The sequence below is a fragment of the Massilia sp. WG5 genome (genome assembly GCF_001412595.2).
Taxonomy (GTDB): Bacteria; Pseudomonadota; Gammaproteobacteria; order Burkholderiales; family Burkholderiaceae_D; genus Telluria.
In genome coordinates, this window is sequence record NZ_CP012640.2 from 5,755,946 (window position 1) to 5,811,881 (window position 55,936).

A 55,936-nucleotide genomic window follows, 5' to 3' on the forward strand; every position below is an offset into this window, starting at 1 on the left:
AGCAGCTGGTCGAACTGCGGGCATTGCCAGCCCGACTCGTTCCACGCGCCATCCGACTTGAAGAACTGGGTGAACAGCATGTCGGCGCTCGGCCGCGGGTTGATGTTGCCGAAGCCGATCGGCGACTTCATCCAGTGGTTCGACCAGTAGCCGTCGGCCGAGACGCGCTTGATGGACAGGTTCAGCCCGGCCTTCATGGCCGACTGCTGGATCAGCATCGCCATGTCGACCGAGCCGGTGGCCGCGGGCGAGGCCACGACCGGCAGCGTGGCGCCGAGCATGCCGGCCTTGCGCAGGTGGAAGCGGGCGCGCTCGGGGTCGTAGGGCCGCTGCGGCAGGCCGTCGAAATGGAAGCGGTGGCCGGGCGGCAGCGGCTGGTCGTTGCCGACCACGGCGTAGCCGCGAAACACCGCGCGCTTGATCTGCTCGCGGTCGATCAGGTACTTCAGGCCCAGCGTGAAGTCGGGGTGGCGGCCGGCGCCCACGGTCTGGCGCACGATCAGGTCGGTGTACAGGCCGGACTGCGATTCGAGCACGGCAAAGCCGGGTGTCTCGCGCACCCGTTTCGTGCTGCGCGGATTGAGCTCGTTGATCCAGTCGACGTCGCCCGACAGCAGGGCGTTCACGCGCGCCGGCTCGTCCGGGATACCGAAGATGACCACCTCGTCGAGGTAGGGCAGGCCATCCTTCCAGTAGCCCGGGTTGCGGACGGCGACGGTGCGCACGCCAGGCTTGAATTCCTGGCAGCGGAACGGGCCGGTGCCGATGGCGGTGTCGAAGCGCGTCGCGCCTTCCTGGACGATCGCGAAGTGCGGCGTGGCGAGCAGCACCGGCAGGTCGGCGTCGGCGCCCTTCAGCTGGATCTCCAGCTCCAGGGGGCCGGTGGCGCGCACCGTGTCGAACTGCGCGGCCAGCCCTTTGGCCTTGGAGCCGCTTGCGGGATCGTTGTGGCGGTTCAGGGAATACACGGCGTCGGCCGCGCTCAAAGGCTTCCCGTCATGGAACAGGATGCCCTTGCGCAGCTTGATGCGCCAGAGGATCGCATCGTCGGTCGTGCACTCCTCGGCCAGCATCATTTGCGGCGCCAGCTGGGCGTCGAGCGAGGTCAGGCAGTTATAGAAAAGATTGGCGCGTACGTAATCGGTCGACAGCGCGGCCTTGACCGGATCGAGCGTGTCGGCCGTGGAGCTGGACTGGGTTGCCACCGTCAGGCGTCCGCCGCGGCGCGGGACCGGGGGCTGCGCCATGCCGGCTGGCGCGAGCAATGCGCCGCCGAGGGCGAGGCCGCCGCCGAGCAGGGCGCGCAGCACGTCCCTGCGCGTCGCGGCGGCCTGGTTGGCGGGATCCGGCAAATAAGATGCATCGATCATTCGTTCCGTCCTGTCGCGATGCCAGCGCGGGCTGGCTGGCCATGTACTCCATTCATTACAACATATCCGTCCGGTGGAATTGACTTGTTTGAGGCGGTCCCGGAAACAGAAAGAGTGGTTTTGGGGCCTCCATACAACACGGCTTGCCGGCGTCCGGAGGGCGCCGCGGGCGCCATACGAAATGCTGTCTCGCGCCCATCTTCGATGTCCTGGCGCTGCGCGGCGGCGGGAACTAAGCACAAAATCCGGATCTCCCTCCTTACAATGATCAGGTCGCGCCACGGAGGTGCGGCGGCAGTCCATGATCAACTCCACGCCAAGGCAGAACGATGGACCAGACTAACTTGTACAACACCGCCGCCTGGGACGGTCCGGCCGCGCCGGCGGCGGTCCACGCCGGGGTGCAGCCGGCGCGCTCGCGCATCGCCGTGATCGACGTCCTGCGCGGCCTCGTCATGCTCATCATGCTGTTCGATCACGTGCGCGAGACGATCTACCTGCACATGCAGGTGAGCGACCCGATGGACGTCGGCAATACCGACCCCGCGCTGTTCTTCACGCGCCTGGCCGCGCATTTCTGCGCACCGGTGTTCGTGTTCCTGACAGGCCTGTCGGCCTGGCTGTACGCGCATCCCGCCTCGGGCCCGCGCTCGGCGACCGGCTTCCTGGTCAAGCGCGGCCTGTTGCTGGTGTTCCTGGAACTCGTGTTCGTCAACTTTGCCTGGGCCGGCGTGTTTCCGCCGTCGACCCTTTACCTGCAGGTGATCTGGGTCATCGGCCTGGCCATGATCTTCCTGGGCCTGGTGCACAGGCTGCCGACCGCGCTGCTGGGCGTGGTCGGCCTGGCGATCATCTTCGGCCACAACGCGCTGACCTGGATGTCGTTCGCGCCGGGCACGCTGGCCTACGACGTCTGGACGCTGCTGCTGCATCGCGGCTACCTGGTCGCCGATGGCGCGGTCAAGCTGAAGGTCACCTATCCGCTGCTGCCCTGGGTCGGCGTGATCCTGGCCGGCTATGCGGCCGGACCGGTGTACGCGGCCACCATGGCCCCGGAGCGCCGCCGCCGCATCCTTCTTGCGGCAGGCGCCTGCGCCTGGCTGCTGCTGGCGCTGCTGCGCGGCTTTAACATCTATGGCGAGGAAGTACCGTGGACCGTGCAGGACAGCGCCATCCGTACGGTGATGTCCTTCCTGGACTACACCAAGTACCCGCCTTCGCTCGACTTCCTGCTGATGACCCTGGGCGCCGGGGCGCTGCTGCTGGCCGCCCTGGAACCGCGCGACAACTGGTTCACGCGCGCCTGCGCCACCTTCGGCGGCGCGCCGATGTTCTACTACCTGCTGCACCTGTACCTGCTGCTCGGGATGCAGCACCTGCTGGTGGCGACGCTCGGCGCCAACCATGGCGAGCGCTACGGCGTCGACCATCTGTGGCCGGTCTGGGGGGTGGCGCTGGCGCTGATGCCGGTGCTGTATCTTCCGTGCCGTGCCTTCGCACGCTACAAGCGCAGCTCGAAACAGGCATGGGTCCGATACTTCTGAGCCGCCCGGTGCGGCGCGCGCTGCCGGCGCTGCTGCTTGCCGCGACGCAGGCGCCGTGCGGGGCCACCGAGGACACCGACACCCCGGGCGCCGGCAGATGGGAAATCAACGTGGCCATCAGCGGCGAGCACACCGCCTCGAGCCGCAGCTATGCGGTGCCGGAGAGCGACATCAACTACGGCTGGGGCGACAACACGCAGCTGGTGGCGGCGGTGCCGCGCATCATGCTGCGCGAGCCCGGCGTCGATCCGCGTGCGGGACCCGGCTCGGCGACGCTCGGCCTCAAGTGGCGCTTCTACGAGGATGCGCCATCCGGCTTCGCGCTGGCGCTGTTCCCGACCTATGGCTGGAGCCTGTCGAGCCGCTCCGTGCGCGACGGGCTGGCGGACCCCGGGCGCAGCATCGCGCTGCCGCTGCTGGCGGGCGTGCGCCGTGGCGACACGGCGCTGTTCGCCGAGGCCGGCCGCACCCTGCCGCAATACGGCCCGCACGAGTGGCTGGCGGGGCTGAAACTGACCCACCAATGCCTGCCCGAACTCGAGTGCCGGACCGAACTCGAGCACGTGCGCCCCGACGGCGAACGCGCACGCACGCTGGCCAGCGTCGGCTTCAAGTGGCGCGTGGCCGAGTCCCTGATCCTGCAGGGCAGCGTGGGCCGCGACCTCGGCGCCCTGCGCGAGGATGGGCGCCGGCTGGCCTTCATGTTCGGCGTCCAGCTGCTGCGCTGATCCCAGCTTTCCTTGGCTTTTCACTGGAGTCCACACATGCATGCAAGCACTTGCAGGATCGAGCACGACCTGCTCGGACAGATGGCGCTTCCACACCAGGCCCTGTACGGCATCCACAGCCAGCGCGCGCGCGAGAATTTCGCGATCAGCGGCGTCAGCGTCGGCCAGTTTCCCGACCTGGTCAGGGCGCTCGCCGACGTCAAGCAAGCCGCCGCCGAAGCCAACCATGCGCTCGGCATCCTGGCGGCCGACAAGGCGCGCGCCATCGCCGCCGCCTGCGCGGCCCTGCGCGACGGCGCCCACCACGACCAGTTCGTGGTCGACATGCTGCAGGGCGGCGCCGGCACCTCGACCAATATGAACGCCAACGAGGTCATCGCCAACCTGGCGCTCGAACACATGGGCCGGGAGCGCGGCGATTACGCCTGGCTGCACCCGAACGAGGATGTCAACCTGTCGCAGAGCACCAACGACGTGTATCCGACCGCGCTGCGCCTGGCCCTGCACGCCGCCGGCCAGCGCCTGCTGGCGGCGCTGGCGCTGCTGCGCGCCGCCTTCCAGGAGCGGGCCGACGCCTTCGCGGACGTGCTCAAGATGGGCCGCACCCAGCTGCAGGACGCGGTACCGATGACGCTCGGCCAGGAGTTCGGCGCCTTCGCCGGGATGATGGCGGCCGGCGCTAGCACGCTGGCCGCGTCGCTCGACGGCCTGCTCGAGATCAACCTGGGCGGCACCGCCATCGGCACCGGCCTGAACGCGCCGCCCGGCTACGCGGCCTGCGTGCGCGAGCGGCTGGCGCACCTGAGCGGCCTGGCGCTGGTGACTGCGCCCGACCTGGTCGGCGCGACCCAGGATACCGATGCGCTGGTGGCGCTGTCGGCGGCCTGCAAGCGCATCGCCATCAAGCTGTCCAAGACCTGCAACGACCTGCGCCTGCTGGCCTCCGGCCCGCGCGCCGGCTTCGGGGACATCGAGCTGCCGGCGCTGCAGGCCGGCTCCAGCATCATGCCCGGCAAGGTCAATCCCGTGATTCCGGAGGTGGTCAACCAGATCGCCTTCGAAGTGATCGGCAACGACCTGACCGTGTGCATGGCGGCGGAGGCGGGGCAACTCCAGCTGAATGCCTTCGAGCCGGTGATCGGCTTCGCGCTGCTGCGCAGCCTGCAGCGCCTGGAGGCCGGTTGCCGCACGCTGGCGGTGCGCTGCGTTGCCGGCATCCGCGCCAACGAGACCGCCTTGCAGCGCCGGGTGCGCGAGTCGATCGGCCTGGTGACGGCGCTGAGCCCGATCATCGGCTACGAGCGCGCCGGCAGCCTGGCGCGCGCGGCGAGGGACAGCGGCAGGGGCGTCGCCGAACTGGTGCTGGAGCGCGGGTGGATGGATGCGGCCGAACTGGAGGCGGCCTTGCGGCCGGAGCGCCTGGCCGGATTGGCCGGCTGAAGCGTCCGCTGACGCGGCCGGTCATGCGGCTGGCGCGATGGCCGGCCGCGTGGCTCAGTCGACCAGTTGGCCGAAGCGCACGACGGTGACGCCGGCGCGCACCTGGCGCAGCGAAGGCATTACCAGCACACAGTCGGGATAGGGCGTGCGTACCGGCTCGCCCTCGTTCCAGCCGATCACGGTGCCGGCCTCGGGGAAGATTTCCAGGCCGGTGTACTGGCCGGCGAAGCGGAAGGCGGTGCTGCGCGCGACGACCGGTTCGGTCACGCGGATCACGCGCGGGGAGGCGGCGGCCGGCGCCAGCCAGCCGTCCGCCAGCCAACCGTCCGGCAGGTCGCCGCCGTCGATGTTGCCGGCCAGCGCCAGGAAGCGCGCGCAGGCGTCGCGCGCCACCGCCGCGGCGCCGGCTTCCCAGTGCTGGCCGCATTCGATCAACAGGGCGTTCTTCGGGCTCTCGGGGTCGCCGAAGCCGCCGTAGTCGCGCATGCGGCGCCCTTCGGGATGGCCGGCGTCGCTGACGATATCCGCCGGTGCACCGAGTGCGCGCGCCAGCGCGATGCCCTTGGCGAGCGGTCCGCACACATTCAGCGGCGCGCTGCGCTCGTGCATCGAATGCAGGTCGAGCAGCCAGTCGACGCTGTCGACGATCGGACGCAGCGCGCGCGCGCGCCGCAGTTCGCTCGAATCGCGGGCCGGATCGTCCAGCTGCGCCGGGCTCCAGACGCGGTTGAAGTCCTGCTCGACGAAGCGCGAAGCGTCCGGGCTCGCCGGATCGAAGCGCGCATAGGCGTCGACGTTGGCGAAGGCCAGGGTCAGGCGGCCGCGGCGCGGGCGCAGGCCGGCGTCCAGCAAATCCTTGACCGCGATCGCGCCGCACACCTCGTTGCCGTGGGTGAGCGCATTGATCATCGTATGGCGGCCCGGCACGCCGCTGTCGTAGCTGAATACATACGGAACACCGGTGTTGCCCTCGGCGTAGGGGCGCAAGTCCGGAAACTCCAGGTCGATCGGATAGCGTTCCATCGGATTCATCGCATTCATTGCAGGCCTCCCAGGCACAGGTATTTGGTATGCATGTAGTCGTCCAGGCCGTAGCGCGAGCCTTCGCGGCCGTAGCCGGATTCCTTGACCCCGCCGAACGGCGCCGCCTCGGCCGCCAGCGCGCCCTCGTTGATGCCGACGATGCCGGTGTCCAGGCGTTCGGCGACGCGCCACACGCGCGCCAGGTCGCGGGCGTAGAAATAGGCCGCCAGGCCGTATGGCGTGTCGTTGGCCAGCGCCACGACTTCGTCCTCGCCGTCGAAGGGGAACAGCGCCACGACCGGGCCGAAGGTTTCCTCATGCGCCAGCAGCATCTCGTGACTGGCGTCGCCGATCACGGTCGGCGCGAACCAGGTGTTGCCGCTGTCGCCGCCCGGGCGCAGCCGTTCGCCGCCGGCGAGAATGGTGCCGCCCTTGGACTGCGCGTCGCCGACGTGCCGGAGGATCTTGTCGATCGCGCGGGCGTTGATCATCGGGCCGATCTGCGACGCCGGGTCGTCGGCCGGTCCGACCTTCAGGGCGGCCACGCGCGCCGCCAGCCTGGCGGCAAAGTCGGCGTAGACGGCGCGCTGGACGTACACGCGGTTCGGGCTGACGCAGGTCTGGCCGCCGTTGCGGAACTTGGCCGCCATCAGGCCCTCGACGGCGGCGCCGAGGTCGGCGTCCTCGAACACGATGAAGGGCGCATTCCCGCCCAGTTCGAGCGACAGCTTTTTCAGGGTGTCGGCGGCGCCGCGCGCCAGCGTCTTGCCGACCGCGGTCGAGCCGGTGAAGGTGATCTTGCGTACCCGGGCATCGTCCAGCCAGGTCTGCACCACGGCAGGCGTCTGGGCGCGCGAGGCGGTCACCAGGTTGATCACGCCGGCCGGGATGCCGGCTTCCGCGGCCAGGCGCACCAGCGCCAGCGCGGTCAGCGGGGTGTCCTCGGCAGGCTTGGCGAGCACGGTGCAGCCGGCGGCCAGGGCGGGGGCGATCTTACGCGCGATCATCGCCAGCGGAAAATTCCACGGCGTGACGGCGGCGACGATGCCGACCGGTTCCTTCACCACCATCAGCTTCTTGCCGCGCACCGGCTCGGGGATCATGTCGCCATAGGCGCGCACCGCCTCTTCGGCGAACCATTCGACGTAGGAGGCGCCATAGGCCACCTCGCCGCGCGCCTCGGCCAGCGGCTTGCCCTGCTCGGCGGAAATCAGGCGCGCCAGGTCCTCGGCGTTGTCCTGGATCAGGGCGTGCCAGCGCTTCAGCAGTTGTGCGCGCTCGCGCGCACTGCGGGCGCGCCAGGCATCGAAGGCGGCGGCGGCGCTGTTGGCGGCGGCGCGCGCATCCTCCGGGCCGCTGTCCGGCACGCTGGCAAAGCCCGCTCCGCTGGCGGGGTCGACCACGTCGTGGCGCGCAGCGGAGGCGGCCGGGCGCCAGTGGCCATCGATGAAGTTGTCCGAACACAGGAGTTCAGGGCGGTTCAGTTGAAAGCGCATCGTCATGCCTTGGGTGAGTTGATCGGAGCGGCCGCGTGAGGTCCACGGCCTGCTGATCATGGTATCCAGACGGGTGCGGCGATGCGCCTCGTTGTGGCGCCGGCATCGTGGAGGAAATTGCGAATTGCGCGCCGTGGCGGCATTTTCTGCGGCCCGGCATGGCATGACGGAGGAGGAGGTGGACCGCGCGTCGCGGTCCGGGGAAGCACTCAGGCCGGCTGGTGGTTGAACAGCTTCTCGACCGGGTAATAACCCTTGGTGAAGGGCGTCTTGATGACGATGTAGCTGAAATATTTTTCGATGCCGATGTGCGCATCGAGCAGGCCTTCGATGATGCTCTGGTAGTGCACCACACCGGTCGTGACGAACTTCAGCAGGTAGTCGAAGCCGCCGCTGACCAGGTGGCATTCGACGATCTCGTCGACCTTGCGGATCGCCGACTCGAACTTGGCGAAATCCTCGCGCCGGTGATCCGACAGGGTGACCTGGGTGAACACCAGCTGGACGTTGCCTATCCTTTCCATCTCGACGTGGGCGCCGTAGCCCGTCACGTAACCGCCTTTTTCAAGACGCTTCACCCGGATCAGGCATGGACTGGGCGACAGGCCGACGGCGTCGGCCAGGTCGACATTGGCAATCCTGCCGTTCTGCTGTAGATGCGCCAGGATACGAATGTCGATCCGATCGAGCTTCAAAGCACCACCAAGCATGTGACCTCTCTACCGGCCGCGGGGCCGTATGTACGGTTTTCCTGTCAACAAATTGTAGCCGATATGCATTAAAACGCAAATCGCAAATTTATATTCGGAAATCAGCGCACCACGGCGCGTACCTCGGGCTGGTCGAGCACCTCGTCGAGGGTTGCCTTCAACCTCGCGAACAGCAGCGCGAATTCGTCGGCCGTGTAGCACAGTGCCGGCGCGAAGCCGAGGATGTTGTCGCCGAAGGCGCGGAACACGAGACGGTTGCGGTAGGCCGCGGCGGCGATCCGTTCGCTCAGCTTCAGGGACACCGGGAACGGCGACTTGGCATCCTTGTCGGCGACCAGTTCGAGCGCGCCCAGCAGGCCGCGGCTGCGGGCGTCGCCCACCAGCGGATGGGCGAGCAATGCGCGCAGGCCGCCCGCGAAGTGCGGTTCCTGCGCCACGCCGTTGGCCAGCAGGCCGCCTTCGTGGTACAGGCGCAGCACTTCCAGGCCGATGGCCGCGCTGACCGGATGCGCCGAATAGGTCTGGCCGTGCCCGACCGCGACGTCGGGACCGGCGGCGTCGGCGATGGCCTGGAAGATCGCGTCCGAAAAGAGCAGCGCGCCCATCGGCGAATAGCCGGCGGTCAGGCCCTTGGCCACCGTCATCAGGTCCGGCTCGACGCCTTCCGCCTCGCAGGCGAACAGCGGGCCGGTGCGGCCGAAGCCGGTGATCACCTCGTCGACCACGAACAGGATGTCCAGCTCGCGGCAGGCATCGGCCATCGCCTTGAGCCAGCCCCGCGGCGGCACGATCACGCCGCCCGAACCCTGGACCGGTTCGCAGAAGAAGGCCGCCACGTTGTCGGCGCCCAGTTCCTCGACCTTGGCGCGCAGCGCCGCGACCGAGCCCGCGATGACGGCCTGGTCGTCGTTGCCGACCGGGTTGCGGTAGGGGTAGGAAGAGGGAATGTAGTGATGGTTCGCGCGCGGCAGGTCGAAGTGGCGGTGGAACACGGCCAGCGCGGTCAGGCCGGCGCCGGTGGTCGAGGAGCCGTGGTAGCCGCGCTCGAGGGAGATGAAATGCTTCTTGGACGGCTTGCCGATCGCATTGCTGTAATACGTGATGTAGCGGATCGCGGCATCGACCGCGTCCGAGCCGCCCTGGGTGAAGTAGACGTGGCGCAGCGAGGCCGGCGCCAGTTCCACCAGGCGCGCGGCCAGGCGGATCGCCGGCTCGCTGCCGAAGCTGAAATAGCCGGTGGCGTAGGGCAGGCGCTGCATCTGCTCGGCGGCGACGCGTACGATGCTCTCCTGGCCGTAGCCGGTGTTCACGCACCAGAGGCCGGAAAAGGCGTCGAGCAGTTCGTTGCCGTCGGCATCGGTGAGATAGGCGCCCTTGCCGGAGGCCAGGATGGTCACGCCGCGTTGCTGGTGAGCGTGGAAATTGGTGACGGGATGGATCAGGTGTTGGCGATCGAGATCGACGAGCGAGGTGATGGTCATTTGGCGGAGATCCTTTCGATGGACTGCATCCATGATAGGACCGGCGCGCAAGCGGTAGCTTCCGTTAAGCGGCGTCGGAACTTGCGGAAATTGTGTATTTGAACGTGCGGCGGCATTTTGTGCTGCCGCCCCGGTGCGGCGTCAATAACCGCGGCCGCGTTCGACCAGGCCGGTCGGCGTCAGGCCGGCGCGATGCCGGCGGATGTTGTCGAGGACGGCATCGACCGCCGTCTCCGGCTGGGTCATGCTGGCGATGTGCGGCGTCAGGACGATGCGTGGATGGTGCCAGAACGGATGGCCGGCCGGCAGCGGCTCGGGATCGCAGACATCGAGCACGGCCGCCGACAGCTGGCCGCTGTCGAGCGCCGCCAGCAGGTGCTCCTGCACCAGGTGGCCGCCACGGCCGCAGTTGACCAGCGCCGCGCCCTGCGGCAGGCCGGCAAACAGGCGCGCGTCCAGGATGCCGCGCGTGGCGGCGGTCAGCGGCAGCAGGCACACCAGAATGTCGGTGCGCGCGAGGAAGGCCGGCAGCGCTTCCAGTCCGGCATGGCATTCGACACCTTCGATGTGGTGCGGCGAGCGGCTCCAGCCGGCGCAGGGAAAGCCGAAGCCGCGCAGCTTGTCCAGCACGGCCCGGCCCAGCATACCGAGTCCGAGCACGCCGACGCGGCGGCTGGCGGCGGTGCGTACGCGGTGTTCCATCCACCGCTGCGCGCGCTGCTGCTCGCGGTAGACGGGCCAGTCGCGGTGCAGGGCCAGCACCGCCAGCGTGGCATATTCGACCATGCCGTCGACGATGCCCGGCTCGACCATGCGCACCACGGGCAGCTGCGGCGGCACGCGCGTGAAGTCGAACTGGTCGATGCCGGCGCCGACCGAGAACACCAGCTCGAGGTGTGGAAAGCGCGCCAGGTCCCGGGGCGGCTCCCACGCCGCCAGGTAGCGCACCCGTGCGTCGTCTCCGTCCCCGTCCAGCGGCCACTGGCGGAATTCCAGCTCCGGCGCCTTGCGCGCGAAGCCGTCGGCCCATTCCGCGCCGCGGACCGGGTCGGCCTTGTACAGGAAGATCGGGCGCGGCATCAGCCCAGCGCCTGGTTGATGATGGCGAACTGGCGCAGCGTGCCGTCGGGCAGGGGCGCTTCGCCGCGCACCATGGTCGCCACGGTATCGACCTGCAGCAGGCCCAGTTCGTCCAGCCACGGGCCGAGGCCGCAGCTGGCCGGCACGTCGATGCGCACGAAGGCGCCGGCATAGGTCCCGGTCCAGTGGCTGATCAGGGCCTTGGCGCGCTCGATGTCGGGCGCCACCACCGGACCGATGGCGTAGCCGAGGCCGAAACGGCGCAGCATCGCGTAGCCGATCAATTCGTCGTAGCGGTCGATCACCACGCATTCGGCGACTTCGCGCAGCGCGGCCAGCACGGTGGCGCGCGGCATGCCGGTGGCGCGTGCGCCCAGCGTCGCCAGGGCGGCATCCTCGCGCGAGCCCAGGGGGCGGATCCGTTCGCCGGGCGGCAGGGCCATCAGCTTGGTGCCGAACACGCTGCCCTGGTGCTGGCAGATCGCGCCGGTCTGTTCGAAACCCAGGTCCCGGTAGAGCTTTTCGCCGGCATTGGTCGAATGCAGGAGCAGGTTGCGCTTGCCGAGTTCTGCCATCGCCATCGCCATCAGCTTGCGGCCGATGCCCCGGCCCTGCCAGTCCGGACCGACGATGACCATGCCGATCGAGGCGAACTCGGTACCATGGCTCCAGCACATGATGGTGCCGACCACGGTGTCGTCGGACTCGGCGACGAAACCCACGCCCAGCCGGTAGATGAATTCCCAGTCCTGCAGCCGGTGCGGCCAGCGCAGGGATTGCGACAGGCGGTGGGCCGCCTCGAGGTCGTGCTTGTGCATGCGGCGGTACGCTAGCCCGGTCTGGGCGATTGGCTGGTCCACGGTTTCTCCTGTTTGTTGTGCGTTTTGTCGGGCGGCCGTTGGGATGCTAACGCCGCTCGCGGCGCGACGCCAGAGGCCGCCGGTAGAACGCAACGATGTGGTGTGCCGCGCGAACCGCGTGCTACAAACTGCTGAAAGGGGCCGCCGCAGCCGTGCAGGCTGCGGCGCCGCCACAACTGCGCCCAAGCGGACTAGGACGGAAGCTCGCCCGGCGGCGAGGTCGATGCCAGCCAGGCCGCCGCCAGCACGACCGCCAGCAGGACCAGCCCTTCGATCCAGAGCACGTGCCGGAACCGCGCCGGCAGCAGCACCGGCGCCGCATGACCCGCGGATTCGCGCGCGAGCCAGGGCGGCATCACGCAAAAGCGGTTGAAGCCGCCCAGCAGCACGGCGACCCCGACCAGCGCCAGCTTGGCCGCCAGCGTGTTGCCGTAGGGGTTGCCAAGCAGGTTCCCGAATCCGCCGAGGTCGCGCCAGCTCGCATACAGGCCGGTGACGAAGATGCCGGCCAGCGCGAGCGTTGCCGAGCCGGACAGCGAATCGACGTAGGCGGCCCGCGCACGCCTGTCGGCCGCGCCCATGTCGGTATCCTCCGCCAGCATGACGCAGCCGGCCAGGATGACTTCGCCCACCCACAGGCTGATCAGTCCCTGGTGCGCCCAGTCCACCAGCAAGGGCAGGCTGAAATCGCCTTCGCTGGATGCGTGGCTGACCATGCTGCGGGTGTACCAGAACACCGCCAGCCCGGCCATGATCAAGCCTGCCTGCCCCAGACGGCGGCCGTGTTCCATGCATGCCGCGGCCGTGGCCACGACCAGGCCGGCCATCCCGATGGCCCATGCCAGGCCGAGGTGGGTGGAGCGCAGCATGGTCCAGGTAGCGGGACCCGCGTCGGGCAGCGGGACCTCGGCCATCGCCGCCGATTCGAGCCACAGCAGCACCAGGTCGGCCGCCAGCGCCGCCACGGCGGCGGCGATTGCGGTACTGCGGACGGCCTGCCGGCGCGCCTCGGCCCAGCTGGACCCGTCGCGGCCGAGCCACAGGCCGGACAGGCCCGCCCCCGTGAGCACGGCCACCGCCAGGTTCAGCACGGCAGTGCAAAGCCGCAAGGCGGTTTGCGGGTCCAGCGCCATCACTTGACCTTGAACGCGACTTCGCCCTTCACCTTGTGACCGTCATGGGTCATGGCGGTCCAGCGGATCCGGTAGTCGCCGGCGGCCAGCTGCGGCAGCGTGGCCGTCATGGCGCTCGGATCGGCCGTGTCGATGGCCGTCGCGCCGACCGGGATCTCGCTGTTCTGCGGCCCCGCCACCTGGATCTTGCTGAAGGCCGGCTCGAGCGTCTCGTTGAATTTCAGGCGGACCTGCTTCGGCGCACTGGCGAGCGTGCTGCCGTCCTGCGGATCGGAGGCTTGCAGCTTGGCGTGCGCGAAGGCGGACGCGGTCACGGTGCTTGCGAGGGCGAAGGCGGTCACCGCCAGGACGTGTTTGATGGACATGTGGACTCCCGATGTGGTTGAGGTTCAGTTGGCTGCTTCGAGCCGGGTTACGGTGAGGACGTCGTTGACACGCTCGGCACGGAAGCGGATCTGGTCGCCGGCCTTGGCCTTGTCCAGCATCGCCGGGTCCTGGACCTTGAACACCATGGTCATGCCCGGCATGTCGAGGTTGGCCAGCGGCCCGTGCTTGATCGTCAGCTTGCCGCTGTCCTTGTCGACCTTCTTGACCTCGCCCGTGGACAAGGATGCGACATCGCTCTCGGTCGCGACAGGCGCGGCATCGTGGCCGCCATGGTCGTGGGCCTGCGCGAAAGCGTCGGCGCCCGCCAGCGCGAGGCCGGCGGACAGGGTGATGGTGCTGAACAGCGAAAACATGCGAGTCATGTGGCTCTCCCAAATAGTCAAGATCGAAGTTTGTGCTTCTTTGTTTGCTCAGTGCCCGCCGTGGCCGGAGGGCTTTTTGACGCTCAGCTCGACATCCGGCTTGTGCTCGGCCGGCATCGCCCCGCGGCCCGCGCTGGTGCTGCGCACCGGCTCCGCCAGTTCGCCGGTCCACTCGTAGGCGACGGTGCCGGCGGGATGCTTGTACCAGCCCGGATCGGTGTAGTCGCCGCGCTTCTGGTCCGGGCGCACCTTCAGCACGGTGAACATGCCGCCCATTTCGACACTGCCGAACGGGCCTTCGCCGCTCATCATCGGCAAGGTGTTTTCCGGCAGCGGCATTTCCATGCCGCCCATCGAGCCGCCCTTGTCGCCCATGACCATGTAGTCCGGCACGATCTTGCCGATCTTTTCGGCCAGGCCGCGGTGGTCGACGCCGATCAGGTTGGGGACGTCGTGGCCCATCGCATTCATCGTGTGGTGCGACTTGTGGCAGTGGAGCGCCCAGTCGCCCGGTTCGTTGGCGACGAACTCGATGGCCCGCATCTGCCCGACCGCGACGTCGGCGCTGACTTCCGGCCAGCGGGATCCCGGCGGCGTCCAGCCGCCGTCGGTGCCGGTCACCTCGAACTCGTGGCCGTGCAGGTGGATCGGATGGTTGGTCATGGTCAGGTTGCCGACCCGGATACGCACGCGGTCGTTCTGGCGCACCGGCAGGCTGTCGATGCCCGGGAACACCCGGCTGTTGAAGGTCCACAGGTTAAAGTCCAGCATCGTGTTGATCTTCGGCGTATAGCTGCCCGGATCGACGTCGTAGGCGCCGAGCAGGAAGGCGAAGTCGCGGTCGACCGCATGCAGCGAAGGCTCCTTCGGATGCGTGATCCACAGGCCCATCATGCCCATCGCCATCTGCGCCATCTCGTCGGCATGCGGGTGGTACATGAAGGTGCCCGCGCGGCGCGCGACGAATTCGTACACGAAGGTCTTGCCCGGCTTGATCCCCGGCTGGGTCAGGCCGGTCACGCCGTCCATGCCGTTCGGCAGGCGCTGGCCATGCCAGTGCACGCTGGTGTGCTCGGGCAGCTTGTTGGTCACGAAGATGCGCACCCGGTCGCCCTCGACGACTTCGATGGTCGGCCCCGGCGACTGGCCGTTATAGCCCCACAAATTGACCTTCATGCCCGGCGCAAACTCGCGCACGACCGGCTCGGCCACCAGGTGGAACTCCTTGACGCCATTGTTCATCCGCCAGGGCAGCGACCAGCCGTTCAGGGTCACGACCGGGTTGTATGGGCGTCCGTTCGGCGGTGGCGGCGGCACCAGGGTCCTGGCATGGTCGACCAGTACCGCTTCGGGCAGCGAGGCCGCCGCCACGCGGCTCACTGCGGCGCTGCTCACCGCGACCGCGCCGGCGCCTCTGAAGAAATCTCGACGGGAAATCATTGTGCTGTCCTTGGTTCAAGCGTGCCGCCGGCATTCATGGCGGACTGGAGATTGGTATCGGCGATCCAGAAATCGCGCTGCGCGGCGATGGCGGCGTTGACGCTGGCAAGCTGCTCGCGCGATTCGGCGAGCAACTCGAAGGTGCTGGCGAGCATGCCGTTGTATCGGAGCAGGACCTCGTCGGCGATCTGCTTGCGCAGCGGGACGACTTCGTCCCGGTAGCGGCGCGCGATGTCGTAGGTGGTGCGATAGCCGGCATAGGCCTGGCGCGCCTCGGAGCGCGCCCGCACGGCGACGTCGGCAGTGCGGTGGACGGCCCCCATGTAGCTTGCCTCGGCCCGCGCCACGCGCGCGCCGCCCCAGTCGAACAGCGGCAGTTCCAGCGTCACCTGGTAGCCGTTCTGGCGCGGTGTGCCGGTCGTGCTCTTGTTGGCATAGCCGGCGTCGAACACGTCGATGAAGCCGGTCGCGCGGGTCAGGCCGAGGGCCTTTGCCGTAGCCTGCGCATCCTGGCGCGCGATGAGGACGTCGAGCCGCTGCGACAGCGCTGTCGCCTCGACATGTTCCGGCGCGCGCGGCTGGGCGGGCAGGTCGGGCAGCCGGTCCGGCAGGGTGAAGTCGGGAGAGGCTCCGAGACCCAGCAGGCGCACCAGTTCCTCGCGCGCGCTGGTGGCCGCCAGGCGCGCCTGCGCCTGCTGGGTCACGGCATCCTGGTAGTAGGCGCGTTCGCGTGCGGCGTCGAGTTGACTCCAGTTGCCGGCGGCCCGCATGCGGGCGGCCAGTTCGGCGGCAGCTTCCGCGGATGCGCGCACCTGCTCGCTGAACGCGGACGCCTGCGCGGCGGCGACGGCGCTGTACCAGGCCTTGCGCGTATCCGCCGCCAATCGGACGGTCTGCAGCGCCGCTTGCAGTTTGGCCTGCTCGAAGCGTCGGCTTTCGATGCCCCTGCGCGCCGGCATGGTCAGCAGCGCGGCCAGGTCGAAGGTGAGGCCGCGGTCGATTTCCGTCTCCTCGCCACCGCGCACCCGGCCGAAGCTCAGGCTCGGGTTGGGCAGCCGTCCGGTCTGGACGAAGTCCGCTTCGGCGATCGCCAGGTCCGCCAGCGCCGCCTGCAGTCCGCGGTTGTTGATCAGGGCGATGCGCACCGCGGCGTCCGGGTCGAGCGGCCTGGAAAGCAGGCGCGCTACTTCGGCCTGCGGGTCACCGTCGCGCTTCAGGGGCGCGGGCTGGCCGATGCGTTCCTGGGTCATCCGGGCGACGTCGTCGAGGCCGCCATCCCGGGAAAAGCTGGCGCAGCCGGCCAGCAGCGGCGCGCTGGCCGCAACCAGCAGCAAATAGGGAAGTTTCATGGTTCGTCTGGTATCGATTGAGGCCGCACGGGCGGCCCGAGGGCGCGCCGTCGGCGCGCACGCAAGCTCAAACGAACAGGCGACGGGGCGGCCGTTCGAGGGCCGAAGGAACGATGGAGATGATCGCTGCTTCCGGAATCGCGTCCGGCGCGGCGGCCAGGGAAGGCGCGTGCAAGCCCGGCGGCATGGCGGGGAGGGCGACGGCGCCGACGCAGCAACTTGCGCAGTTCGCGCATTTGGAATGCGATGAGCCATGATGCGATGAGCCATGGGCCTTTACTCCAGCCTTGGCGCAGTGCGCGTCGGTCATGGACGCGGCGGCTTGATGATGCTGGTGGCCGGAGGCGACCGCGATCGCGCGCTGCGCCTGTTCCATATGCCCGCATGCTTTCGCGGCGCCGCCCTGGAGGGACAGCACCGAGATCGACAGCCACAGCAGGAGACGGAAGAACAGGCGCATGGTTCAGGCATCGTACCTCAAATTAAGAAGGTGCATCAAGTCCTCTGCTGTATCCCCTACAGCGTATAGGCCAGCTTGACGTAGTAATACGCGCCATTGATGCCGAACGGCGAAAAGCTCGGCAACACGTAGGCGTGCGTGTAGCCCTGCGATACGGCGTGCTCCGGGAAATGATTGAACAGGTTCCGCGCACCCGCCGTCAGGCTCAGTCGCCGGCTGAAATCGTAGCCCGCTTCGAGGTCGGCGATCGTGGTCGGCTTGATACGGTTGGTGTGGTAGGGCGCGCCGTCGGTGTCGGGGTCGGCCACTGTCAGTTCGGTGTCGCCGTAGCGGGTCACGCGCAGGTTGAGGTTCCAGTCGCCGTAGAAGTACTTGCCTCCAAGGATCAGTTTGCTTTTCGGGGTCGCATCGATCACCGGCGAGATCGCCGCGGGATTCAGGCCGCTAGGCAGGCTCACGCCGGTCACCCGGTTGTGGTTCAGGTTGAGCCCGGCAGTGAACCTGAGCTTGCCATAACTGTCGAGGTCCATGGGATAGTCGGCGGTCGCGTCCAGGCCGTGGGTACGCGTATCGACCCCGTTGGTCAGGTAGCTGACGGTGGCGTCGGTGATGGCGGGGTCGAGCACGCTGCCGTGGGCGACGATTGCCGCGTCGGCGCCGGCCCCGCTGAGGGTGCCCGAGCCGATGATGCGATGGCGGACTTCGATCCGGTACATGTCCACCGTGACCGCCAGGCGCGGCGCCAGGGTCGCTACCAGGCCGAGGCTGAGGTTGGTCGACTTTTCCGGCGCCAGCGGTTTGGCGCCCGCGAACGCGGCGGCGGGCGAGTTGGCCGGCAGGACGACATCGGCATAGGTCGGGCCGACGTTGGTTGCGGAATAAAATTCTTCCTGGAGCGTCGGCGCCCGGAAGCCGTTGCTCACCGTGCCGCGCAGCGCAAGGTCGGGCGTGAAGTCGTAGCGGCTGGTCAGCTTGGCATTGAAGGTGTTGCCGAAGTCGCTGTAGTGCTCCTCGCGGCCCGCCACGCTGAGCTGCCATTGCGGGCTTGGCCGCACGCCCACATCGACATAGCCGGCGAGGTTGCGGCGCGTGTGCGTGCCGGCGTCGGCGAGCGCGTAGCCCGGGAAGCCGTCGGGACCGAAGTCGTAGCGCGAGGCGGCGTCGCCGGCGCCCAGGCGGTAGGACTCGTGGCGGGCCTCGAGGCCGAACGCCAGGTTCAGCGGCGCCTGCCAGCCGATATCGAAGGCCTTGCTGACATCGGCGTTGCTGGTCCATTGCGAGAACGTGTACTGGCCGTCGTAGAAGCTGGTCGGCGACTTGCCGGTATCGCGCAGCAGGGGCCGGTTGACGCTGTCCTGGACGCCGATCGCGATGTCGTCGCGGCCATAGGTCGTGCTCAGGTCCCAGTGCCAGCCGTCGCCGATGATGCCCTTGACGCCGACGCTGGCCGCATAGTCGTCCTCCCTGGCCGTTTCCACCGGCTCGAACCCGTTGGGGTAGAAGGTGGGCGCCTTGGTCGGGGTGCGCCAGTTCTGGTAGCTCCAGGCGTTGCGATGGGCGTAGGTCGCATTCCCGTAGACTTCGCCGCCGCCGTCCAGGCGGAGCCCGGCGTTCAGGGCGGCGCTGCCGACCCGGGTCTTCGCATCGCCGCTCACCTTGCTGGGGAACGGGTCCGATGACGGCGAGCGCGGCACCAGCGGCGTGCCGAAGCCGTTCGTGGTCACCAGGTCGGCGCCGGTCTGGTTGGTGAAGTCATGGTCGCGCAGTTGCGCCGCCAGGTGGGCGAAGCCGTTCGTGGACAGCGCAAAGCCCTTGTCGAGCAGCAGGTCGCGGGTCAGGCCCTTGTGGTCGTGGTGCGGGTTGACCTTGCTGTTGCCGTAGCTGCCCGCGGTCAGGCTGATCTCGCCCGCGCTCGGCGAGGATTTGAGGATGATGTTGATGACGCCGGCGATCGCATCCGAGCCATACTGCGCGGCGGCGCCATCCTGCAGGATCTCGATGTGATCGACCGCGGAGACCGGAATGAGGTCGAGGTCGGCGGGCGACGAATACTGGTTCGGGCCGGCATCGGCGGCAATGCTGGCCGTGTTATGGCGGCGCTTGCCGTTGACCAGCACCAGTACGTGGTTCGGACCGAGGCCGCGCAATTGCACCGAGCGGACCATGTTGCCGATGTCGCCAGTCACGGACTGTGAATCGTAGGACGGCATCAGAGCGGTCATCGCATCGAACAGGTTCGAGGCGCCCGTTTCGCGCAGGGCGTCGGCGGACAGCACCGCGATCGGGGCGGCGCTGTCGCGCATCCTGGTGCCGATATTGCGCGTGCCGGTGACGATGACGGTCGCCGCCGGATTGGCGTCGATGTCGGCAGCCACCGCGCTCTGGGCATGGACGCCGGCGGCCGGAGCGGCGAGCAAGCCGGCAATCGCAATGTGAATTGCGCGCGGCGTCAAACCGGCGCGGGGAACGGAAATCAGCGGGTGTGGGCCTGCAGCGCGATGCGACTTTTGCATTGAATCCTCGAGGTAAAGTTATGCTTGTTTTATCGACGCGCGGTATTGCATGCGGTCCATAAAATTACAACATGGACCCGCGAGGCATCCTGCCTGAATTCGCTATCTCAGGGAATAGAAAACGCCGTTCATGCAGGGCGAAACGGCATATCGCATGGCGGGAGGCAAGTCCCGAGCCACTGAATAGCGGTACCGGCGGACAGGGACGAATGCGAGGATGGGAGTGCGGAAGGCGGCGAAGGGCTGGCGACACATCTCGAGGGTACGAGATAGGGTAGGGCTCGGCGTGCGGAGCGGGAAGCCCGCCGCTTCGGCCGGATCACTGAATTCGGGTATTCAGGGCATCGAGGAACCAGTGCTCTCATAGAGGCAGCATGCGTTTTGTTGCCGAATACTGTCCAGGATGGTCTTGCCGCTGCCTCGTGGCATCCGCTCAGGCCTGGCTCTTGTCGATGAAGTATGGGGCGCATCGGAACTCGGCTATACCGGTCCAAACGTGCCGCCGAGCCCTTTTGCCACGATAAGCCGCCGTGCCTCATGGAGGAACGCTGGACCGTCGAGCCGGTGCCAGCCGAAGGACGGAGCGTATATCGGCCCGGCTTGCCTTGCCCGCACTGACGGTCAAGAAGGAGTTCAAGCCAAGGCGTTTGCGATGCGGTCCTGTGGTCGCCAGGGTCAGTGGCTTGAGACAGGGCTGGTCCAATAAAAGCCTGACTTCGTACTGCACCGAAGGCACAGCAAACAGGCTGACCATCTCTTTCAAGCCGGCGTGGGATCGGCCATTCGGCAGGAACGCCTTCGCCGCCTTTTCATCCAGCGGACCGATATGCAGGCGAACACGCAAGTCCTGGCGCCACGCGCGTGCGCCTAGGGCAGCGCCGAATCCGAGGGTGGGATCGGTAAGGCCCAGCGTGCTGCGAAACTTCTGCGGTATCGGATCCCAGGCCCCGACGAATTCCTCGACGCGCACAGGAACGCCGAAATACTCGCCCAACACGCGCTCCACGGTCGAGGCGGCGATCGGACGCGTCCTGAGCAGCCCGGCGTAGAAGCCGGCGACTTCCGCGGGAATCGATCCATAAGGCCTGGCTGGCCCGAAGCTGCTCAGCCTGAGACCACCCAGTGCGCTCAGCAGCGGAAGCAGGTCGTCCTGGGCCCGCGTGTCCAGGCCGTGCTCGACGCGGTATTTTCCCCATGCCTCGTAAAACAGGCCGACAGCCCGATTCGAAAACAGATCGATGAATGGCGTCCAGCTCTCGTCCGCGCCCATGCCCGTTTTCGCAGCCGCACGTTCGGTGTCATGCAGCGGCAGGGTGCCGCTTGCGCCAAGCAGTCCGATGAATGCCGGTGTGATGTGAATGCGCGGCGTCCTGGCGCCGTCCTGCACTTCGACCTGCAGGCCTTCGATCTCGCTCGCAGGAAAAGCCAGCGACAGGCTATTACGAAAGCGCAGCACCTGGCCGAATGCCTGGGTGTACGGGATGCCCTGTTGGCGCAGCATGCGCACCAGGATGTTCAGCAGTTGCGCGAACCGGTACCGGTAGGGCGCCGCGCGCAGGTGCGCGATCAGGACAGCGGCATGCTGCCGCTTCTCGGTTTGCATCGGAACAGCTCCTCCCCGGACTGGTGTGACAGGATCACGAGTTCGATAAAACTGTTCATCTGGACGTACAGCGCGAAGAACTGGTCGATGACCTGGATGAACAGGTGCAGGCCGGCGCCGACGACGGCTTCTTCATCGATCGTCAGGCGCACTTCGGTCCCGTGTGCCAGGGATGCGCCGCGTTTGTGCCTTAACCATGCGACGGTCTCGGCATGTTCGAGCCCGACGATGCCGGCGATCTGCCGCCGCGATACCGCCGATCCGGTAAAGTCGTACAGGGACAGCATCTCGCGCAGGCCGTCCGCGCCTTCGGTGGCGAGCGAGTGATGGTTGAGCGTCAGGTGCGAGATCAGGCGCCAGTGGGCGCCCTGGCCATTTGCCAGGCGATGGGGGCGCGTGGGCCTGCGAAGAAAGCGAATCGCCGCGCCCTCGGTAGCGCCGGGAATGGACAGGTCGCTGCTGGCCGCGCCGGATTTCAGCAGGCAGGGCAGGTCCCGGTTGGTGCAGGTGAGGTCGATCGACAGCGTTGTTTTCTCGACCGCGAGCGGTGCACCGTCGATGTCGACGAGCGAGATGACTTTTTCATGTCCCGGGCTGGTGGCAGCCAGTGTGTCGTCACGGCGCAGTATCCAGTAACGGCCCTTACGTGCATCGCTCTCGCCGTGCCGGAGCGCATAGAAGGGGCGGAATTCGACCGGCGCGATGTCCTTGTCCCGCTGCTGCACCATGTGGACCCGGTCGACCGAATAGACCTCGTAGGCCGCCGCATGCGCGGGATGCGCCAGCACGGAATATTCAGCCGTTTGCTGGCTGTAGTCGATCGGCACCCCGGGCTGCCTGAACAGATTGACGACCGGGGTACAGCCGGCAAGCAGGCTTTGCGCCGACAGTCCGGCCAGCATCCTTGCCTGGTCCGATCCCGGCGGCACCTCCGCCAGGCCCAGGTGCAGCGTGAAGCGGGTGCAATCCGCAGGGAGGCGTGCGCAGAGTGCTGCCAGGTCGATGTCGACGAAGTTGAACTTTTCTGGAAAGGCGAAATACTCTGCAAGAATCCGGTAGGCGCGGTGCGAACGGGCGTCGAACGGGATCAAGGCGTCATCGTCGGTGAAGCCGACTGGCGAGATTGGCATCGCAGCGAGAGGCAGCCACGCGCCGTCCGCGCCTGCCTGCACGTAAGCCGACGCCGTCCGCATGAACAGTGCATCGCGCAGCGCCGCGCAGAACGAAGCGTCGCCGTCGAGATAGACCCGCAAGGGCGACGTTTTCATGGAAATCGGGCCTGCGGATTCGAACTCGATGCCAACCGACGCCGCCACGCCCGGCGCCAGCCTGGTCGAGGAAGGCGCGCGGATGACCGCGTCGAACCAGGCCGAGGCAATGGCGGCGGGAGACGGCGTGACATCGTAGGCGGTCTGGAATTTGCAGTTCACGCCGCGGACCGGCGCCGATTCCAGCAAGCTGCCCCGCGCGACTGTTCCGGTGCCGCCGCCGGCGCCTCGCGCGGTCGGCAGAAAACGTATGATCGCGCAGGACGGAAACGGCCGGAGATAGTGAGGGAACAGGAGGTTGAGCAGGGCCTCCGTAAATTGTGGATACGCGTCATCCAGGCGTTTCGACACCCGGGCGCACAGCAGGGCGACCGACTGGATCAGGCGTTCGACATGCGGATCGTCGCACGCGTCGCCGCCGATCTGCAGCTTGGCCGCGACCTTCGGATAGCGCTCGGCATACTCGCGGCAAAGCTGCCGCATGGTGACGAGCTCGCGTTCATACTGTGCAAACAGTTCGTCCATGGTGCTCGTGCCTAAGGAGCGCCGCGTACGCTCTGGACCGAATAGCGCTGCAGCGACGGCTGGAAGACGGCGTTGAAATGCATCGGTTCAGCCACCGGCGCGTTTTTCAGTTCGGCGGTGATCACGAAGTCGACCCGGTTGATCGCCCCTTTCCTGGGCTGTAGCGTCGCAGTCACCCTGTGCAGCCGTGATTCGTGCCGCTCGATCGCCAGCCGGACCGCGGTGCAGATCCGTTTCTGGTCCGTGTCGCTCGTCATGCACATGCCGGCGAAATCGATCAGGCCGTAGTTCACGACGGATCCGCCTACTTCGGGGTATTGAGCCAGCACATGCGGGAGCAGGGCGGAGCGCGTGTTCAGGAGAGCCTCCAGGTCACGGGTGATGCTGTCCCGCCATGCATCGACCTTCCTGGAAGATGCACGGAACTCCCCTTGCGGTGCGTCGTCATCGGTATCCAACCGGTCGAACAAGCCTGGCACGAAACTTTGCATGCGGTTTCCTTCAAAGCCGTCCTGCAGCGGAAGAAGCGCCATTATTCCTTTCCGGCAAAAAATAAAGTTGCGACTCATCAACGGATTTATTTTGGAGAAGAAGCCGAAAGCTTGATGCGCCAAATCAACAAATTTTGTGCGAGGCCAGCCATGCTTTTCGGAATCTGAACAATGCGGACCTGGGCCGAGGAGAAAGCGATGAGCATGGGAGCGAAAATCTTGTGGTCCGAAGGGCTGACGCTGGGACCCCAGCATTTCCAGCGCCAGGACCTGTACCACGAGACACGGCTGCTCAGGATGGCGTCTGCGCTCAATCCCAACTTCTGGGGCGCCCGGCTCCTGCAGTGGAATAGGGAAGGACTCGGCCATAACCTGCTCGAGGCGCAAGCCTTGTCGCTGATCTTCCAGGATGGGGAGGTGTACGATGCGCCGGCAACGGACCTGCTGCCGCTGCCGGTCGACCTGACCCGGCTGCCGCAGGAAATCAACACTTTCACCATCTATGCCGCACTGCCGACGATCCGGCCGCATGGCGCCAATGCGGAAGAGGGCGGCCGTTATGCAGTGGCGGAGGCGGAAACCGCCGACCTGTTCAGCGATGCGGTGCCGATCGACGTGCCGTTCCTGAAGAAGCGGCTTCGGCTGATGTCCCACGCCGAGCCGCGCGATGGCCATGTCAGTTACCCCGTGCTTCGCATCCATCGCGACCCGCGCGGCGGATTCGAAGCGGACCCGACCTTTATTCCACCATGCGTGGCGATCAGTGCCGCCCGTCCGCTCCAGCAATTGCTCGACGGCTTGATGAGCGCGCTATCGGCGAAGATCGTCTCGCTGCACAACGCGCACCGCAAGACGAATGCATCCACCTTCGAGGTCCACGCAGGCGACATCACGTCCTGGTGGATGCTCAACATCATCAGCACGGCGAACGCATCCCTGCAGCACTGTGCACGTTCGCGGGTACAACACCCTGAAGATCTGTACCAAAAGCTGCTTGTCCTTGCCGGAGGCTTGATCACGTTTTCGGACAGGTACAAAACCTCGGATCTTCCCGCCTATGAGCACGCCGACCCGGGCGTCACGTTCGCACAGCTCGATGCCGTGATCCGCGACCTGGTCGATACCGTCATCTCGGCCAAGTACTTCAGCATTCCGCTCATCGCGGAGGACAACCGCCGTACTCACTACCGGGGAGCGCTCGACGCGTCGAAACTGAGCCAGGAAACGCAGCTCTGCCTTGCCGTGAGTGCGGACATGCCGGCGCTCGAGCTGGTGGCGGCGGTACCGGTCCGGTTCAAGATCGGCTCGCCCGACGACATCGAGCGTATCGTGGTATCGGCACTTCCCGGCATCACGCTGACGCATATGCCGCAGGTGCCGACGGCGGTTCCCGTTCGTCCGGACACCTATTACTTCCTGTTGTCGACCAAGAACGGGCTCTATGAGAATGCGCTGAAAGCGCAGGCCATCGCGATCTATGCACCGGACGGGATGCGGGAGCTGAAGATGGAGCTGATCGCGTTCACGCAATGATTCCGAGAGGTTGCGCCCGGGTATTTGTTTTCCAGCCCGGGCAAGCCGCACCGCATCAAGCCGCCTTCAACACGTGCCCCACCGGCTCCAGGCGCCGCAAGCGCAGGGAAATCAGCATCGCGGCGGCCAGCAGGCTGCCGAGCAGCGTCACGACGCCACCCCATCCGCCGTGCTCCCACAAGATCCCGCACAGCCACCCCACCACGCTCGAACCGAGGTAGTAAAAGCATAGATAGAGCGCCGACGCCAGCGCCTGCTGCGTGCGCGCACGCCGCCCCACCCAGCTGCTGGCGATCGAATGCGAGGCGAAGAAGCCGAAGGTGTAGATGGCCATGCCGGCCACGATCAGGACGAGATTGTGCGCCAGCGTCAGCAGCAGGCCCGTGAACATCGTCGCCATGACGGTCCACAGCACGTGGCGGCGGCCCAGGCGGTCGGCGCGGCGGCCGGCCCAGACCGAGCTGAAGATACCGATCAGGTAGAGCAGCGAGATCGCGCCGACCACGCTCTGGCGCAGGCCGAACGGCGCGCCCAGCAGGCGGAAGCCGATGAAGTTGTAGGTGCTGACGAAGCAGCCCATCAGCAGGAAGGAGAGGGCGAACAGCCAGGGCAGGCCGTCGTCGCCGAAGTGCCGGCGCAGGCCCTGCAGCGTCATCGCCAGGCCGCCCGAGGATGGCCTGAAATTGCGCGAGGCCGGCAGGCTGCGCCAGAATTCCCAGGCCGCCAGCAGGCCGGCGATACCCATCACGCCCACCGCGACGCGCCAGGACAGGAAATCCGACAGCACCGAAGCCAGCATCCGTCCCAGCATGCCGCCGAACGCATTGCCGCTGATGAGCAAGCCCATCGACACGCCGAGCGAGGCCGGCTCGATTTCTTCGCTGAGGTAGGCCATCGCGACGGCCGGCATGCCGCCCAGCGCCAGGCCGAGCAGGGTGCGCGCCGCCAGCAGCTCGGTGTAGCTGCGTGCGAATGCCGACAGCACCATCATGATGGCGGCCACCACCAGCGCCACGACCATCAGGTTCTTGCGTCCGGTCCGGTCGGAAATCACGGACGAGAACAGCAACGACACCGCCAGCGCGCCGCTCGGCAGCGACAGGGACAGGCTGCTCTGCGCTGGCGTCAGGCCGAATTCCAGCGCAAACAGCGGCATCAGCGGCTGCACGCAGTACAACAGGGCGAAGCAGGAGAAGCCGCCGAAGAACAGGGCGCGGTTGGTGCGGCGGTAGGCGGGAACGGCGGGGTGGCTGGACATGGCAGTGGGGATGAAGCGTCGATATAGCATCCTAGGATTGCCAGATACATCTGTCCAATATATATTTGTGGCCTTACTTATCGTTTAAACAGATAACATGGAGCTCAGGCACCTGCGTTACTTCGTCGCCGTGGCGGAAGAGCTGAGTTTTACGCGCGCCGCCGAGCGCCTGCATATCGGCCAGCCCCCGCTGAGCCAGACGATCCAGGCGCTGGAAGCGGAGATCGGCGCCCGCCTGTTCGAGCGCAACAAGCGGCGCGTGCTGCTGACCGAAGCCGGCAGGCTGTTCCTGGCGGACGCGCGGCGCATGCTGGCGCTGTCCGAGCAGGCCAAGGAAACGGCGCGCCGCGCGCACCTGGGCGAAGCGGGCGAGCTGAGGGTCGGCTTTACCTTCTCGACGCCGTTCACGCCGCTGTTCGCCAAGGTCGTGCGGCGCTACCGCCAGCAATATCCCGGCGTGCTGCTGACCTTCCACGAAATGGCGACCATGCACCAGCTTGCGAAGATCGAAGCGCGCGAACTGGACGTGGGTTTCGTGCGCCCGGCCTCGATACGGCCGCCGCAGACGGTGGCGCTGACGATGCTGCGCAACGATCCGCTGCGCCTGGTGCTGCCGGCCGACTCACCCTTGGCGCGGCAACGGGAAATCGCCGTCAAGGACCTGGCCGGCCAGGCCTTCGTGGTGTTTCCGAAGGATGCCGGCACCGGCGTCTATCACCAGATCGCCGACCTGTGCCGTGCAGCCGGCTTCACGCCGCACATCGCGATGGAGGCGGGCGAGCCGTCGACCATCATCGGCCTGGTCGCCGCGGGCTGCGGGATCTCGGTCCTGCCGGGGTCCTTCGAAGGCATTCACATGGAAGGTGTCGTCTATCGGCCGCTGGCCGATCGCGACGCGACCACGGCCCTGCTGCTGGCGCGGCATGCCGAAGGCGGCGGTCCGCTGGCGGAAGCCTTCGTGGCGCTGGCGCAGGCGGCGGCCGCCGAAGGGCAGCTTGCCGGGGCGTGAGCTTCAGGGCGCCTTGCGCTGGTCGACCCAGTTCGGATAGACGTATTGCGATTCATTCAGCGGGTAGCTGCCGTCCGCCTTCGCTTGTGCGAGGTCGGCAAGCACGCGTGCGCGGACCGGATCGTTGGCGGCGACATTGCTGGTGGAGGCGCAGCCGGACAGGGCGGCGACGAGCAGGACGGGGATCAGGGGTTTCAGGTTCATGACATTCACCTTCTTGACGGAGGATCAGGGGACCGAAAGATTCGGTACAGAAGATATTCTAGTCCTGAATAGTTCATTTGTGAAGTATATCGGCGTAGGTATAAATACGGATGCACCCGCCCGTGCGCAGGGACTTATGCGAAATGGGTGGTTGGTCTGAATGAGGACGCTACGCCAGGACGGCCTGCCTGGCAAGCGGAGGACGGCATGGCCGCATGCCAAGATTGGCATGCGGCCATGAAAGGGAACTGTCTGCGGAAGATTACTGGCAGCTGAAGCTGGCCGCGTCGTCGACGCTGCCGCTGCCCTTGTAGCGCGCGACTTTCGGGTAGGCGCAGAGCGGACGCGTGCGCGAGGCCAGCCAGTTGGCCGGCACGTCGGCATTCACGCCGCCGGCATTGCCGCTGCCCCGGGCGCTGGCCTGCACGGAATCGGGCGCCTGGCCCTTCTCGACCCAGTTCACGAGCGGCGTCAGCATGTCGAACTGGTCGGTGGCCGGGCCGCCGGAACAATGGTTCATGCCCGGCACCCGGTAGAAGCGCGCGAAGTTCGCGGCGTCGCCGCCGTTCGCCGTGCGCAGCGCCTCATACCAGGCGGTGGTGTCGTCGCTCGAGAAGATCGGATCGCTGGTGCCGTGGTACACCAGCATCTTGGCGCCGCGGCTCTTGAGCAGAGCCAGGTTCGACGGGTTCGGCGGCGTCATGAAGGACATCGCATTCTCGGGGTAGGTGACGCTGGTGGCGTTGATCTTCGCCAGCATGGCGTCCAGGCTGCCGTTGAGGACGAACTTCAGGCCGTCGAAGGTCGCCGGATCCTCGGGCGGCACGGCCCAGATGAAGGCCACCGCGCCGGCGTCGCGCTGGATCGGCGAGCTGAATTTCCAGCTCGCCCAGCCGCCCGTCGCCAGCCCGGCGTCGTAGGGGAAGCTGGTGTAGATCGCAGCGCCGCTTTCCGTCTTCGCGCCGGCGAACAGGGCGGCGATGCTGCTCTTCTGCGCCGTGCTCAGGCAGGTGCCGTCGCGCGCGCCGCTGCAGGTCGGCACGTCGCGGTTCAGGTCGAAGGCGGCCTGGCAGGCCTTGGTATCCTGCACCAGGCCGTCGGCGGCGCCGTCGAGGGCGTCGCACTTGCCCAGCACCGCATTCGACACCAGCGCCCGTTCGGCCTGCGTGAAGCCGGTGCCGAGGTCGCCCGGCGTGGACGCCAGCGCGGCATAGGTCTTGCCGCCCGCGATGTTGGCGATCGCCGCCAGCGGCAGGCGGAAGCCCGGGTCGCCGACCAGGAAGCCGTCGTACTGGTCGGCGTAGCGCGCCGCCGCCACCATCGTATGCCGGCCGCCGTTCGAGCAGCCGCCGATATAGGAGCGGTCCGGCGCCTTGCCGTAGGCGGCCTTGATCACGGCCTTGGCCATCGGCGTCAGCTTGCCGACCGCCTGGTAACCGTAGTCGAGGCGCGCCTGCGGATCGATGCCGAAGAAGGGCGTCGGGGCGCCGTGGCCGGCGTCGGAACTGATCACGGCGAAGCCCTGGTTCAGCGCATTGTCGAGCGGGCCGCCGCCGCCCACCGGTCCGAGCGCCGGCAGCACGCTGCCGTCGACGCCGCCGTTGGCCTGGTAGAAGAAGCGGCCGTTCCAGTTGAGCGGCAGGCGCATCTCGAAGCCGATCGCATAGCTCTTGCCGTCGACCGGACCGGTGCGCCGGAACATCTCGCCCAGCACCTGGCAGTGGGCGGGCACGGGCTTGCCGCCCACGCTGAGGGCGCCGGCGGCGATCGGGTTCACCGCGCTGATGCTGGTGTCGGGATAGCTGAGCTTTGCCGCGAGGTCGGCGCAGCTTGCCAGCGTGGCCCCGCTCGCCGCCGTCAGCTGGGGCAGGGTCTGCGTTGGCGGGCTGGCGCTGTCGACCGGCGCCGGCCGGCTGTCGTTGTCGCTGCAGGCGGCAAGCAGCAGGGCCGCCAGGGTCGCGGCGATGGGTGTGGCGTGTCGCAAGTTCATACGTGTCTACTCCTCCGTAAAGTGACAGATCGAATACAAGACATTGGGACGAACGGGGCCCGCACGGCCTGTGAAAGGCCGCGGCGGGATACTGCGGTGGCGGGGAGCTGGCGCTTAGTCGGGCATGACGTCCTTGAGGACGCCGATCGGTTCGTTGACCAATTTGCCGTTGACCTTCTTGACTTCGCGGATGTACATGTTCTGCACGATGTCGCGGGTTTTCGGATCGATGCTGATCGGCCCGCGCGGGCTGTTCCACTTCATCCCGGACAGGGTCTTGACCGCGGCATCGCCGCTGACCTTGCCGTTCAGCTTGCGGATGGTCTCGTAGATCATGCCCATGGTGTCGTAGGCGGCCACGTGGACGAAAGTCGGCGCCGGGCGGTTCGGATTGGCCGCGGCGTAGGCCTTCAGGAAGGATTTGTTGGCGTCGTTGTCGAGCGCCGTCGAGTAGTTCAGCACCGTCACCGCGCCCAGCGCGCGGTCGCCCAGGGCTTCCAGCGTCGGGTTATCGCTGGTCATGTCGCCCACCCCGAGGAACTTGATGCCGGCCTTGTCCAGGCCCTTGTCGCTGTAGGCCTTGAGCATGCCGAGGCCGTCCTCGACGCCGGGCGCGAAGAAGAACACGGCCTCCGGCTTCTGGTCCTTGATGCGCTGCACGAAGGGCGAATAATCCGGATTCGCGAGCGGCACCCGCGCCGAGCCGACGATCTTGCCGCCGCCCGCCGCAAAGCCCTTGGTGAAGCGCGCTTCGGCGTCGATGCCGGTGCTGTAGTCGGTCACCAGCGAGTACACCTTGCCGATCTTGTTCTTCGCGGTCCAGTCGCCGAAGGGCTCGGTCATCTGCTGCATCGTCATCGAGGTGCGCAGCATGTACGGCGACTTGGCCGTGATGCCGGTGGTGACGGCGTTCATGACGATCATCGGCACCTTGCCCTGGGTGGCCACCGGGGCGACGGCCAGCGCGCTCGGCGTCAGCGAAAAGCCGATCAGGAAGCTGACCTTCTCGCGGCCGATCAGCTCCTGCGCCGCGCGCTTGGACAGCTCGGCGTTGCTGCCGCCGTCGTCGCGGTACAGGATCTCGATCTTCTTGCCGGCCACCTTGTCGCCGTACTGCTGCATATAGGTCCGGATGCCTTCCTCGAAGGGCTTGCCGAGCTGGACGAAAGGGCCGGTCAGGGCCGCGATCACGCCGATCTTGATGGTGTCGCCGTCCTGCGCATAAGCCGGCGCGGCCGCGAAGGGCAGGAAGGCCAGTCCGATGCATGCCAGTGCTTTCAGTTTCATGCTGTCTCCTCGTTATATGAGTGCTGCCTGTTGTTGTAGCTGCTTCGAGTCTTACCCGGCGACGATGGTCTGCTGCTCGCTGCCGTCGTACATCGCGTCCACCAGGGCGGCGCGGCGCTGCAGCACGGCGGCCTGGTTGATCGAACCCTTGTCGGTCTGTTCGCGGTGGTCGATCGACGGCGGCTCGGCCAGCAGCAGCAGTCGGTCCACCCGTTTCGACGAGCCGCTGGCGCCCTGGTTCAGCTCGCCCAGCAGGTTCTGGAAAAAGGCACGCACCGGCGCGCTTGCCAGGACTTCGGCCGCGGGCGCGTCCGCCCCCAGGCCGGACAGCTCGCGGCAATGCTCCAGGCGCGGGAACACCAGCAGGCCGATGACCGGGCGGTTCAGGCCCGTCACCACCGCGTCCAGCACATACGGCGCGCCCAGGCTGAGCACGCGGGCGCGCAGCGGCCCCACGCTGACGAAGGTGCCGGTGCTGAGCTTGAAGTCCTCGGCGATGCGGCCATCGAACATGAAGCCGAGTTCGGGATGGGTCTCGTCGAAGAAGCGCAGCGCGTCGCCGGTGCAGTAATAGCCGTCCTGGTCGAAGGCCTCGGCCGTCAGGTGCGGCGCGCGCCAGTAGCCCGGCGTCACGTGCGGCCCGTGGAAGCGCGCTTCCAGCTTGTCGCCGCTGGGGACCAGCTTGACCTTGCAGCCCGGCGCCGGCACGCCGACATAACCGGCGCGGACGATCGGCCCGGTGCCGAAGGTGCAGGACGGCGAGGTCTCGGTCATGCCGAGGCCGGTCATGATGCGGATCGATTCGCCGCAGCAGGCGACCGCCACCCGGTCCAGGCGCTCCCAGGCGGCCTGCGACAGCCCGGCCCCGGCGCAGAAGAACAGCTTCACGCGCGAGAAGAAGTTCGCGGCGAGCTCGGGGTCGGTCTCCAGCGCGTCGGTCAGCATCTCCCAGCCGGCGGGGATGTTGAAGTAGACGGTCGGCGCGATCTCGCGCAGGTTGCGCAGGGTGGCGCCGAAGTCGCGCGGCGTCGGGCGCGCATCGTCGATGTAGAGCGTGCCGCCGTTGTACAGCACGATGCCGACGTTGTGGCTGCCGCCGAAGGTATGGTTCCAGGGCAGCCAGTCGAGCAGCACCGGCGGCTCCTTGCCGAAGAAGGGGAAGGTCTGCAGCAGCATCTGCTGGTTACTGGTCAGCATGCCGTGGGTCGTGATGACGGCCTTCGGCTTCTTGGTCGAGCCGGAGGTGAACAGGAACTTGGCGATGGTGGCCGGGCCGACTTCGAGGTTGCGCGCATCGATGCTGGCGGGCGCGGTCTCCAGCAGGTCGGAAAAACGCGTGGCGGCGTGCCCGGGCACCTCGCCGTCGCACAGGATCAGCTCGGCGTCGGGCGGCTTCACGGCCTGGATGGCGCGCGCGAAGGCGCTGCCGTTGCAGGCGAACAGGGCGCCCGGCGTCAGCTGCGCGATCAGGTCGGCCAGCCGGGACGGATCGGTGGCGACCAGCGAATAGGCCGGCGACAGCGGCGCATACGGAATCCCCGCATACATCGCGCCGAGCGCCAGCTGGAAGTGCTCGAGGTCGTTGCCGGACAGGATGGCCAGCGGCCTTTCCGCGGACAGGCCGCGATCGAGCAGGGCCTGGCCGATGCGGCGCACGCGCTGCAGCACCTCGGCATAGGACAGGCGGATCCATTCGCCGTCCGGGCCGCGGCGCGCCACCAGGGTGCGCTCGGGATGCCTGCGCGCGCCCTCCACCAGGCGGTCGGTGAAGCGCGGCGGGAATTCCTCCAGCGGGGTGATGGCGTCCACATGCCAGATGCCGTCCACCTGGCGGGCGCCGATCTCCGGGTTGCCGAGTTCGACCTCCCGCCGCTTCACGCCTCCCATTGTCACGCCTCCCATTGTCGATTGGGTCATGGCGGCTCCGCTCAGATCGGGTAGTGGCGGTGGCCGGTCTGCACCGTGATCCAGCGCAGGTCGGTGAACTCGGCGATCGCCGCCTTGCCGCCGAAGCGTCCGTAGCCACTGCCCTTCACGCCGCCGAAGGGCATCTGCGCCTCGTCATGCACGGTCGGGCCGTTGATGTGGCAGATGCCGGACTCGATGCGCTGCGCCACCGCCATCGCGCGCCCGATGTCGCGCGAGAACACGCTCGACGACAGGCCGTACTCGCTGTCGTTGGCCAGGCGGATCGCTTCCTCGTCGCTGTCGAAGCGCAGCACCGAGACGATCGGGCCGAAGGACTCTTCCTGGTACACCAGCATCTCGGGCGTGACCTGGTCGACGATCGCCGGCTGCATGATGTTGCCGTCCACGCCGCCGCCGGCCTGGATCACGTTCGCGCCGCGTGCGCGCGCATCCTGCAGCATGGCGTCCACGCGCGTCGCCGCGGCCGGGTCGACCATGCCGGCCAGCGGGGCGTCGCTGCGCGCCGCCGTCAGCTTCGCGGTCTTGGCGGCCAGCTTCTCGATGAAGCGGTCGGCCACCTTGCGGTCGACCAGGATGCGGTCGGCCGACATGCAGATCTGGCCCTGGTTGAAGAAGGCGGAGAAGGCGGCCGCCTCGACCGCCTCGTCGAGGTCGGCGTCGTCGAGCACCACCACCGGGTTCTTGCCGCCCAGTTCCAGCAGCACCGGCTTGAGGTGCTTCGCCGCCTGCTGGGCGATGATGCGGCCGACCTTGGTCGAGCCGGTGAAGTTCACGCGGCGCACGGCCGGGTGGGCGATCAGGCGCTCGACCACCTGGGCCGCGTCCTGGGGCGCATTGCTGATGACGTTCACCACGCCCGGCGGGAAGCCGGCGTCGCTGAAGACCTGGCCGATCAGGCGGTGCAGGGCGGGGCAGAGCTCGGACGACTTCAGCACCACCGTGTTGCCGCAGGCGAGCGGCATCGCGAGCGCGCGCGTGCCGAGGATGATCGGCGCGTTCCAGGGCGCGATGCCGACCACCACGCCGCAGGCCTGGCGCACGCCCATCGCCAGCGAGCCGGGAACGTCGGACGGAATGACTTCGCCGCCGATCTGGGTCGTCATCGAGGCCGCTTCGCGCAGCATGTTGGCGGCCAGGGTCACGTTGAACTGGTACCACATCGGCGCGCCGCCGGCTTCCGCCACGGCGGTCTCGACGAAGCGGCCGCGCAGCGCTTCCATGGCGTCGGCGGCCTTCAGCAGCAGCGCGCGGCGCGCGCCCGGGGCCATGGCCGACCAGGCGGGGAAGGCCGCGCGCGCGGCGGCGACGGCGGCGTCGGCGTCTTCCAGGGTGGCGGCGGCGGCGCGGCTGGCGACGTCGCCGGTGGCGGGGTTATGGCGCTCGAAATACGCGCCGTTGGAGGCGGCGCGGCTTTCGCCGCCGCACAGCAGGTCTGCATTGAACATGAGGTCTCCTCACGGTAACTGGATAGAAGGCGGCTGCCCGTTGGACGGGCGCCGCCACGTATTTTTATTCTTCTTGTCGTGCTGATTGTCGCTCAGCCGCGCTTGTAGGTCTGCAGGCCCGGCTTGATCGTCTTATCGTCCAGGAACTGCTTGAGGCCTTCCTTGCGGCCTTTTTCCGGGTCGCGGTAATTCGACTGGTCGGTCTTGGCGTACAGGTAGTCCTCGTTCTGGTCCCAGCTCAGCTCGCGGCAGCGCTTGAAGCCGATCTTCGCGTAGCGCAGCACCACCGGGTTCTTTTCCAGCAGCTTGCCGGCCAGCTCGATGACGGCGTCGCGCAGCTGCTCCTTCGGCACGCTCTTGTTGATCAGGCCCATCGCGGCCGCTTCCTTGCCGGTGAAGGTGTCGCCGGTCATGATGTAGTGCAGTGCCTGGCGGTGGCCCATGGTGTCGGCCACGGCCTTGCTGACCAGGTTGCCCGGCGGGATGCCCCAGTTGACTTCGGACAGGCCGAACACGGCGTCGTCGGCGGCGATCGCCAGGTCGCAGGCCACCAGCGGCGAGAATGCGCCGCCGAAGCACCAGCCGTTCACCATCGCGATGGTCGCCTTGCTGTACATGCGCAGCAGCTTCCACTGCCACTGCGAGCAGTCGCGGCGGATGCGCTCCTGGGTGATCTCGGGCTTGCCGTCGGTCTCGCGGAAATACTCCTTCAGGTCCATGCCCGCAGTCCATGCGTCGCCGGCGCCGGTCAGCACGATCACCTGGGCTTCTTCGTCGAGTTCGAGCGTCTCCAGCACGTCGATCATCTCGCGGTTCAGGGTCGGGCTCATGGCGTTGCGCTTTTCCGGACGGTTCAGGGTGATCCAGCCGATCCCGTTCTCGACGTCGACCTTGACGGTCTGCCAGCGCGCTTCGTATTTGGACATACAATGTCTCCTCAGTGGTTGTTCAGTGTTTGGTCTTGTATCAGGTAGCCTGATATGTGCCTTATACTATACGCAGCTTTTTCCCCTGACAAGCATCTTTTATGGCAATCGAAAAAAAATCCTCGTCCGTGGACACGCCGGCAAAACCGGCCGGCCTGGCCTACCTGGTCGGGCGTCTCGACCACGTCCTCAACCAGCGCCTGCGCGACAGCCTGGCGCCGTACGGCCTGTCGGTGCCCCAGTACACGGCGCTGTCGGTGTTCCGCGCGTATGGCTCGCTCTCCAACGCCCAGCTGGCCACGCGGACGATGATCTCGCCGCAATCGGCCAACGAGATGGTCAAGCAGATGGAGGGGAAGGGCTGGATCGAGCGCCGGCCGGATCCGGCGCACGGACGCATCATCCAGATCAGCCTGACGGCGTCCGGGGAAGCGATCCTGCGCGATTGTGACGCGCAGGTGGTGGACGTGGAAAACATCATGTTCGCCGACCTCGGCAAGGAAGAACGCGCACAGCTGCAGGCGCAGCTGCGCACGGCGGTGCGCGCCCTCAGCGCGCACGGACTTTAATGCGTTCGCCGCACCGTGTGGCGGCTCACTTTCCCGGATCCTTCTGGTTCGGGAATTTGTCGAACTCGACGTTGTACGGCTGGCCGTTCACTTTCTCGACCTTGCGCACGTAGACGTTCTGCACGATGTCGCGGGTGGCCGAGTCGATCGCGACCGGGCCGCGCGGGCTCTCGAACTTCATCCCTTTCAGCACCGCCATGGCCTTGTCGCCGTCGATCTTCCCGCCCAGCTTCTGGCTGACCTCGTAGATCGCGTGCATGCCGTCGTAGGCTGCCGCCGCCATGAAATTCGGGCGTCCGCCGTTCGGATTCGCCTGCGCGAAGCTCTTCAGGAAGGCCTCGTTCTCGGGCGACTTGTGGGCCGCCGAATAGTGGAAGGTGGTGATCACGCCCAGCGTGGCGTCGCCGATCGCCGGCAGCACGTGGTCGTCGGTGAGGTCGCCGGTGGCGATCACCTTGATGCCCGCTTCCGCCAGGCCGCGCTCGCGGTAGCCCTTCATGAAGGCGATGCTCTGTTCGCCGGCGGGCACGAACACGAACACGGCGTCCGGCCTGGCGTCCTTGATGCGCTGGATGAAGGGTGCGAATTCCGGATTCTTCAGCGGCACCCGGATCGCCTCGACCACCTTGCCGCCGTTCTTCTGCAGGCGCTCGCTGAAGGCCTTCTCGGCGTCGATGCCGGGGCCGTAGTCGGCCACCACGGTGGCGACCTTCCTGATCCCGTTCTTCACCGCCCAGTCGCCCATCGGCGCCGAGATCTGCGGCAGCGTCATCGAGAAGCGTGCGATGTAGTCGGACTTGGTGGTGATGATCGAGGTCGCCGCGTTCATGACGATCATCGGCTTCTTCGCCTGCTGGGCGATCGGCGCCACCGCCAGCGCTTCCGGCGTCAGGCCGAAGCCGGCCAGGAAATCGACCTTGTCGCGCACCACCAGTTCCTGCGCCAGGCGCTTGGCGATCTCGGGCGAGGGGCCGGTGGTGTCCTTGTAGATCACCTGGATCTTCTTGCCGGCGACGGTGTCGCCATGCTGGGCCATCCAGGCCTTGATGCCGCCTTCCATCTGCTTGCCGTAATCGGCGAAGGGGCCGGAAAAGGCGGCGATCACGCCTACCTTGATCGTGTCCTGCGCCTGCGCCGGCAGGGTGGCCACGAGGGCCAGACCGGCCAGTGCGCTTGCGATCGTTCTGCGTTTCATGCATGTCTCCTTTGGTTGGTGTTGTCTTGTTGCACGTTACTTGTTGACAGTATCAGGCTACCGAACATAGTATTTATTTAGCGTTCGATAGGCAACAACTAGTTCGATAATCGAACGCGAATAATTAAACCTAGGAGACACAATGAAGAACACCCTCTGCAGCGCGGTGGCGCTGACCTGCGGCCTGGCCGCTTCCGCCGCCAGCGCCCAGACCAACGTCCAGATCTACGGTATCGTCGACAGCGGCGTTGCCTACGTGACCAACGTGAACGCCGCCGGCGACAACATGTTCAAGATGCCTTCGCTGACCAGCTCCTTCCCGTCGCGCGTGGGTTTCCGCGGCACCGAGGACCTCGGCAACGGCCTGCAGGCTTTCTTCGTACTGGAAAACGGCCTGGCGATGGACACCGGCACGCAGCAACAGGGCGGGCGCCTGTTCGGGCGCCAGGCCAACGTCGGCCTGAAGGGTGCGTGGGGCAGCCTCACGCTGGGCCGCCAGCTGAACATGACCTACATTTCGCAGCTGAAGACCGACGTGCTGGGGCCGAACCTGTTCGCGATCGGCAGCATCGACGCCTACCTGCCGAACGCGCGCAGCGACAATGCGATCGGCTACATGGGCAACTTCAATGGCTTCGTGGTGGGCGCGACCTGGAGCTTCGGCCGCGACGGGTCGGCCGCCGGCGGACCGGCCGCCACCAACTGCGCGGGCGAGGTCGCGGGCAACGCCAAGGCCTGCCGCCAGTACACGACCCTGCTCGGCTACGAGACCAAGGAATGGGGCCTGAACACCTCCTACGACCGCATGTACGGCAATACCGGCGCGGCCGGCGGCCTGACCAGCAGCGCCAACACCGACACCCGCATCACCGTCAATGGCTACGTGATGCTGGGCGCGACCAAGATCGGCGGCGGCGTGATCGACCGCGACACCAAGGCAGCCCCCGGCCGCACCGAATCCGATCTCTACTACCTCGGCGTCAGCCACCCGATCGGGCTCTACACGGTCGATGCCCAGGTGGCGCGCCGCGACACCAAGAACTCGAGCTCGGACGTGAACATGCTGGTGGCGCGCCTGACCTACAGCCTGTCCAAGCGCACCGCCGTGTACGGCGCGATCGGCCGCATGGCCAACAAGGGCGCGTCGGCGGTGGCTCTCGATGCCGGCGGCAGCGTGGGCGTCGGTCTCGGCCAGAACGGCATCATGACCGGCCTGCGCCACACCTTCTGATGGGACCTCGCAAAACCTGCTGCGCGTTACATTTTCGTCCTGCGATGCTCGCTGTACCGGAGTACAGCTGCGCTTCTCGGACGAAACTGCGGCCGCTCGCGACGGTTTTTCGAGGCCCCTTGAGGTAGCGGGCCTGCCAGGTGGTCAAGGCAGCAGGACCGCGAGGTCTTGCGCGCCGCGCAGCAGCACCGGCAGGAATTCCTGCTTCATGCGGTCCACGGTGACGCGCGCGGCCTGGGCGCCGACGTTGAGGGCGGCCAGCACCTGGCCCGAGGCGCCGCGGACCGGGACCGCGATCGAGCGCAGGCCCAGCTCGAGCTCTTCGTCGATCAGCGCATAGCCGTCCTGGCGCACGCCGGCCAGCAGCTCGCGCAGGCGCTTCTGGTTCACCACGGTGTGCTCGGTCATCGGGCGCAGCTTGACGCGCGCGAAGTAGGCGTCCAGCTCGTCCGGCCGCAGGTGCGCCAGCATCACCCGTCCCAGCGAGGTGCAGTAGGCCGGCAGGCGGCTGCCGGTGTTGAGCGCGACCGACATCACGCGCGAGGCGGCCGAGCGGGCCACGTACAGCACTTCGCCGTCCTCGAGCACGGCCAGCGAACTCGATTCGCCCAGCTCGCGGGTGATGTTGTTCAGGTAGGGCTGGCTGGAAACGGTGAGCGGCGTCGACGACAGGTAGGAGTAGCCGAGCGTCAGCACCTTGGGACGCAGCGAGAAGTTGTTCAGTTCGGCGTCGACGTAGCCCAGCTGCTGCAGGGTGTACAGGCAGCGGCGCACGGCGGCGCGCGGGATCCCGGTCTTCTGGCTGATCTGGGCGATGGTCTGCGGCTTGCGCGAATCGCTGAAGGCGCGCACCACCGCGAGGCCGCGCGCCAGCGAGGTCATGAAGCTGGGGTCGGTCAGGGCATCGATCTGTTCGGCGATCGTCGGCTCGCGCTCTTCCGGCGCGGCGGATTGCGCGGTGTCGGCGGGCTGCAGGGACTTGCTTGTCGTTTTGGTCATGGTCGAATTTTAAAGTAGGGACGCTTGGACGGTGGCATCCGGTTGGTGTTTTTTCTTGACCTCCCGGCCGGCCAACCGATACACTTCAATGGACGGTAATCGATCATATGTTCGATTATCGAACAAATGAGACAGGATTTCAAGTCCGCCGGCATATCCGGCGTCCCGACAAGGTGGAAATATGATTGATAAAACATTCGAATCGCTGGAGAGGGCAGTCGCCGACATCCACGATGGCGCGACGGTGATGATCGGGGGCTTCGGCAACGCCGGCATGCCCTCCAGCCTGATCGACGCATTGATCGCGCAGGGAGCGCGCGATCTCACGATCGTCAACAACAACGCCGGCAACGGCGAAACCGGACTGGCGGCGCTGCTGAAGGCCAAGCGCGTGCGCAAGATCATCTGCTCCTTCCCGCGCCAGGCCGACTCGCATCACTTCGATGCGCTGTACCGGGCCGGCGAGATCGAGCTCGAACTCACGCCCCAGGGCAACCTGGCCGAGCGCATCCGCGCCGCCGGCGCCGGCATCGGCGGCTTCTTCACCCCGACCGGCTACGGCACCCTGCTGGCCGAGGGCAAGGAGACGCGCGTCATCAACGGCCGCAACTACGTGCTTGAATCGCCCATCCATGCGGACTTCGCCCTCATCAAGGCGCTGCGCGGCGACCGCTGGGGCAACCTCGTGTATCGCAAGACCGCGCGCAACTTCGGCCCGGTGATGGCGATGGCCGCCAAAACCACGATCGCCCAGGTGGCCGAGATCGTCCCGCTGGGCGAACTCGATCCGGAAGTGATCGTCACCCCGGGCATCTTCGTCCAGCGCGTCGTCAAGGAGGCAGCATGAGCATCAACCGATATACGCGCGACCAGATGGCCGCGCGCGTGGCCCAGGACATCCACGAAGGGGCCTACGTGAACCTCGGCATCGGCTTGCCGACCAAGGTGGCCAACTACCTGCCGGCCGACCGCGAAGTGCTGCTGCACAGCGAGAACGGCGTGCTCGGCATGGGTCCGGCCCCGGCCCCGGGCGAGGAAGACGAAGACCTGATCAACGCCGGCAAGCAGCCGGTGACCCTGCTGACGGGCGGTGCCTACTTCCATCACGCCGACTCCTTCGCGATGATGCGCGGCGGCCACCTCGACATCTGCGTGCTGGGCGCCTTCCAGGTATCGGAAAAGGGCGACCTGGCCAACTGGCATACCGGCGCGCCCGACGCGATCCCGGCGGTGGGCGGCGCGATGGACCTGGCGATCGGCGCCAAGCAGGTGTTCGTCATGATGGACCACCAGACCAAGACCGGCGAAAGCAAGATCGTGCGCAACTGCAGCTATCCGCTGACCGGCGTCGCCTGCGTCAACCGCATCTATACGGACCTCGCCGTGCTCGACGTCACCCCGCAGGGCCTGCTGGTCGCCGAGATGGCGCCGGGCCTGACTTTCGAAGAACTGCAGGCCGTCACCGACGCCCCGCTCGTGCAACCCAAACAATGAGGACTACCATGACCGACGCTTTCATTGTCGATGCCATCCGCACCCCGATCGGCCGCTACGGCGGCGCGCTGAAGGACGTGCGCGCCGACGACCTCGGCGCCATCCCGCTGCGCGAACTCATGAAACGCAATCCCGGCGTCGACTGGAGCCGCGTCGACGACGTGGTGTTCGGCTGCGCCAACCAGGCCGGCGAAGACAACCGCAACGTGGCCCGCATGTCGGCGCTGCTGGCCGGCCTGCCGCAGGAAGTCCCCGGCACCACCGTGAACCGCCTGTGCGGCTCCGGCATGGACGCGGTGGGCATCGCCGCGCGCGCCATCCGCGCCGGCGAGGCCGGCCTGATGATCGCCGGCGGCGTCGAATCGATGACGCGCGCGCCCTTCGTCATGGGCAAGGCCGACAGCGCCTTCTCGCGCAACGCGCAGATCTACGACACCACCATCGGCTGGCGCTTCCCGAACAAGCTCATGAAGCAGTTGTACGGCACCGACTCGATGCCGGAGACGGCCGAGAACGTGGCGGTCGACTACAAGGTGTCGCGCGAGGACCAGGACCGCTTCGCCCTGGCCAGCCAGCAGAAGGTCGCGCGCGCCCAGCGCGAGGGCCTGTTCGACGAAGAAATCGTGCCGGTGACGATCCCGCAGAAGAAAGGCGACCCGGTCGTCTTTGCACGCGACGAGCATCCGCGCGAGACCAGCCTGGAAGCGCTGGCCAAGCTGAAGGGCGTGGTGCATGCCGAGGGCAGCGTCACCGCCGGCAATGCATCGGGCGTGAACGACGGCGCCTGCGCGCTGCTGCTGGCCAGCGCCGACGCGGTCAAGGAATTCGGCCTGACCCCGCGCGCGCGCATCGTCGGGATGGCGACCGCCGGCGTGGCGCCGCGCGTGATGGGCATCGGCCCGGCGCCGGCCTCGAAGAAGCTGCTGGCGCGGCTCGGCATGACGATCGACCAGATCGACATCATCGAGTTGAACGAAGCCTTCGCCTCGCAGGGGCTGGCGGTGCTGCGCGAGCTGGGCGTGCGCGACGACGACCCGCGCGTGAATCCCTACGGCGGCGGCATCGCCCTCGGCCACCCGCTCGGCATGAGCGGCGCGCGCCTGGTCACGACCGCGATGTACCAGCTGCACCGCACCGGAGGACGCTATGCGCTGTGCACCATGTGCATCGGGGTGGGGCAGGGTATCGCCATGGTGATCGAGCGGGTCTGACCCCCGCTGCAGGTCCAGACAAAAAAGAAGAGTAGCAGGAGACAAGCATGGACAAGCGACACGAGAAAGACAGGGGGCAGCGATGATCGGCAACATGATCGGCGTGCTGTTCGACGGGATAGCCTATGGCAGCCTGTTGTTCCTGATTAGCGTCGGCCTTTCGGTAACGATGGGCATGATGAACTTCATTAACCTGGCCCACGGGGCCTTCGCCATGATCGGCGGCTACGTCTGCGTGACTTTGCTGTCCAGGCTGGGGCTGCCCTTCCTGGCGACCCTGCCGCTGGCCTTCCTGGCCGCGGCCGCCGTCGGCCTGGTGCTGGAGCGGACCCTGTACCGCCGCCTGTACAAGGCCAGCCACCTCGACCAGGTGCTGTTCTCGATCGGCCTGACCTTCATGGCGGTGGCCGGCGCCACCTGGCTGTTCGGCCCGACCCAGCAGCCGGTGAACCTGCCGGACTGGCTGCGCGGCCAGGTGCACGTGCTCGGGCTGGAGCTCGGCGCCTACCGCCTGTTCCTGATCGGCGTGGTGGTGCTGGTGACGGCCGCCCTGGTGCTGCTGATCGAACGTACCCGCTTCGGCGCCCAGATCCGCGCTTCGGTCGACAACCAGACCGCGGCCGCCGGCCTCGGCATCAACGTCAGCCGCGTGTTCAGCCTGACCTTCGCCCTCGGTTCCGGCCTGGCCGGCCTGGGCGGCGGGCTGGGCATCGACGTGCTGGGGCTGGACCCGAGCTTTCCGGTCAAGTACATGGTCTACTTCCTGCTGGTGGTGGCCGTCGGCGGCGCCGGTTCGATCAAGGGACCGCTGATCGCCGCCCTGATCCTGGGCGTGTTCGACGTCGCCGGCAAGTACTACGTGCCGGAAGTCGGCGCCTTCGTCATCTATACGCTGATGGTGGTGCTGCTGATCCTGTTCCCCTTCGGCCTGGTGAGGAGGAAGGCATGAGCGCCCCCGTCGACACCAAGTTCGCTTCCCCCGCCGAGCCGGCCGCAACAAGCGCGCCGGCCGCTGCACGGCGCCTGGCGCGCCTGCCCAACGACCGCTGGAAGCCGCTCGAGATTGTGTTCTGGCTGCTGCCGGTCGCGTCGTTCTTCCTGTTCCCCGACCACCTGGTGCTGGTCAGCCAGGTCATGATCGTCGGCCTGTTCGCGTTGTCGCTCGACCTGGTGCTGGGCTATGCCGGCGTGCTCTCGCTCGGCCACGCCGCCTTCTTCGGCCTGGGCGCCTACACCGCCGGCCTGCTGTCGGTGCACGGCTGGGGCGAACCGGTGTCCAGCCTGGCCGCCGCCGCCCTGGTGGCCGGCGCGGCCGGCTACATCGTCAGCTTCCTGGTGGTGCGCGGCCAGGACCTGGCGCGCCTGATGGTCACCCTCGGCGTCGGCCTGATGCTGTTCGAGGCGGCCAACAAGGCGGCCTTCCTTACCGGCGGCGTCGATGGCCTCTCGGGCATGGCGATGAAGCCGCTGTTCGGCGCCTTCGAGTTCGACCTGTACGGCAAGACCGCCTTCTGGTACAGCCTGGGCGTGCTGTTCCTGCTGTTCGTGCTGCTGCGCCGCCTGGTCAATTCGCCCTTCGGGCTGTCGCTGCGCGGGATCCGCGAAGGCGGCCGCCGCATGCCGGCGATCGGCGCCAACGTCGAGCGCCGCCTGAAGGCCGCGTTCACCATCGGCGCCGCGATCGCCGGCGTGGCCGGGGCGCTGCTGGCCCAGACCACCCAGTTCGTCGGCCTCGACTCGCTCGGCTTCCCGCGCTCGGCGGAACTGCTGATCATGCTGGTGCTGGGCGGTACCGGCCGCCTGTACGGCGCGCTGGTCGGCGCGGCCGTGTTCATGGTCGCCCAAGACTATATTTCCGGCCTCGACCCCGCCTACTGGCAGTTCTATATCGGCCTGTTGCTGGTGCTGATCGTGCTGTTCGCGCGCGGCGGCATCCTGGGCGGCCTGGAAAAGCTGGCCCAGCGTTTCAGGCCGGCCGCGCGCAAGGAGCAAGCATGAGGGACACGAACATGAACGACCGGACCCTGCGCACCGAAGCGCTGTCCAAGCAATGGGGCGCCTTCAAGGCCAATACCGACGTCTCGCTGAGCTTCGCGCCCGGCGCGCGCCATGCGCTGATCGGGCCGAACGGCGCCGGCAAGACCACCTTCATCAACCTGTTGACCGGCGCCTTCCTGCCGAGCGGCGGCAAGGTATGGCTGGGCGGGCACGACATCACGACCCTGCCGCAGCACGAGCGCGTCAAGCTGGGGATGACCCGTACCTTCCAGATCAACACCCTGTTCGCCGGCATGACGGTGCTGGAGTCGGTGGCGCTGGCGATCTGCGAGCGCCGCGGCCTGCAGAAGGTCTGGTGGAAGACTGTCGAGAAGCATGCGGACGTGGTCGACGAGGCGATGGCGCTGCTGGCCACGCTCAAGCTGACCGACGAGGCCAACAGCATCACCCGCAGCATGGCCTACGGCAAGCAGCGCCTGGTCGAGATCGCGCTGGCGCTCGCCACCAAGCCCTCGATCCTGCTGCTGGACGAACCGGCGGCCGGGATCCCGCAGGCCGAGAGCCGCGAACTGTTCGAGGTGATCGCCCAGCTGCCGCGCGAGGTCACGATCCTGTTCATCGAACACGACATGGGACTGGTGTTCCGCTTCGCCGAGCGCATCACGGTGCTGGTGGGCGGCAGCGTGCTGACCGAGGGCACGCCGGCGGAGATCGCGGCCGATCCGCGCGTCAAGGAAGTCTACCTGGGGGAGGCCGAACATGCCTGAACTGCTCGCATTCGACGGCGTGAGCGCCGGCTACGGCGAATCGATCGTGCTGGAAGAGGTGTCGTTTTCGATGGAGGAGGGCGCCAGCTTGGCGCTGCTGGGCCGTAACGGCGTCGGCAAGACCAGCCTGCTGGTCACGCTGATGGGACTGACGCGCATGCACAAGGGCTCGGTGCGCTGGGACGGCCGCGACCTGGCGCGCATGCCGACCCACCTGCGCTCGCGCTCGGGCCTCGGCTGGGTGCCGCAGGAACGCCACATGTTCCCCTCGCTGACGGTGGAGGAGCACCTGACCGTGGTCGCGCGGCCGGGCCGCTGGACCCTGGAGCGCATCTACGAGATCTTCCCGCGCCTGCGCGAGCGCCGTGCCAACATGGGCAACCAGCTCTCGGGCGGCGAGCAGCAGATGGTGGCGATCGCACGCGCGCTGATGACCAATCCGCGCATCCTGCTGCTCGACGAGCCGATGGAGGGCCTGGCGCCGATCATCGTGCAGGAACTGGTGCGCGTGATCCGGCGCCTGATCGCCGACGAAGGCATGTCGGTGATCGTGGTCGAGCAGCATGCGCGCCTGGCGCTGTCGCTGACCGCGCGCGCCATCGTGCTGGACCGCGGCCGCATCGTCCACGATTCCGACAGCGCCAGCCTGCTGGCCGACGGCGACAAACTCGACCGCCTGGTGGCGGTGGCGTAAGCCGCCGTCGCCGTAGGGTGGGCACCCCGTGCCCACGCATGACGCACGCAGCAATCACAAAATAAATTAGGAGATGACACCGATGAAGCAAATCCCCACCCGCCGCACCATCGTCCTCGGCGCCGCCATGCTGGCCGCCGGACTCGCAACCGGCAGCGCCCACGCCGCCGAACCGCTGAAGGTCGGCCTGATCGTGCCGATGTCCGGGCCCTTCGCCTCGACCGGGCGCCAGGTCGACGCCGCCGTCAAGCTTTTCATGCAGCAGAACGGCGCCACGGTGGCGGGACGCGAGGTGCAGATCATCCTGAAGGACGACGGCGGCGTCTCGCCCGACGTCACCAAGCGCCTGGCCCAGGAACTGGTGGCGCGCGACAAGGTGCAGGTGCTGGCCGGCTTCGGCCTGACCCCGCTGGCCTTCGCCGCCGCGCCGATCGCGACCCAGGCCAAGGTGCCGATGATCGTGATGAACGCGGCCACTTCGGTGATTCCCCAGCGTTCGCCCTACATCGTGCGCACCGGCTTCACGCTGGCCCAGGTGACCGCGCCGATGGCCCAGTGGGCGGCGAAGAACGGGATCAAGTCGGTGGTGACCTTCGTGGCCGACTACGGCCCCGGCATCGATGCCGAGAAGGTGTTCGTGAAGGACTTCGGCAAGGCCGGCGGCAAGGTCCTGGCCTCGCTGCGCGCACCGCTGCGCAATCCCGACTACGCGCCCTTCCTGGCGCGCGTGAAGGATGCGAAGCCGGACGCCGTGTTCGTGTTCGTGCCTTCGGGCGAGGGCGCGGCGGTGCTGAAGCAGTTCACCGACCGCGGCCTGGCCGCCGCCGGCATCCGCCTGATCGCCACCGGCGACGTGCTCGACGACGACCTGATGCCCTCGATCGGCAATGCCGCCCTGGGCGTGGTCAGCAGCCATCACTATTCGGCGGCCCATCCCTCGCCGGAGAACCAGGCCTTCGTCGCGGCCTTCACCAGGGCGAACAAGGACATGCGGCCGAACTTCCACGCGGTCGGCGCCTACGACGGCATGCAGCTGCTGTACGCGGCCCTGAAGAAAACCGGCGGCAACAGCGACGGTCCGAAGCTGCTGGAAGCGATGAAGGGCCAGTCCTGGACCAGCGTGCGCGGACCGGTCAGCATCGATCCGGCCACCCGCGACATCGTGCAGAACGTCTACATCCGCAAGGCCGAACAGGTGAACGGCGGCGTCTACAACGTCGAATTCGACAAGGTCGAGAAGTTCAAGGACCCGGGAGTGGACTGAGCGGTGCGCGGCTCTGCTCGTTGTTCCCCTTGACCAGCTTTTCCAGCAGGCCCATGAACTGGGCCTGCTCGGGTGGCGACAGCGGCGCGAGCAGGCGCTGGCGCAGGCGCTGGGCGCCGGCTTCCAGCGCCCCCAGCAGGCGCGCACCCTCGGGGGTGATGGTCAGCGCCCGCTGGCGCCGGTTGTGCGGGATCACCTTGCGCTCGAGCAGGCCTTTTTCCTCGAGCCGGGCGCACACCGTCGCTCCGGTCGAGGTGTCGATCGCGGCCAGTCCGGCCAGCGACACCTGGTCGATGCCCGGATGGCTGGCCAGCCGGCTCAGGATCGCATACTGCACCGGGGTCAGTTCGGCCCCCATTTCATCGTAGAAAATCGAGACCGAGATCTGCTGGGCGCGGCGCAGCAGGTGGCCCGGGTGTTCGTAGAGGTCGAGCGGTGCGGGCTGGGATGTCGCTGCGTTGTCGGTCGGCATGTGGTCGTCGGCTCTGGTGCAACGCACCATCAAAATAATCGTGGATCGTAGTTTACTTCGTCGTGCAAACGGGTGATACTTTTTAAACATTCAGTGCACTGAATATTAAACCAAAGGAGACAAGGATGTATCCCAAAAACGCCTGGTACGTGGCCTGCACCCCTGACGAAATCGACGGCAAGCCGCTGGGCCGCCAGATCTGCGGCGAAAAGATCGTGTTCTATCGCGGCAAGGAAGGCAAGGTCGCCGCGGTCGAGGATTTCTGCCCGCACCGCGGCGCCCCGCTGTCGCTGGGCTTCGTCCGCGACGGCAACCTGGTGTGCGGCTACCACGGCCTGGAGATGGGCTGCGAGGGCAAGGCGATCAGCATGCCTGGCCAGCGGGTGCGCGGCTTTCCCTGCATCCGCAGCTACGCGGTCGAGGAGCGCTACGGCTTCATCTGGGTCTGGCCGGGCGAGAAGGAGAAGGCCGATCCGGCCGCCATCCACCACCTGGAATGGGCCGGGAATCCCGAATGGGCCTATGGCGGCGGCCTGTACCACATCAACTGCGACTACCGCCTGATGGTCGATAACCTGATGGACCTGACCCACGAGACCTATGTGCACGCGTCCAGCATCGGCCAGAAGGAGATCGACGAGGCGCCGGTGAACACGAAGGCCGAGGGCGAGCAGGTGGTGACCAGCCGCTTCATGGAAAACATCATGCCGCCGCCGTTCTGGCAGGCGGCCCTGCGCGGCAACGGCCTGGCCGACGACGTCCCGGTCGACCGCTGGCAGATCTGCCGCTTCAACGCGCCCAGCCACGTGATGATCGAGGTCGGGGTCGCGCATGCGGGCAAGGGCGGTTACCACGCCGACGCGGCGCACAAGGCGTCCAGCATCGTGGTCGACTTCATCACGCCGGAAACCGAGACCTCGCACTGGTACTTCTGGGGCATGGCGCGCAACTTCAATCCGCAGGACGAAGCGCTGACCCGCACCATCCGCGAAGGCCAGGGCAAGATCTTCAGCGAAGACCGCGAGATGCTCGAGCTGCAGCAGCAGAACATCCTGCGCCATCCGGAACGCAGGCTGCTGATGCTGAACATCGACGCCGGCGGCGTGCAGTCGCGCCGCATCATCGACCAGTGGCTGGCGCGCGAGCGGCAGGGCCAGGCGGCTGGGGAGGCGGCGGCATGAGCAGCTTCGACGTGCGCGTGGCGCGCAAGACCAGCGAGGCCGACGGCATCTGCAGCTACGAGCTGGTGCGCCTGGACGGCGCCCCGCTGCCGCCCTTCGAGGCCGGCGCCCACATCGACGTGCACCTGGGGGACAAGCTGGTGCGCCAGTACTCGCTGTGCAATCCGCCCGGCGAGACCCACCGCTACCTGATCGGGGTGCTGCGCGACGCCGCCTCGCGCGGCGGCTCCCAGGCCATGCACGACCATATCGAGACCGGCTCGGTACTGAGCATCAGCGCGCCGAAGAACCACTTCCCGCTGGTCGAGGCGCAGCGCTCGCTGCTGTTTGCCGGCGGGATCGGCATCACCCCGATCCTGGCGATGGCCGAGACCCTGGCCGCCCGCGGCGCGGCCTTCGAGATGCACTACAGCGCGCGTTCGCCGGAACGCGCCGCCTTCAAGGAGCGCCTCGCCGCCTCGCACCTGGCCCGGCAGGTGCACTTCCACTACGACAGCGGCGACGCGGCCCAGAAGCTGGACCTGGACGCCCTGCTGGCCAGGCCGGATGCGGGCACCCACCTGTACGTCTGCGGTCCGCAGGGCTTCATCGAGCACGTGCTGGGCGCTGCCCGTGCGCTCGGCTGGCCGGCCGGGCGCCTGCACGTCGAGTACTTCGGCGCGGCGGCGGTGGCCACCTCCGGCGACCAGGCTTTCGAGGTGAAGCTGGCCTCGGACGGCAGGATCGTCACGGTCCCGGCCGGCGTCACGGTGCTCAAGGCGCTGGAGGCCGATGGCATCGAGATTCCGTATTCCTGCGAGGAGGGGGTGTGCGGCACCTGCCTGACGCGGGTGCTGGAGGGCGTGCCCGAGCACCGCGACATGTACCTGACCGAAGAGGAACAGGCCGCGAACGACCAGTTCACGCCCTGCTGTTCGCGGGCGAAGACGCCTTTGCTGGTTCTCGACCTGTAGGCTCACGTAGGGTGGGCACGGGGTGCCCACCCTACGCGTTACAGCGATGCGACGAATTCGACGACCGCCGCATTGAAGGCCGCCGGCTGCTCCACCGCGCTCAGGTGCGACGCCTGCTGCAGCACGGTCAGCGCGGCGTTCGGGATGCCCTCGGCCAGCACCTGCGCCATCGCCACCGGCGTGCCCTGGTCCAGCTCACCCGCGATCACCAGCGCCGGCACGCCGATCTGCCCGAGCCGCGCGGTAGTGTCGACCTGGCCGACCGCATTGCAGCAGCCGACGTAGCCCAGGGCGTCGGTCGTTACCAGGCGGCGGCGGAAGCGCACCACCGTGCCGGCCTTGCGCGCGCGGAAATCCTCGTGGAAGTAGCGCGCCATGACGGCATCGGCGATCGCCTCGATGCCCTGTTCGCGCACGGTGGCGATGCGCTGCTCCCAGACCTCGCGCGCCGCCTGCGGATAGGCGCTGGTGGTATTCGCCAGCACCAGCGCACGGACCAGCGCAGGGTGGCGCAGGGCCAGCTCCTGGCCGACCATGCCGCCCATCGACAGCCCGACCCAGACCACCGGGCCGGTGTCGAGCTCGCGCAGCAGGCGGGCGGCGTCGTCCGCCAGTTCTGCCATCGAATACAGGCCGGCGCCGGCGTCCGAGCTGCCGTGGCCGCGGTGCTCGTAGGCGATCACGCGGCAGTCGCGCGCCAGCAGGGTGGCCAGGCCGTCCCACATCGTCAGGTCGCAGCCCAGCGCATGGCTCAGCACCACGGTATGGCGCGGCGCCTTGCCGCTCGCCGGTTCGCGCACGCTGTAGTGCAGGGCCGGGCTGCTGGCGGTGCGGCCTTCGCGGCCGGCGCCCGAATGCGTGGCCGCGCCGGGCGCCGCCGGCTCCAGCACGTAGCCGATCTGGTCCGCCACCTCGTGCAGGATCGCCAGCGCGTGCGTGAAGCCCGTGTTGGCGGCGGGGACGCCGGCGTAGATGGCCGACTGCATCAGGATTTCCTTGAGCTCGTCCGGCGTGAGGCCGCTGCCGTCCTCGCTCAGCAGGGCGGCGCGCACGTGCAGGTCGAATTCCTCCCAGCGGCCGAGCGCCACCGTGATCGACAGGACCATCGCGCGCCGGGTCTTGTGGCCCAGGCCGGGACGGCCCCAGATCTCGTGCCAGGCGAAGCGGGTGATGAAGTTCTGGAAGTCGGCGGTGAAGCCGGTCGCCTTGTTCAGGGAACGGTCGACCCAGGCGTCGCCGAGGACGTTGCGGCGGTTCTGCAGGCCGCGTTCGAAATCGTGGTCAATCGGATCGAAACTCATGGGGATGGCTCATTCGTGAAGGGGTGGGTGGCGTCCAGCCTGCCCATGGACAGGCGCAGTCCGTGCAGCTGGGACTCGGCCAGGCGGCGCGCCGGTTCGGCGGCGGCCACCGGGTCGAACAGGCCGGCGAGCCGGGCCGGGTCGACATGGGCGGCCAGTCCGGGATCGGCGGCGACGGCGTCCTGCACCAGGCGCTGGAGCCCGTGCGGACCGGCGGCGGCGCGCCCGCTGAGCGCTTCCAGCAGCGCGTGCGCCTTCGGCCGGCCGATGGCGCCGGCCAGGTAGCTCGACACCGCCTCGGCGAACACCAGGCCGTGCAGCGCGTGGATGTTGTGGAGCATGCGCTCGCGGTCGACCGCCAGGCCGGCGAAGGCTTCGTTCAGTGCGCCGAGGGCGCCGTGGACCGACAGGAAGACCGGCGGCCATTCGGCCAGCTCGGCCTGCCAGTTGCCGAGGCCGCGTTCGTGCTGCTGGTCCATGCAGGCCAGCAGGGCCGCCGCATGCTGGGGCGTGCGGCGCGCCGCCGCCAGCGCGATCATGGTGGAGACGGGATTGCGCTTGTGCGGCATGGCGGACGAGCCGCCGCGGCCATTCCCGGAAGGCTCGGCCAGCTCGCCGACCTCGCCCTGGGCCATCAGCCCGAGGTCGGTGGCGAGCTTGCCCAGGCTGCCGCCCAGCACCGCCACTTCCAGGCCCAGGCGGACCCACTCGTCGCGCTGGGTATGCCAGGCGGCGTCCGCGGTCTGCAGGCGCAGCGCAGCGGCGACCCGCGCCGCCACCGCCGGGCCATGCTCGCCCATCACGGCCAGCGTGCCCACCGCGCCGCCCAGCTGCAGGCGCAGCGCACGCGCGGCCGCCTCGCGCACCCGCTCGCGCGCCCGCACCAGCGGCGCCAGCCAGCCGGTGGCCTTGAAGCCCAGGCTGGTCACCTGGGCCGGCTGCATCAGCGTGCGCGCCAGCACCGGGGTGGACAGGTGCTCTTCGGCCAGGCGCAGCAGGTGGCCGGCGAGTTCGCCCAGGCCCGCGTCGAGCAGGCGCAGGGCTTCCCGCGTGACCAGCACCATGCCGGTGTCGATCACGTCCTGGCTGGTGCTGCCCCAGTGCACGTGGCGCGCCGCTTCCTCGTCGTACAGCGCCACCGTCTTCTGCAGCTCCTTCACCAGCGGAATCGCCAGGCTGCCGGCGCGCCGGCCGGCGCGGACCAGGGCCGGGATGTCGTACAGCTGCGCCTTGCAGACGCTGCCGATGGCGGCGGCCGCGGCCGGCGGCACCAGGCCCTCCGCGGCCTGGGCGCCGGCCAGCGCGGCCTCGAAGTCCAGCATGGCCTGCACCACCGCCGCGTCGTCGAAGGCGGCGACCATGTCGGGCGTGGTCAGAAAACTGTCGAAGATCGATACACTCACTGGCGCTCCCGTCGCTGCTTATACATAGTCGAAGAAGGCGGTCTCTTTGTCGCCCTGCATCCGGATATCCCAATGGTACTGGCCTTCGCCGGTTTTGCGCGCAAGGAGCGTGGCGCGGCGCGCTTCCGGCACCTGGCTGAGGATGGCGGAACGCGACAGGCCGTCCGCGTCTTCGAGGAAGACGGCGGTGAACTGGTGCTTGACCAGGCCGCGTGCGAACACGGTGACGTAGGCCAGCGGCTCGCCCGGCACGGCGTCCTGCGGCGCGGCGACGCGCATGCTGAACTCGCCGTCGGCGCCGCTCGGCACGCGCCGGAAGCCCGGGATCAGGTGCTCGGCTTCGCGCGCGGCGGCGTCCGGCGTCCAGGCTTCGATCTGGGCGTCGTTGATCGGGTTGCCGTCGCCGTCGTAGATGATGCCGCTGACCAGGACCGTGGGGCCGCTGGTCTTCAGGTTGGCGGGCGTGCAGGCATCGGCGGCCCATTGCCAGGCTTCGTGCGAGAACGGGCCGACGGTCTGGGAAGTCGTGATTTTGCTCATGTGGTTCTCCTTACAGGCCCATCGGGGTGGCGTCGCGTCCGCGCAGGACGATATCGAATTCGTAGCCCAGCATCTCGGCGCCGACCGTGTGCTCGAGACTGAAGCGCGAGACCAGCCGCTGGCGCGCCGCCTCGTCCGGCACGCTCTGGAAGATCGGGTCGTAGTCGAACAGCGGATCGCTGGGGAAGTACATCTGGGTCACCAGGCGCTGCGCGTACACGTTCCCGAACAGCGAGAAGTGGATGTGGGCCGGGCGCCAGGCCTTGTCGTGGTTGCCCCAGGGGTAGGGGCCGGGCTTGATGGTGACGAAGCGGTAGCGGCCGTCGTCGTCGGTCAGCATCTTGCCGAGGCCGTGGAAGTTCGGGTCGAGCGGCGCCGCGTGCTGGTCCTTGCTGTGCCAGTAGCGGCCGGCGGAATTGGCCTGCCAGACTTCGAGCAGCGAGTTGCGCACGGGCTTGCCGTCCTCGTCGACCACGCGGCCGGTGACCACGATCTTCTCGCCCAGCGGCTCGCCCTGGCCGTGGACGGTCAGGTCGGCGTCGTTCGGCAGCAGGATGTGGGGACCGGCGACGATGTTGCGGGTGACCGGCGCCGGGGCCTCGATGCGCAGCATGGGCTGGAGCGGGCCGCGCTTGACGGTCGATTTGTAGGCGGGGTAGACGAGTTCCGGGTAGACGCCCGGCTCGATGGCATCGAATTTCACAGCATGTCTCCTTGGTGACGATGTGGTGGGTGCCGGAAGATGGTAGGGAATGGAGGGGGCGCTTACAAGCCGCTGAAGTGCTGTGGCGTTCACTATGCGCGCACTTTGTGCGATACTCGCACAAAACCCCTGCCAATCTGCATATGGACGAACAAACTGAGGCGCCGCTCGAGCGCGACCTCGTCGGCGGCCTCGAAAAAGGCCTGAAGGTGATCGAGGCCTTCGACCAGGAGCGTTCGCGCCTGTCGATCGCCGAAGTGGCCGAGGCCACCGGCCTGACGCGGGCCGCGGCGCGCCGCTACCTGATCACGCTGACCCACCTGGGCTATATGCGGCACGAGAACAAGCTGTTCTCGCTGACGCCGGCGGTGCTGCGCCTCGGCCAGTCCTACCTGCATTCGGCGCGCCTGCCGCGCATCGCCCAGCCGCCGCTGTACCGGTTGGCGTATTCGCTGGGCGAGGCGGCCTCGGTCGGGGTGCTCGACCATGACCAGCTGGTGTGCGTGGCGGCGGTGAGCGCGGGGCGGCTGGTGTCGGCCACGCTGCAGCCGGGCACGCGGGTGCCGGCCTACTGCACCGCCAACGGACGCATGCTGCTGGCATCCCTGCCGCAGGCCGAGATCGAGCGCTTCCTCGCACAGGCCGCGCCCGAGCAGATCACCCAGCACACGATCGTCGACAAGGAGCGCCTCGCGCTCGAGATCGCGCGCGCGCGGGCGCAAGGCTATGCGCTGGTCGACCAGGAGCTGGAGCTGGGCCTGCGCACCATCGCGGTCCCGCTGCGGAATTTTCGCGGCGACGTGGTGGCGGCCATGAACGTGAGCGTGCATGCGGGCCGGTTGCCCGCCGAGCAGATGGTGGAGCGCTGCCTGCCGGCGCTGATCAAGACCCAGGTGGAGCTGGGGGCGATGCTGTAGAGTGATCCGCCTGCGTGCGCTGGCGGTACTCCTTCGGCGTCATCCCCACCAGTTTCTTGAACAGGCGGCTGAAATAGGCGGGGTCCTGGAAGCCGAGTTCGTAGGCGATGCCGGCCACGCTGGCCGGCACGTAGGTCAGCTTGCGGCAGGCTTCCAGCATCAGGCGTTCCTGGGTCATCTCGAAGGCCGTCTTGCCGGCGATTTTCAGGCACAGGCGGTTCAGGCGCACCGGCGCCAGGCGCAGCGCATCGGCGTACTGGCCGACCCGCCACTGCTCCTTGTAGCGGCGCTCGATCTCGACCCGGAAGCGGCTGAACAGCTCGAAATCCTTGCGTCCCGAAGTTTCGGCGATGCGCCGTTCGGCCTGCACCCGCGCCAGCATCAGCAGCACGCAGCGCGACAGCCAGTCGAGCATCAGGGTGTGGCCCTGGCGCGGCCAGGCCGCCTCGAGGATCAGGTTGCGCAGCAGCGCCTCGATGCGCTCGCGCGCTTCCGGCACCGGTCCCAGGCCGATCGCGAGTGGCTCCACGAACAGCGAAGTGAACAGGTTGCCGTCCTGGCCGGCGGCGGCGAACAGCACGTTCTGGTCGATCGTCAGGACGTAGCCATAGGCTTCCTCCGAGAACGCGAAACCGTGGGCCAGCGAGGGGTGGATCGTGAGCGCGACCGGGCCTTCGAGTTCGCAGACCTCGTCGCCAAGGGTGGCGGTGACCCGGCCGCCGAATAAAAAAAGTACCTGGAACAGGCCGGCGTGGGTATGGATGCCGATATGCCAGTCATAGCCGCGGCTGCGCGTCTCGATCAGTTCGATATGCACGCCCTCGGCGTCCGTGCCCCTTGTGAGCTCGCCGTACAGGGCGAATTGGGGGATGGCGGCGGGCGGCGCGAGAGGGGCAGTGGACATGGGAAGGACCGGATCGGTCAGGTGGCGATGAAAAAATAGTACAAGTTTTTTCCGGTTTCATCCATTCATATCCGGCGCCGCGCGCACTAGGATGATGTCAACCAGAACACAAAACACGGAGACATCACCATGCGTACCCAGGTCGCCATCATCGGCGCCGGCCCCGCCGGCCTTCTGCTTTCCCACCTGCTGCACCTGAACGGCATCGAGTCGGTGGTGGTCGAATCGCGCACCCGCGCCGAGATCGAAGCCACCATCCGCGCCGGCGTGCTCGAACAGGGCACCATGGACATCCTGAGCGAGGCCGGGGTCGGCGAGCGCATGCGCCGCGAAGGCGCGCTGCACCACGGAATCGAGCTGGCCTTCGGCGGGCGCCGCCACCGCATCGACCTCACCGGCCTGACCGGCAAGGCGATCACCGTTTATCCGCAGCACGAGGTCATCATCGACCTGGTCGCGGCCCGCATCGCCGCCGGCGGCGCGCTGCTGTTCGAGACCAGCGAGGTGGCGATCGAAGGTGCCGACGGCGCCCGGCCCGGCGTGCGCTTCATGCACAAGGGCGAGGCCCAGCGCATCGAGGCCGATTTCGTGATCGGCTGCGACGGCTTCCACGGCGTCTCGCGCCCGGGGGTGGCGGCCAGCCTGGGCCAGGAGAAGTTCCAGAACTTCCAGCGCGTCTATCCGTTCGGCTGGTTCGGTATCCTGGTCGAGTCGGCGCCGTCGTCGGAAGAACTGATCTACGCGCGCCACGAACGCGGCTTCGCCCTGGTCAGTACCCGCTCGCCGACCGTGCAGCGCCTGTACTTCCAGTGCGACCCGAAGGACAGCGTCGACAACTGGTCGGATGACCGCATCTGGTCGGAGCTGCACGCGCGGCTGGAAAGCGACGACGGCTGGCGGCTCAAGGAGGGCCGTATCTTCCAGAAGGGGATCATCGGCATGCGCAGCTTCGTGTGCGCGCCGATGCGCGCGAACCGCCTGTTCCTGGCCGGCGACGCCGCGCACATCGTGCCGCCGACCGGCGCCAAGGGCATGAATCTGGCGATCTCGGACGTCAAGCTGCTGTCGCAGGCGCTGCAGACCTTCTACCGCAAAGGCAGCGAGGAGGGGCTCGACCGCTACTCGCAGGATGCGCTCAAGCGGGTGTGGCGCGCCGAGTTCTTCTCGTGGTGGATGACCCGGCTGCTGCACACCTTCGACGACGCCTCGCCGTTCGAGCGCGAGGTGCAGCTGGCCGAGCTGGAGAACATCGTCGCGTCCACCGCACTCAGCACGGCGCTGGCCGAAAACTACGTC

Annotated in this window: 51 protein-coding genes (2 of these 51 cut by a window edge); 19 read left to right on the plus strand and 32 right to left on the minus strand. The window is 67.6% G+C overall.

The genetic code is table 11. The features are described from left to right. A protein-coding gene (locus AM586_RS25730; protein WP_047822410.1) for an ABC transporter substrate-binding protein crosses the window boundary here: on the minus strand, positions 1–1,370 show its 5' portion. It extends 211 nt beyond the left edge of the window; only the first 1,370 of its 1,581 coding nucleotides appear in the window; its start codon is at positions 1,368–1,370; its stop codon lies beyond the left edge, outside the window. Between the two features lie 329 nt (positions 1,371–1,699). Here AM586_RS25730 and AM586_RS25735 point away from each other — a divergent pair, with 329 nt between their 5' ends. From AM586_RS25735 to AM586_RS25745, 3 genes are read left to right on the plus strand one after another with little or no spacing between them, the layout of a single operon-like run. After that, positions 1,700–2,914, plus strand: a complete 1,215-nt coding sequence (locus AM586_RS25735) for a DUF1624 domain-containing protein (RefSeq protein WP_082439547.1) — start codon at positions 1,700–1,702, stop codon at positions 2,912–2,914. Then, positions 2,896–3,642 carry a hypothetical protein gene (locus tag AM586_RS25740; protein WP_156328095.1) on the plus strand — a complete coding sequence of 249 codons (747 nt, stop codon included), beginning with the start codon at positions 2,896–2,898 and terminating at the stop codon, positions 3,640–3,642. The genes AM586_RS25735 and AM586_RS25740 overlap by 19 nt, the downstream gene beginning before the upstream one ends. A gap of 36 nt (positions 3,643–3,678) precedes the next feature. Then, on the plus strand, positions 3,679–5,082 hold the full coding sequence (locus AM586_RS25745) for an aspartate ammonia-lyase (RefSeq protein WP_047822414.1): 1,404 nt from the start codon (positions 3,679–3,681) through the stop codon (positions 5,080–5,082). 54 nt (positions 5,083–5,136) lie between these two features. Here AM586_RS25745 and AM586_RS25750 read toward each other — a convergent pair whose 3' ends face one another. The 16 genes from AM586_RS25750 to tssE form a co-directional block, all read right to left on the minus strand. After that, complete coding sequence (locus AM586_RS25750; RefSeq protein WP_109370605.1) at positions 5,137–6,114, minus strand: M14 family metallopeptidase; 978 nt, start codon at positions 6,112–6,114, stop codon at positions 5,137–5,139. Between the two features lie 5 nt (positions 6,115–6,119). Next, positions 6,120–7,601 (minus strand): NAD-dependent succinate-semialdehyde dehydrogenase, encoded by a 1,482-nt coding sequence (locus AM586_RS25755; protein WP_047822418.1) that lies wholly within the window; start codon positions 7,599–7,601, stop codon positions 6,120–6,122. Between the two features lie 209 nt (positions 7,602–7,810). Then, a complete protein-coding gene (locus tag AM586_RS25760; RefSeq protein WP_047822420.1) occupies positions 7,811–8,311 on the minus strand; it encodes an Lrp/AsnC family transcriptional regulator in 501 nt (166 codons plus the stop codon). A 101-nt stretch (positions 8,312–8,412) separates the two neighbouring features. Then, positions 8,413–9,792 carry an aspartate aminotransferase family protein gene (locus AM586_RS25765; protein ID WP_047822422.1) on the minus strand — a complete coding sequence of 460 codons (1,380 nt, stop codon included), beginning with the start codon at positions 9,790–9,792 and terminating at the stop codon, positions 8,413–8,415. Between the two features lie 141 nt (positions 9,793–9,933). Beyond that, the gene (locus tag AM586_RS25770; protein WP_047822423.1) at positions 9,934–10,872 is read right to left on the minus strand and encodes a glyoxylate/hydroxypyruvate reductase A; all 939 of its coding nucleotides are present in this window, start codon (positions 10,870–10,872) and stop codon (positions 9,934–9,936) included. After that, positions 10,872–11,690 carry a GNAT family N-acetyltransferase gene (locus AM586_RS25775; RefSeq protein ID WP_047822425.1) on the minus strand — a complete coding sequence of 273 codons (819 nt, stop codon included), beginning with the start codon at positions 11,688–11,690 and terminating at the stop codon, positions 10,872–10,874. The genes AM586_RS25770 and AM586_RS25775 overlap by 1 nt, the downstream gene beginning before the upstream one ends. Positions 11,691–11,923: 233 nt before the next feature. Then, positions 11,924–12,841, minus strand: a complete 918-nt coding sequence (locus tag AM586_RS25780; RefSeq protein ID WP_156328096.1) for a copper resistance D family protein — start codon at positions 12,839–12,841, stop codon at positions 11,924–11,926. Between the two features lie 23 nt (positions 12,842–12,864). After that, on the minus strand, positions 12,865–13,230 hold the full coding sequence (gene copC, locus AM586_RS25785) for a copper homeostasis periplasmic binding protein CopC (RefSeq protein WP_047822427.1): 366 nt from the start codon (positions 13,228–13,230) through the stop codon (positions 12,865–12,867). A 24-nt stretch (positions 13,231–13,254) separates the two neighbouring features. Next, positions 13,255–13,614 carry a copper-binding protein gene (locus AM586_RS25790; protein ID WP_373887917.1) on the minus strand — a complete coding sequence of 120 codons (360 nt, stop codon included), beginning with the start codon at positions 13,612–13,614 and terminating at the stop codon, positions 13,255–13,257. A gap of 48 nt (positions 13,615–13,662) precedes the next feature. Then, positions 13,663–15,054: a multicopper oxidase family protein gene (locus tag AM586_RS25795; RefSeq protein ID WP_047822431.1), complete on the minus strand. Its 1,392-nt coding sequence runs from the start codon at positions 15,052–15,054 to the stop codon at positions 13,663–13,665. Beyond that, a complete protein-coding gene (locus AM586_RS25800) occupies positions 15,051–16,403 on the minus strand; it encodes a TolC family protein (RefSeq protein ID WP_047822434.1) in 1,353 nt (450 codons plus the stop codon). The genes AM586_RS25795 and AM586_RS25800 overlap by 4 nt, the downstream gene beginning before the upstream one ends. 67 nt (positions 16,404–16,470) lie before the next feature. After that, on the minus strand, positions 16,471–16,863 hold the full coding sequence (locus AM586_RS25805; RefSeq protein WP_052233303.1) for a hypothetical protein: 393 nt from the start codon (positions 16,861–16,863) through the stop codon (positions 16,471–16,473). Positions 16,864–16,919: 56 nt separating this feature from the next. Beyond that, positions 16,920–19,280 carry a TonB-dependent siderophore receptor gene (locus tag AM586_RS25810; protein WP_052233304.1) on the minus strand — a complete coding sequence of 787 codons (2,361 nt, stop codon included), beginning with the start codon at positions 19,278–19,280 and terminating at the stop codon, positions 16,920–16,922. Between the two features lie 631 nt (positions 19,281–19,911). Next, positions 19,912–20,979 carry a type VI secretion system baseplate subunit TssG gene (gene tssG / locus AM586_RS25815; protein ID WP_052233305.1) on the minus strand — a complete coding sequence of 356 codons (1,068 nt, stop codon included), beginning with the start codon at positions 20,977–20,979 and terminating at the stop codon, positions 19,912–19,914. Continuing rightward, positions 20,943–22,772, minus strand: coding sequence for a type VI secretion system baseplate subunit TssF (gene tssF / locus AM586_RS25820; protein ID WP_047822437.1), 1,830 nt, complete (start codon positions 22,770–22,772; stop codon positions 20,943–20,945). The genes tssG and tssF overlap by 37 nt, the downstream gene beginning before the upstream one ends. Before the next feature lie 11 nt (positions 22,773–22,783). Beyond that, the gene (gene tssE, locus AM586_RS25825; RefSeq protein ID WP_229411046.1) at positions 22,784–23,305 is read right to left on the minus strand and encodes a type VI secretion system baseplate subunit TssE; all 522 of its coding nucleotides are present in this window, start codon (positions 23,303–23,305) and stop codon (positions 22,784–22,786) included. A gap of 156 nt (positions 23,306–23,461) precedes the next feature. Here tssE and tssK point away from each other — a divergent pair, with 156 nt between their 5' ends. After that, positions 23,462–24,796: a type VI secretion system baseplate subunit TssK gene (gene tssK, locus AM586_RS25830; protein ID WP_047822687.1), complete on the plus strand. Its 1,335-nt coding sequence runs from the start codon at positions 23,462–23,464 to the stop codon at positions 24,794–24,796. A gap of 55 nt (positions 24,797–24,851) precedes the next feature. Here the strand turns inward: tssK and AM586_RS25835 are convergent, their stop codons facing one another. Further along, positions 24,852–26,054 (minus strand): MFS transporter, encoded by a 1,203-nt coding sequence (locus AM586_RS25835; protein ID WP_052233306.1) that lies wholly within the window; start codon positions 26,052–26,054, stop codon positions 24,852–24,854. Between the two features lie 97 nt (positions 26,055–26,151). Between AM586_RS25835 and AM586_RS25840 the strand changes: the two genes are divergently transcribed. Beyond that, positions 26,152–27,063, plus strand: coding sequence for a LysR substrate-binding domain-containing protein (locus AM586_RS25840; protein WP_047822441.1), 912 nt, complete (start codon positions 26,152–26,154; stop codon positions 27,061–27,063). A gap of 3 nt (positions 27,064–27,066) precedes the next feature. Here the strand turns inward: AM586_RS25840 and AM586_RS25845 are convergent, their stop codons facing one another. The 6 genes from AM586_RS25845 to AM586_RS25870 form a co-directional block, all read right to left on the minus strand. Beyond that, positions 27,067–27,267, minus strand: coding sequence for a DUF4148 domain-containing protein (locus AM586_RS25845; protein WP_047822443.1), 201 nt, complete (start codon positions 27,265–27,267; stop codon positions 27,067–27,069). Positions 27,268–27,529: 262 nt separating this feature from the next. Next, a complete protein-coding gene (locus AM586_RS25850) occupies positions 27,530–29,257 on the minus strand; it encodes a tannase/feruloyl esterase family alpha/beta hydrolase (RefSeq protein WP_047822445.1) in 1,728 nt (575 codons plus the stop codon). A 114-nt stretch (positions 29,258–29,371) separates the two neighbouring features. Then, positions 29,372–30,544: an ABC transporter substrate-binding protein gene (locus tag AM586_RS25855; RefSeq protein ID WP_047822447.1), complete on the minus strand. Its 1,173-nt coding sequence runs from the start codon at positions 30,542–30,544 to the stop codon at positions 29,372–29,374. A 51-nt stretch (positions 30,545–30,595) separates the two neighbouring features. Then, positions 30,596–32,461 (minus strand): feruloyl-CoA synthase, encoded by a 1,866-nt coding sequence (locus tag AM586_RS25860; RefSeq protein ID WP_052233307.1) that lies wholly within the window; start codon positions 32,459–32,461, stop codon positions 30,596–30,598. A gap of 11 nt (positions 32,462–32,472) precedes the next feature. Next, a complete protein-coding gene (locus tag AM586_RS25865) occupies positions 32,473–33,918 on the minus strand; it encodes an aldehyde dehydrogenase (protein WP_047822451.1) in 1,446 nt (481 codons plus the stop codon). Between the two features lie 92 nt (positions 33,919–34,010). Then, positions 34,011–34,844, minus strand: a complete 834-nt coding sequence (locus tag AM586_RS25870; RefSeq protein WP_047822453.1) for a p-hydroxycinnamoyl CoA hydratase/lyase — start codon at positions 34,842–34,844, stop codon at positions 34,011–34,013. Between the two features lie 101 nt (positions 34,845–34,945). Between AM586_RS25870 and AM586_RS25875 the strand changes: the two genes are divergently transcribed. Beyond that, positions 34,946–35,413: a MarR family winged helix-turn-helix transcriptional regulator gene (locus AM586_RS25875; protein ID WP_047822455.1), complete on the plus strand. Its 468-nt coding sequence runs from the start codon at positions 34,946–34,948 to the stop codon at positions 35,411–35,413. A gap of 25 nt (positions 35,414–35,438) precedes the next feature. Here the strand turns inward: AM586_RS25875 and AM586_RS25880 are convergent, their stop codons facing one another. After that, complete coding sequence (locus tag AM586_RS25880) at positions 35,439–36,608, minus strand: ABC transporter substrate-binding protein (protein WP_047822457.1); 1,170 nt, start codon at positions 36,606–36,608, stop codon at positions 35,439–35,441. A 142-nt stretch (positions 36,609–36,750) separates the two neighbouring features. Here AM586_RS25880 and AM586_RS25885 point away from each other — a divergent pair, with 142 nt between their 5' ends. After that, positions 36,751–37,839, plus strand: coding sequence for a porin (locus tag AM586_RS25885; protein ID WP_047822458.1), 1,089 nt, complete (start codon positions 36,751–36,753; stop codon positions 37,837–37,839). 144 nt (positions 37,840–37,983) lie between these two features. On the opposite strand, the gene AM586_RS25890 is transcribed toward AM586_RS25885, so the two are convergent. Continuing rightward, on the minus strand, positions 37,984–38,838 hold the full coding sequence (locus AM586_RS25890) for an IclR family transcriptional regulator C-terminal domain-containing protein (protein WP_047822460.1): 855 nt from the start codon (positions 38,836–38,838) through the stop codon (positions 37,984–37,986). Positions 38,839–39,019: 181 nt separating this feature from the next. Here AM586_RS25890 and AM586_RS25895 point away from each other — a divergent pair, with 181 nt between their 5' ends. The 8 genes from AM586_RS25895 (at position 39,020) to AM586_RS25930 (ending at position 46,266) form a co-directional block, all read left to right on the plus strand. Further along, on the plus strand, positions 39,020–39,685 hold the full coding sequence (locus AM586_RS25895) for a 3-oxoacid CoA-transferase subunit A (RefSeq protein ID WP_047822463.1): 666 nt from the start codon (positions 39,020–39,022) through the stop codon (positions 39,683–39,685). Positions 39,686–39,687: 2 nt separating this feature from the next. Next, positions 39,688–40,332 carry a CoA transferase subunit B gene (locus AM586_RS25900; protein ID WP_047822690.1) on the plus strand — a complete coding sequence of 215 codons (645 nt, stop codon included), beginning with the start codon at positions 39,688–39,690 and terminating at the stop codon, positions 40,330–40,332. A gap of 8 nt (positions 40,333–40,340) precedes the next feature. After that, on the plus strand, positions 40,341–41,543 hold the full coding sequence (gene pcaF / locus AM586_RS25905) for a 3-oxoadipyl-CoA thiolase (RefSeq protein ID WP_047822465.1): 1,203 nt from the start codon (positions 40,341–40,343) through the stop codon (positions 41,541–41,543). A gap of 82 nt (positions 41,544–41,625) precedes the next feature. Continuing rightward, positions 41,626–42,492, plus strand: a complete 867-nt coding sequence (locus tag AM586_RS25910) for a branched-chain amino acid ABC transporter permease (protein ID WP_047822467.1) — start codon at positions 41,626–41,628, stop codon at positions 42,490–42,492. Next, positions 42,489–43,541, plus strand: a complete 1,053-nt coding sequence (locus tag AM586_RS25915) for a branched-chain amino acid ABC transporter permease (RefSeq protein WP_047822469.1) — start codon at positions 42,489–42,491, stop codon at positions 43,539–43,541. Before AM586_RS25910 ends, AM586_RS25915 begins: the two co-directional genes overlap by 4 nt. Beyond that, complete coding sequence (locus AM586_RS25920) at positions 43,538–44,308, plus strand: ABC transporter ATP-binding protein (RefSeq protein ID WP_047822470.1); 771 nt, start codon at positions 43,538–43,540, stop codon at positions 44,306–44,308. Before AM586_RS25915 ends, AM586_RS25920 begins: the two co-directional genes overlap by 4 nt. After that, the gene (locus tag AM586_RS25925; protein WP_047822472.1) at positions 44,301–45,002 is read left to right on the plus strand and encodes an ABC transporter ATP-binding protein; all 702 of its coding nucleotides are present in this window, start codon (positions 44,301–44,303) and stop codon (positions 45,000–45,002) included. Before AM586_RS25920 ends, AM586_RS25925 begins: the two co-directional genes overlap by 8 nt. 82 nt (positions 45,003–45,084) lie before the next feature. Beyond that, entirely contained in the window at positions 45,085–46,266 is a 1,182-nt protein-coding gene (locus AM586_RS25930; RefSeq protein WP_229411047.1) for an ABC transporter substrate-binding protein, read from the plus strand. Here AM586_RS25930 and AM586_RS25935 read toward each other — a convergent pair. Further along, the gene (locus tag AM586_RS25935; protein ID WP_047822476.1) at positions 46,244–46,738 is read right to left on the minus strand and encodes a MarR family winged helix-turn-helix transcriptional regulator; all 495 of its coding nucleotides are present in this window, start codon (positions 46,736–46,738) and stop codon (positions 46,244–46,246) included. The genes AM586_RS25930 and AM586_RS25935 overlap by 23 nt on opposite strands. Before the next feature lie 125 nt (positions 46,739–46,863). On the opposite strand from AM586_RS25935, the gene AM586_RS25940 reads away from it, so the two are divergent. Both AM586_RS25940 and AM586_RS25945 read left to right on the plus strand, forming a co-directional pair. Beyond that, on the plus strand, positions 46,864–47,919 hold the full coding sequence (locus AM586_RS25940) for an aromatic ring-hydroxylating dioxygenase subunit alpha (RefSeq protein ID WP_047822478.1): 1,056 nt from the start codon (positions 46,864–46,866) through the stop codon (positions 47,917–47,919). After that, positions 47,916–48,872, plus strand: a complete 957-nt coding sequence (locus AM586_RS25945) for a PDR/VanB family oxidoreductase (RefSeq protein ID WP_047822480.1) — start codon at positions 47,916–47,918, stop codon at positions 48,870–48,872. Before AM586_RS25940 ends, AM586_RS25945 begins: the two co-directional genes overlap by 4 nt. Positions 48,873–48,910: 38 nt before the next feature. Here AM586_RS25945 and AM586_RS25950 read toward each other — a convergent pair whose 3' ends face one another. The 4 genes from AM586_RS25950 to pcaH are packed head-to-tail and all read right to left on the minus strand — an operon-like array spanning position 48,911 to position 52,819. Beyond that, positions 48,911–50,173, minus strand: a complete 1,263-nt coding sequence (locus tag AM586_RS25950; RefSeq protein WP_047822482.1) for an alpha/beta fold hydrolase — start codon at positions 50,171–50,173, stop codon at positions 48,911–48,913. Further along, positions 50,170–51,576 (minus strand): 3-carboxy-cis,cis-muconate cycloisomerase, encoded by a 1,407-nt coding sequence (gene pcaB / locus AM586_RS25955; protein ID WP_047822483.1) that lies wholly within the window; start codon positions 51,574–51,576, stop codon positions 50,170–50,172. Before pcaB ends, AM586_RS25950 begins: the two co-directional genes overlap by 4 nt. Before the next feature lie 18 nt (positions 51,577–51,594). After that, positions 51,595–52,116: a protocatechuate 3,4-dioxygenase gene (locus AM586_RS25960; RefSeq protein ID WP_047822486.1), complete on the minus strand. Its 522-nt coding sequence runs from the start codon at positions 52,114–52,116 to the stop codon at positions 51,595–51,597. 10 nt (positions 52,117–52,126) lie between these two features. Beyond that, positions 52,127–52,819, minus strand: a complete 693-nt coding sequence (gene pcaH, locus AM586_RS25965; protein WP_047822488.1) for a protocatechuate 3,4-dioxygenase subunit beta — start codon at positions 52,817–52,819, stop codon at positions 52,127–52,129. Between the two features lie 143 nt (positions 52,820–52,962). Between pcaH and AM586_RS25970 the strand changes: the two genes are divergently transcribed. Continuing rightward, positions 52,963–53,736 carry an IclR family transcriptional regulator C-terminal domain-containing protein gene (locus tag AM586_RS25970; protein WP_047822490.1) on the plus strand — a complete coding sequence of 258 codons (774 nt, stop codon included), beginning with the start codon at positions 52,963–52,965 and terminating at the stop codon, positions 53,734–53,736. Here the strand turns inward: AM586_RS25970 and AM586_RS25975 are convergent. Continuing rightward, on the minus strand, positions 53,702–54,640 hold the full coding sequence (locus tag AM586_RS25975; RefSeq protein ID WP_047822492.1) for a helix-turn-helix domain-containing protein: 939 nt from the start codon (positions 54,638–54,640) through the stop codon (positions 53,702–53,704). The two genes, AM586_RS25970 and AM586_RS25975, sit on opposite strands and share 35 nt — an antisense overlap. A gap of 129 nt (positions 54,641–54,769) precedes the next feature. On the opposite strand from AM586_RS25975, the gene AM586_RS25980 reads away from it, so the two are divergent. Beyond that, positions 54,770–55,936, plus strand: the 5' portion of a protein-coding gene (locus AM586_RS25980) for a 4-hydroxybenzoate 3-monooxygenase (RefSeq protein WP_047822495.1). It continues 12 nt past the right edge of the window; only the first 1,167 of its 1,179 coding nucleotides appear in the window; its start codon is at positions 54,770–54,772; the stop codon falls past the right edge of the window.

Excerpts from the sequence above, each read along its gene's own strand:
- AM586_RS25960 (WP_047822486.1), bottom strand. The coding sequence starts at position 52,116 with ATGAGCAAAATCACGACTTCCCAGACCGTCGGCCCGTTCTCGCACGAA.
- AM586_RS25875 (WP_047822455.1), top strand. The coding sequence starts at position 34,946 with ATGGCAATCGAAAAAAAATCCTCGTCCGTGGACACGCCGGCAAAACCG.
- tssF (WP_047822437.1), bottom strand. The coding sequence starts at position 22,772 with ATGGACGAACTGTTTGCACAGTATGAACGCGAGCTCGTCACCATGCGG.
- AM586_RS25765 (WP_047822422.1), bottom strand. The coding sequence starts at position 9,792 with ATGACCATCACCTCGCTCGTCGATCTCGATCGCCAACACCTGATCCAT.
- AM586_RS25775 (WP_047822425.1), bottom strand. The coding sequence starts at position 11,690 with ATGCACAAGCACGACCTCGAGGCGGCCCACCGCCTGTCGCAATCCCTG.
- AM586_RS25740 (WP_156328095.1), top strand. The coding sequence starts at position 2,896 with ATGGGTCCGATACTTCTGAGCCGCCCGGTGCGGCGCGCGCTGCCGGCG.
- AM586_RS25925 (WP_047822472.1), top strand. The coding sequence starts at position 44,301 with ATGCCTGAACTGCTCGCATTCGACGGCGTGAGCGCCGGCTACGGCGAA.
- tssE (WP_229411046.1), bottom strand. The coding sequence starts at position 23,305 with ATGGCGCTTCTTCCGCTGCAGGACGGCTTTGAAGGAAACCGCATGCAA.
- AM586_RS25750 (WP_109370605.1), bottom strand. The coding sequence starts at position 6,114 with ATGAATCCGATGGAACGCTATCCGATCGACCTGGAGTTTCCGGACTTG.
- AM586_RS25860 (WP_052233307.1), bottom strand. The coding sequence starts at position 32,461 with ATGACCCAATCGACAATGGGAGGCGTGACAATGGGAGGCGTGAAGCGG.
- AM586_RS25805 (WP_052233303.1), bottom strand. The coding sequence starts at position 16,863 with ATGCGCCTGTTCTTCCGTCTCCTGCTGTGGCTGTCGATCTCGGTGCTG.
- tssK (WP_047822687.1), top strand. The coding sequence starts at position 23,462 with ATGAGCATGGGAGCGAAAATCTTGTGGTCCGAAGGGCTGACGCTGGGA.
- AM586_RS25770 (WP_047822423.1), bottom strand. The coding sequence starts at position 10,872 with ATGCCGCGCCCGATCTTCCTGTACAAGGCCGACCCGGTCCGCGGCGCG.
- AM586_RS25845 (WP_047822443.1), bottom strand. The coding sequence starts at position 27,267 with ATGAACCTGAAACCCCTGATCCCCGTCCTGCTCGTCGCCGCCCTGTCC.
- AM586_RS25795 (WP_047822431.1), bottom strand. The coding sequence starts at position 15,054 with ATGATTTCCCGTCGAGATTTCTTCAGAGGCGCCGGCGCGGTCGCGGTG.
- tssG (WP_052233305.1), bottom strand. The coding sequence starts at position 20,979 with ATGCAAACCGAGAAGCGGCAGCATGCCGCTGTCCTGATCGCGCACCTG.
- AM586_RS25910 (WP_047822467.1), top strand. The coding sequence starts at position 41,626 with ATGATCGGCAACATGATCGGCGTGCTGTTCGACGGGATAGCCTATGGC.
- AM586_RS25940 (WP_047822478.1), top strand. The coding sequence starts at position 46,864 with ATGTATCCCAAAAACGCCTGGTACGTGGCCTGCACCCCTGACGAAATC.
- AM586_RS25870 (WP_047822453.1), bottom strand. The coding sequence starts at position 34,844 with ATGTCCAAATACGAAGCGCGCTGGCAGACCGTCAAGGTCGACGTCGAG.
- AM586_RS25915 (WP_047822469.1), top strand. The coding sequence starts at position 42,489 with ATGAGCGCCCCCGTCGACACCAAGTTCGCTTCCCCCGCCGAGCCGGCC.
- copC (WP_047822427.1), bottom strand. The coding sequence starts at position 13,230 with ATGTCCATCAAACACGTCCTGGCGGTGACCGCCTTCGCCCTCGCAAGC.
- AM586_RS25840 (WP_047822441.1), top strand. The coding sequence starts at position 26,152 with ATGGAGCTCAGGCACCTGCGTTACTTCGTCGCCGTGGCGGAAGAGCTG.
- AM586_RS25800 (WP_047822434.1), bottom strand. The coding sequence starts at position 16,403 with ATGAAACTTCCCTATTTGCTGCTGGTTGCGGCCAGCGCGCCGCTGCTG.
- AM586_RS25895 (WP_047822463.1), top strand. The coding sequence starts at position 39,020 with ATGATTGATAAAACATTCGAATCGCTGGAGAGGGCAGTCGCCGACATC.
- AM586_RS25950 (WP_047822482.1), bottom strand. The coding sequence starts at position 50,173 with ATGAGTTTCGATCCGATTGACCACGATTTCGAACGCGGCCTGCAGAAC.
- AM586_RS25835 (WP_052233306.1), bottom strand. The coding sequence starts at position 26,054 with ATGTCCAGCCACCCCGCCGTTCCCGCCTACCGCCGCACCAACCGCGCC.
- AM586_RS25970 (WP_047822490.1), top strand. The coding sequence starts at position 52,963 with ATGGACGAACAAACTGAGGCGCCGCTCGAGCGCGACCTCGTCGGCGGC.
- AM586_RS25745 (WP_047822414.1), top strand. The coding sequence starts at position 3,679 with ATGCATGCAAGCACTTGCAGGATCGAGCACGACCTGCTCGGACAGATG.
- AM586_RS25855 (WP_047822447.1), bottom strand. The coding sequence starts at position 30,544 with ATGAAACTGAAAGCACTGGCATGCATCGGACTGGCCTTCCTGCCCTTC.
- AM586_RS25930 (WP_229411047.1), top strand. The coding sequence starts at position 45,085 with ATGAAGCAAATCCCCACCCGCCGCACCATCGTCCTCGGCGCCGCCATG.
- AM586_RS25880 (WP_047822457.1), bottom strand. The coding sequence starts at position 36,608 with ATGAAACGCAGAACGATCGCAAGCGCACTGGCCGGTCTGGCCCTCGTG.
- AM586_RS25865 (WP_047822451.1), bottom strand. The coding sequence starts at position 33,918 with ATGTTCAATGCAGACCTGCTGTGCGGCGGCGAAAGCCGCGCCGCCTCC.
- AM586_RS25850 (WP_047822445.1), bottom strand. The coding sequence starts at position 29,257 with ATGAACTTGCGACACGCCACACCCATCGCCGCGACCCTGGCGGCCCTG.
- AM586_RS25945 (WP_047822480.1), top strand. The coding sequence starts at position 47,916 with ATGAGCAGCTTCGACGTGCGCGTGGCGCGCAAGACCAGCGAGGCCGAC.
- AM586_RS25920 (WP_047822470.1), top strand. The coding sequence starts at position 43,538 with ATGAGGGACACGAACATGAACGACCGGACCCTGCGCACCGAAGCGCTG.
- AM586_RS25760 (WP_047822420.1), bottom strand. The coding sequence starts at position 8,311 with ATGCTTGGTGGTGCTTTGAAGCTCGATCGGATCGACATTCGTATCCTG.
- AM586_RS25735 (WP_082439547.1), top strand. The coding sequence starts at position 1,700 with ATGGACCAGACTAACTTGTACAACACCGCCGCCTGGGACGGTCCGGCC.
- AM586_RS25885 (WP_047822458.1), top strand. The coding sequence starts at position 36,751 with ATGAAGAACACCCTCTGCAGCGCGGTGGCGCTGACCTGCGGCCTGGCC.
- AM586_RS25935 (WP_047822476.1), bottom strand. The coding sequence starts at position 46,738 with ATGCCGACCGACAACGCAGCGACATCCCAGCCCGCACCGCTCGACCTC.
- AM586_RS25975 (WP_047822492.1), bottom strand. The coding sequence starts at position 54,640 with ATGTCCACTGCCCCTCTCGCGCCGCCCGCCGCCATCCCCCAATTCGCC.
- AM586_RS25790 (WP_373887917.1), bottom strand. The coding sequence starts at position 13,614 with ATGACTCGCATGTTTTCGCTGTTCAGCACCATCACCCTGTCCGCCGGC.
- AM586_RS25890 (WP_047822460.1), bottom strand. The coding sequence starts at position 38,838 with ATGACCAAAACGACAAGCAAGTCCCTGCAGCCCGCCGACACCGCGCAA.
- pcaF (WP_047822465.1), top strand. The coding sequence starts at position 40,341 with ATGACCGACGCTTTCATTGTCGATGCCATCCGCACCCCGATCGGCCGC.
- AM586_RS25755 (WP_047822418.1), bottom strand. The coding sequence starts at position 7,601 with ATGCGCTTTCAACTGAACCGCCCTGAACTCCTGTGTTCGGACAACTTC.